This window comes from Terrabacter sp. Root181 (assembly GCF_001428505.1).
In the GTDB taxonomy this organism is placed as follows: Bacteria; Actinomycetota; Actinomycetes; order Actinomycetales; family Dermatophilaceae; genus Terrabacter.
Genome location: NZ_LMHU01000008.1, coordinates 341,990 through 397,255, shown reverse-complemented (window position 1 = coordinate 397,255; position 55,266 = coordinate 341,990). Strand labels below are relative to the sequence as shown.

The following is a 55,266-nucleotide window of genomic DNA, read 5'->3' as shown; positions in this document are numbered from 1 at the left end:
GAGACAGCGGTCGGCAACCTCCACGCCAAACACCGCTGGCACCACAACACCAAGACCGACGGCATCTGGACCTCCCGACCAGTCCCCGACGACGGCCCAGACGACAGTCTCGATGACGGCCTTGAATGGACCACCCTCACCGGCCGCACCTACACCACCCACCCCAAGAACTGGCGCGACGGCCTCGAGCCCCCACCACCACGACACCCACACCCACAATCACCGCCCGAGCAACCTGCCACACCAGCAGCGCTCACCCGATCCGAGGACGACCCACCACCCTTCTGAGCGCGCCAGCGCATGGTCGCCACGGGGTGGCGTGGCGTGAATCACTAGGACGTCCTACTAAACCGAACTCGCGAGTAGGATTACGCTTCGTGAGCACGAATGCCGACTTCGACCTGTTCCGGACCAGCGAGGACCACGAGGCCCTGAGGGAGGCCGTCCGCGCGGTCGCCGAGGACAAGATCGCCCCGTACGCCGCCGCCGTCGACGAAGAGGCGCGCTACCCCCAGGAAGCGCACGACGCCCTCGTCGCCTCCGACTTCTTTGCGCCGCACGTGCCCGAGGAGTACGACGGCGTGGGCGCCGACGCGCTCGCGACGTGCATCGTCATCGAGGAGGTCGCCCGCGTGGACGCCTCCGCCTCGCTCATCCCGGCCGTCAACAAGCTCGGATCGCTCCCGCTCATCCTCGACGGCAGCGATGACGTCAAGGCCCGCTACCTGCCACCGCTCGCCAAGGGCGAGACGACCTTCTCCTACGGCCTGTCCGAGCGTGAGGCCGGCTCCGACACGGCGTCGATGAAGTGCCGGGCCCGTCAGGACGGTGACGACTGGGTGCTCAACGGCCAGAAGTCGTGGATCACCAACGCCGGCGTGTCGGAGTACTACACGGTTCTCGCCGTCACCGACCCGGACGGGCCCCGGGGTGCCAACGTCACGGCCTTCGTGGTCGAGAAGTCCGACGAGGGCTTCACCTTCGGGGAGAAGGAGCGCAAGCTCGGCATCAAGGGCAGCCCCACGCGTGAGCTGATCTTCGACGACGTCCGGATCCCGGGCGACCGCGTCGTCGGTCAGGTGGGCGACGGCCTCAAGATCGCGTTGCGCACCCTCGACCACACGCGCGTCACCATCGGGGCCCAGGCCGTCGGCATCGCCCAGGGCGCGCTCGACCAGGCCGTCGCCTACGTCAAGGACCGCAAGCAGTTCGGCAAGCGCATCGCCGACTTCGAGGGCATCCAGTTCATGCTCGCCGACATGGCGATGGAGCTCGAGGTCGCACGCCAGATGGTCTACGTCGCGGCGGCCAAGTCCGAGCGCGGCGACAAGGACCTCACGTTCTTCGGCGCGGCGGCCAAGTGCTACGCCTCCGACGTGGCGATGAAGATCACCACCGACGCGGTCCAGCTGCTCGGTGGCGCGGGCTACACCCGTGACTTCCCGCTCGAGCGGATGATGCGCGATGCGAAGATCACGCAGATCTACGAGGGCACCAACCAGGTCCAGCGCCTGGTCATGGCCCGCCAGGTCCTCAAGTAGGCTGGGCGCCGCTCGCGCGGGGAGGCCGGGCCATCGAGCCGTGAGACCCGACGACGAGAAGGACGCCCGTGGACCTGACTCCTGACCTCCATCCGGACCCCGAGCCCGCGGTCAGCGTCATCATGCCGATCCTCAACGAGGAGAGGCACCTTCGCGACGCCGTCGCGATGATCCTCGCGCAGGACTACACCGGACCGCTCGAGGTCGTCCTCGCTCTCGGGCCGTCGACGGACCGGACCGACGAGGTCGCCGAAGACCTCGCCGAGGCCGACGCCCGTGTGCGCGTGGTCGCCAACCCGAGCGGCCGCACGCCCGATGCGCTCAACGCCGCGATCGGCGCCAGCACGGGCGAGGTCATCGTCCGCGTCGACGGCCACGCCGAGATCCCCGACGACTACATCAGCGTCGCCGTGGCCGAGCTGCTCAGGGTCGGCGCCGACAACGTCGGCGGGGTCATGGATGCCCGGGGCACCTCGACCTTCGAGCGCGCCGTGGCGTGCGCGATGCGCAGCCCGCTCGGTGTCGGCAGTGCGCGGTTCCACACGGGGGGCGAGGCCGGCGACGCCGACACCGTCTACCTCGGTGTCTTCCGTCGCGCGGCTCTCGAGCGGGTGGGCGGCTACGACCCGCACTTCGCCCGCGCCCAGGACTGGGAGATGAACCACCGCATCCGCGAGACCGGGGGCAAGGTGTGGTTCACGCCGGAGCTCAAGGTTACCTACCGCCCCCGCGCGTCGGTCAAGGCCCTGGCCAAGCAGTACTTCCACTACGGCCGGTGGCGCCGCGTCGTCGCGCGACACCACGAGGGCACCATCAACCCCCGCTACCTCGCACCCCCGACGATGGTCGGCGTCACCACCGTGGCCACGATCGCCGGTTTCGTGTGGGCGCCCGCCTGGTTGGTCCCGGCCGCGTACGCCGCGGGCGTGACGGCGGGTGGCGTTGCCATCAGCAAGGGGGAGGCCCCGGCGACCCGTGCCGTGACTCCGCTCGTCCTGGCGACGATGCACTGGTCGTGGGGCATAGGGTTCCTGACGAGTCCGGGCCGCCTCAAGCGCTGAACGTGGCTCACCGCCCACGCGGCCGCCACATCGCCCGACCTCACACACACCGCATCGGAAAGGGACCTCGACTGTGCTCGACCAAGCAAGGCTGCTGACGCAGCTGGCCCAGCAGACGGTGCGGCGTCAGGTCGCCAAGCGCAAGCTGTCCCAGCGCCTCGAGCGCACCGGCCTCGAGCCCGGGTCGGACGCGCCGTTCCGCTGCGCGGTCTACTTCTCCGACGAACCGGTCAACCTCTACCAGATCCGGCAGTGGTACGCCCCGCTCCAGGAGCTGGCGAAGACCCAGCCCGTCGTCGTCATCTCGCGCATGCCCGAGACGACGAGCCTGCTGCTCGACGAGTGCCCGCTCCCGGTCGTGCACGGCCCGCGCGTGACCGACATCGAGACGTTCATGGCGGGGCACGAGATCGGGCTCGTGCTCTACGTCAACCAGAACGTCCGCAACTTCCAGATGCTCCGCTTCGCCGAGCCGGCCCACGTGTTCGTGAGCCACGGCGAGAGCGACAAGTCCTACATGGCCTCCAACCAGCTCAAGGCCTACGACCGGGTGTTCATCGCCGGGCCGGCCGCGGCCGAGCGCCTGAGCGGCGCGCTCGTGGAGTTCGACGTCGCGGCGCGCGCGGTCGAGATCGGCCGGCCCCAGGCGGACGTCACCTACGAGGCGCCGCAGCTGCCCGACGACGGGCGCACCACGGTGCTCTACGCCCCGACGTGGGAGGGCGACCGCCAGAGCATGGCCTACGGCTCCATCGCCACGCACGGCGCGTCCCTGCTGACGAGCCTGCTGGCCGACCGCAGGTTCCGGGTCGTCTACCGACCGCACCCGAGGTCCGGGAGCTTCGACCCGGCATACGGCACGGCGTCCTCGCACCTGGCCCGCCTCGTCGGGGAGGCCAACCACGCCGACCCGACCGCCGGGCACGTCGTCGACACCGAGACCGCGTTCGGCTGGCACCTGGGCCGGCTCGACACGTGCATCACCGACATCTCCGCCGTCGCCCTGGACTGGCTCSCCACGGGCAAGCCGCTCGTGCTGACGCGCCCGGCGAGCCCGCGTGCCGACGTCGAGCCGACCCGGCTCAACACGAGCGTGCCCATGGTGACGGCCGACCAGGCGCGCGAGATCGTGGGCATCCTCGACGACGCGATGTCGGCGTCCGACGCCAGCCGCGCCGAGGTCGTGCGGCACTACTTCGGCGACACCAGCCCGGGTGCTGCGACGCAGCGTTTCGTGCGTGCGTCGACCGATCTCATCGAGGCTCGGCTCGCCCGGACGGTGAACCGAGCCTGACAGCGGTCCGGGCCGGCCCCGGACCGACCGCGAACGCGGCACACGGCGAGCACCCCTAGACTTCGGCGAGGATCGGGTGGGGGACCGCCCAGCCCGGCCCTGGATGCAGAGGCCTCGAGACAGCACGAAGGAGAAGGTGGTCTGCGCGCATGATCGGCGTGTCCCAGTTCCGTGGCCTGATGGCCAACCGTCAGGTGCTACGCACCCTCGTGGAACGCGACCTGCGCGTCCGGTATGCCGGCAGCGTGCTCGGCTGGGTGTGGACGGTGCTCGACCCGCTGCTCATGGCGCTGGTCTACTTCGTCGTCTTCACCCTCATCTTCACAGCGCGACAAGCGGGTCACCAGCCCTACTTCCTCCACCTCGTGACCGGTCTGTTCCTGTGGCAGTGGTTCGCCCAGAACATGTCGGAGACGTCCCGGGCGCTGCTGTCCGAGGCACGCCTCGTACGGTCCGCGAACCTGCCGCGTGAGCTCTGGGTGGTGCGGGTCGTCCTCGCCAAGGGCGTCGAGTTCGTGCTCACGCTCCCGGTCATCGCCGCCTTCACGATCTTCTACATGATCACCGGGCAGACCAAGCTGCACTGGACCATCGTGCTCATCCCGGTGTCCCTCGTGCTCACCTTCCTGCTGTCCGTGGGCATCGGCATGATCCTCGCCCCCGTGACCGTGCTCGTGAACGACATGGCTCGCGTCGTCCGCATCGTGCTGCGCCTCGGCTTCTACGCCACTCCCGTGCTCTACAGCGCCGACATGGCTCCGCCCGTGCTGCAGACCCTGCTCGCGCTCAACCCGATGAGCGGCATCCTCGAGCTGTTCCGGTCCGGCTTCTTCAAGGGTGAGATGAACCTCCTGTCGGTCGCCTCGGCCGTGGTGCTCACAATCGTGCTGCTGCTCGTGGGGTCCGTCGTGTTCAAGCGGCTCGAGCCCGCCGTGCTGAAGGAGATCTGATGGCCAAGCCGGTGATCGAGGTGCGCAACCTCGGGATCGAGTTCTACCGCTCCCGTCGTCGGCGCATGTCGCTGCGCGAGATGGTGCTCAAGCGGCAGAACAGCGCCCCCAGCGACACCTTTTGGGCGCTGCGGAACATCTCCTTCGACGTCGCCAAGGGCGAGGCCGTCGGTCTCGTCGGCGGCAACGGCAGCGGCAAGAGCACGCTCCTGCGGATGATCGCCGGCGTCATGCTCCCCGACGAGGGCCACGCCAAGGTGCGCGGCAGGGTGGCGCCGCTCATCGAGCTGACCGGTGGCTTCCTCGGCGAGCTCACGGCGCGCGAGAACGTCTACCTCGCGGCGGGTCTGCACGGCCTGACCAAGGAGCAGATCGACGCGCGCTTCGACGAGATCTTCGACTTCGCCGGACCCCAGGTGCAGGCCGGCATGGACATGCCGTTCCGTCACTTCTCCTCCGGCATGCAGGTGCGCATCGCCTTCGCGCTCATCACGACGCTCGACCAGCCCGTCGTCCTCGTCGACGAGGTCCTCGCGGTCGGCGACCGCGCCTTCCGTGAGAAGTGCTACGAGCGCATGGAGAACATGCTCTCGGGCGGCAAGACGCTCTTCCTCGTGTCGCACAGCGAGCACGACCTGCGCCGTTTCGCCGAGCGAGGCCTCTACCTGTCCTCGGGCGAGCTCAAGGGCGACGGCCCCATCGACGAGGTGATCGCCCAGTACAACGCCGACGCCGACGCGGACGCCGCTTCGTGAGGCTCGACGAGCGCCCGCTCGTCGGCGACGCTCGTGCCCGGGCCGTGCACGGCCGGTCGTCCGGTGGCGACGTCGTCGTGCTCGGCGGCGACGCGGCGACGGACCTGCTCGAGTCGCTCGAGCCCTTCGCGCTCGCCCACCGGGCCGGCGTGGGGGACGGACACGACGTCTCGGCGACCCTGCGGGCAGCCGCGGACGCAGCGGACGCCGTGGACACCGTGGACACCGCGGGACGGACCTCCGGCGCCCCGCTCGTCCTCGTCAGCCACGACCTGCGGATCAGTCCCGTCGCACTCCTCGACGTCCTCGACGGCCCTCGTGACGTGACCGCGGCTGCGGTCGTCGACGGCCCGGTCACCGACCTGCGCGGCGACGGGTCCGACGAGACGCCGGGCGGGTTCGCCCCGGCTCGCGTCGACCCGGTGTCGCGACGCATCACCTCGGTCGGCACGGTGCGCCACGTCGCCAGCGACCCGACCACGTATGCCGCCGGCATCCTCCGCGTCGCCGCGGCCGACCGCGTCCGCGTGGCCGAGGTCCTTCGGGCGGCAGCGACGAGCGAGTCGGCCCGGGAGCCGGGCATGCAGGCCTTCGACCTGGCCCTGCTCGCCGTGGTGCGCGACGCCGTCGTCCCGGTCGTGGCCGTGCCGCTCGCCCACGTCACCGTCGAGCGTGGTCACGAGCAGCGCCAGGGCGCGGCAGGCTCCGCCTGGCAACAGCGTCTGCGGGCGGCGTCGCGCGGCAACGACGGAGTCTTCTCGACGCACGCGATCCGTCCGCTCTCACGCCGCCTCACGGCATACGGCCTCGGTCGTGGCTGGACGCCCAACGTCGTGACCTTCGCCAGCCTCCTCCTCGGTCTCGCGGCGTGCGCCCTCGCCGCCGTCGACACGCGCTGGACGTGGGTCCTGGCTGCCGTCCTGCTCCAGGCCTCGCTCGTCGTCGACTGCGTCGACGGCGAGATCGCCCGGTTCACCCGCCGCTACAGCCCGCTCGGTGGGTGGCTCGACGCGGTCAGCGACCGCATCAAGGAGTTCACGCTGGTGGCTGCGGTCGCGTGGGTCGCGGCTCGGCGCGGCGACGACCTGTGGTGGTTCGCCATCGTCGTGCTGGCACTGCTCGCAGCCCGACATGCCGAGGACTTCGCCTACGCCATGCGTCACCGGGCCCTGTCGACCCGGCCGCTCGCGTCCCGTCCCCTCGACGTGCCCGGCGACGGGGGAGCGCAGGGGGCCCGCACCGTCGTGCCGGCCGCACCGACGGGCCGCGCCCGCGTCGTCCGCGACATCAAGCAGGTGCTGCATCTGCCGATCGCCGAGCGCTACCTCGTCATGTCGGTCGGCCTCCTCGTCTACAGCCCCGCCTTCCTCCTGTGGGCGCTCGGGATCGCGTCGGCCGTCGCGTTCGCGTGGACCCAGGTGGGGCGTCTCGGCAAGGCCGCGACGCGACGCGACCGTTTCCGCGCCGACCACCCGGACCCGACGCTGCCGCACCTCGTCGACCTCGCCGTGGTGCCGCGACCGACCGGTCGCGGGCGGTTCGCCTGGCAGGTGCCGGGGTTGCTCGTCGCCGTCGAGGCGGCGGCCCTGCTCCTGGCCGCGGGGCGTGACCCGGCTGCCGGTGCGGCCGCCTACGCCTGGCTCGCCGCGGTCTGCTGGCACGTCTACGACAACGTCTACCGCCTGCGCGAGACGGGCAGCGGCACGCCGCACGCCCTCGTGCGCGCCACCCTCGGCGTCGAGGGGCGCGTCGTCGTCCTCGCGCTGATCGGCGGCTTCACCGACCGTCCGGCCGCGCCGCTGCTCGTCGGCGCGGTCCTGCTCATCGTGGCGTATGCCGCCGAGTCCGCCCGCGGGTGGCGCGCGGTCATCGGGTCGGCCCCCGCCGGTCGGGCCACCGATGCGGCAGTGGACGGTTCGACACGGCAGGATGGCTCCTCGTGACGCACGACCCGACGAACGACCGCCCGAGCATCGCCGAGCTCAAGGCCGTCGCGCAGCCGCCCGAGCACATCGCCCGCTACAACGCGGAGCACTGGGCCGGCGCGCTCTACATCCGTCACCTGTCGATCTATGCCACGCGGGCGCTGCTGCCGACGCACATCTCGCCCAACGGCGTCACGTGGCTGATGATCGTCACCGGTCTGCTCGGGGCCCTCGCCATCCCGTTCGGCGGCATCGTCGGGCCGATCGTCGCGGTCGTCGCCATGCAGCTGCAGATCCTGCTCGACTGCTCCGACGGCGAGGTGGCCCGGTGGCGGCAGCGGTTCTCGCCCGCCGGCATCTACCTCGACCGCATCGGGCACTACGTCACCGAGGGGGCGATCCCCGTCGCGATCGGCCTGCGCGCCGACGGCTGGAGCCTGTCCGCGCCCGGCGACGTCGGCGGCTGGACGGCGCTCGGCATGCTCGTCGCCCTCGGCGTCCTGCTCAACAAGGCCTTCACCGACCTCGTCCACGTGGCCCGGGCCAAGACCGGTCGCCCGCCGCTCGAGGACGTCGAGGGCACGGCTCGCCCCAAGGCGTCGGGGATGGCCCGGCTGCGTGGCGCCTTCGACTACGTCCCCGTCTTCCGGGCGTTCGTCGCCGTCGAGGCCTCGATCCTTGCGCTCGTCGCGGCCGTCGTCGACGCCGTCCACGGCGACCTGCTCGGCACGCAGGTCCTCGTCGTCGCCATGGTGCCGCTCATCGTCATCACGGCCGGGGGTCACCTGCTGGGCGTGCTGTCCAGCTCGAGGCTCGACTGATGACCGGCGACGAGGCGCCCCTCGCGCGGCCGGCGCCGCTGCCGGTGCTGCAGTGGGCCCAGGAGCACGGCGAGGTCGGCGGCGTGCGCACGAGCCACGCGCAGCTGACGGCCGTCCTGCGGGCCGAGGGCATCCCGGTGTCCTACGTCGACACGGGGTCGGCGCGACGCGCGGCGGCGATGCTGCCGCGGCTCGGCCGCCGCTCGCTGCACCTGCTCCACCTGACGCGCCTGTGGCGGGCCATGCTGCTCGCCCCGGCGTTCGCGCTGCTGCCCGGACGCACGGTGCTCGTGCTGCACTCGGGATCGACGAGCGGGCAGGTCGAGCGGATGACCGCGTGGCGCCGGCGTGCGCTGGTGCTCGCGCTCTACGCGTACGACGAGATCTGGGCCGTCAACGACGAGATCGGGGCCATCCTCCCCGCGGCACTGCGCGCGCGCATCACGGTCGTGACGCCCTTCGACTCGTCGGCGGCGCCGGTGCCGAGCCCCTACGAGCGTGAGGCGCACGCGCTGGCCCTCGCGACGAACGCCGGGCTGGCCCACTACAACGCGCTGCTCGGGATCGAGACCACGCGCCTCGTGCGCGAGCGGTGGCCCGACGCGACGCTCACCGTCCTCGCGTACGGCAACGACACCCCGGAGGTCGACGCCCTGCGCCGGCTCGCCGAGACCGAGCCGTGGATCTCCGTGGCCTTCGACTCGCCGCCGGACCAGGTGTCGGCCGTCCTGTCCCGCGTCGGCACCTTCCTGCGCCCGACGAGCTGGGACGGCGACTCGGTCATCGTCCGGGAGGCCCAGGCCGCCGGAGCCACCGTCGTCGCGAGCGACACCGCTCCTCGTCCTGCAGGCGTCGTGCTCGCCGCTCTCGAGGCCGGGGCCCTCGCTGCCGCTGTCACGGACGGGGGACCCGTCAGCGACGGCAGCGGTCTCGCCCAGACGACGCTCGCCCAGGCCGTCCGCGCCACCGAGTCCGCCGCGGCTCGTCGCTGAGCAGGCGGACCGGTACCCTCGCTGACGACGAGGTGGGTCGCCCGCCCCGTCCACCCTGCCCTAGGAGAAGAGTGAGCAACCGGACCGTCATCACCTTCGGGACCTTCGACGTCTTCCACGTCGGCCACGTCCGAGTGCTCCAGCGTGCCGCCGAGCTCGGCGACCGCCTCGTCGTCGGGGTCTCGGCTGACGCCCTCAACATCGCGAAGAAGGGCCGACCGCCGGTCTTCAACCAGGACGAGCGTCTCGAGATCATCTCGGCGCTCAAGGTCGTCGACGAGGTCTTCGTCGAGGAGTCGCTCGAGCTCAAGCGCGACTACATCGTCGAGCACGGCGCGGACGTCCTCGTCATGGGCGACGACTGGGCCGGCAAGTTCGACTGGGTCGGCGACGTCTGCGAGGTCGTCTACCTGCCGCGCACCCCGTCGGTCTCGACCACGGGTCTCATCGAGCACATCGCCAGCCTGGGCTGACTCCCGCCCGGGCCTCCGCCGTCGCCGGCCTACTGCCCCCAGGCCACCGTGGACGCGTACGTCCCCGCCGCGAGCGGCGCCGTCAGGCGAGCTGCTGCCTGGACGCGGTAGACGAGCAGCTTCCCGTCGCTCGCGCGCCGGGCCAGGAGGTCGTCGCGGCCGTCGCCGGTGAGGTCACCGATGCCGCGGACCGCGCTCATCGCGTTCCAGCCCGAGGCGCCGATGTCGACGGCGGGGCGGAAGCCGCCGGTGCCGTTGCCCGGGTAGAGCACGAGCGCGCCGTCCGTGGCCCGCACCGCGACGAGGTCGCGCCGGCCGTCACCGTCGTACTCGCCGGAGGTCACCTGGCGGAGGCCGCCCCACCCGGTGCCGATCGTCGTGCTCGACACGATGCGTCCCGTACCGTCGCCACGGTGCAGGACGAGTCGCCCGTCGGTCGTCCGCGCGGCGATGTCGGTCTTGCCGTCGCCGTCCCAGTCACCCACGGGCACCACGAGGTTCACCGAACCCCACCCGGTCGCGAGCTGGTAGCGGCCCGCGTTGAGACCGCTCCTGCCCAGGCCGGGGTAGTACCAGGCCGTGCCGGCTGCGTCGATGGCGACGACGTCGCCGAGGCTGTCCTGGCTCCACGGGCCGACAGCCGCCGCCGCACGCATCCCGCTGAAGCCGGCAGACAGGATCTGCTTCGTCGTGAAGGCCATCGACCCGGTGTAGCTGACGGTCTTCAGGGTCGATCCGGACGGCAGGATGACGTCGGGGAGCCTCTCGCCGGTGACGTCGCGCGGCGAGATCGGGACGGACCGGACCGGGGCAGAGGTCACGGTCCACCACGTGCTGCGCAGGCCGAGCCGGGTCCGGAACGTGTCGCCGCTCACCGTGCTCGTGCCGGCGGATCCGGCGACCGTGACGGAGGCGACGCGTCCGCCCCACGTCCCCGTGCCGCCACCGCCGGTGCGGGAGCCGACGGCGATGGTGCGCAGGGTGCCGACGGTGGGGAAGGCCTTCTCGACCGACGCCGCCGTGAGCGAGGTCGTCCAGGCGCTCGGGTTGGACGCCGAGACCACGGCGCCGTCATAGGGGTCCGTCTTCGCCGGGAGGTAGGCCGTGCCGCCACTGACCGTGCGGCCGCCGTTGGACGCGGAGTACTGCGTGTAGGCCGGCTTGCCGCCGTAGGTCAGGACGTTGCCGGCCGTCGCGGTCGTGGCGTTCGTCGACCGCGTGTCCTCGTACCGGCGGACCAGGGTGCCCGCCGAGCTGTAGTCCGCGATGCCGTTGTACGCCTGGCACGACACGTCGCAGATGTCGTAGACGCGCGAGCCGGCCGCTGCGCGAGAGTGCGCGGCATACGTGCGGGCGGCGACCGCCTGCGCCGACAGGGCCGCTGCGGGCCAGCTCGCCGACATCTCGACGGGCACCACGGCGCGGGTGTAGCGCTCGGAGCCGACGAGGTTGACGGCATACGCCTTGCCGGAGACGGGCACGACCCGCACCGACCCGGCGTACTCGCGCTGGGTGCCGCTCGGCAGCAGGACCCGGACCGAGGACGTGGAGGGACGGCTGACCGTGAGCGGCAGCGTCGACCCCCGCCAGGTCGTCACGACGAACCAGCCGGCGCCCGAGTTCGCCTGCAGCGTCACGGCCGAGCCCTCCGGAACGATGCGCCATCGATAGGTGCTCGGGAGGGTGGACTGCCGCTTGCCGTCCGAGACGACCATGCCGCTGACGTTCGAGAACTGGGTGCCGGACGTGCCGACGGCGGAGAGCCAGACGCGCAGCGTCGGGTCCCCCTGGGCGGTGCGCGTCGTGCCGGGGTAGTAGAAACCGACGATCTGCTGCCACGTCAGGGCCTTCGTCGCCGCGCCGTAGGCACCCCACTGCGACAGCCCGACGCCGTGGCCGAAGCCGCGACCCGAGAGGGCGAACGTCGAGGAGGCCGGGCGGGCGTACGTCTCGAGGGCGGGGACGGCCGGCTGGGGGTCCCACTGCCCGTCGCGCCAGATCGTGCCGGCGCCGCTGCGGATGGCCGGCAGCTGCTGGGCGTATGCCGTGTCGCCGGGGCAGCCGGTCAGGCTGAGGTCCCGGTGCCCGATGGTGCGCGGCAGGGTCACCCTCTCGCCCGGGTCGAACTTCGAGTTGCCCGCGGAGGTGAGGGTGACCGAGCTCGTCGGGTCGAAGAGGGACCGGTCGGCCTCCCACGCGACGAGCTTCGTCACCGTGCTCTGGGTGGCGGCCGGGAAGGGGACGGACGTGAAGTCCCCGATGACGGAGATGCCGGTCGTCTCGGCGTTGAAACCGCCCGCCTGGGCCCCCTGGACGAAGCCGTCCGGGCTGCCCTTGCGGCCCTCGTAGGCCCGACCGAAGCGGTCGACGAGGATCTGGTAGCCGATGTCGCACCAGCCCTGGCTCTGCGTGTGGTACGAGTAGATCGAGCGGATGATCGCGGGCGCCTGGTCGGCCGTGTAGGTGTTGGAGTTGACCGTGTGGTGCACCACGACGGCCTTGAACCCGGGAAGACGTTCGGCGTCGCAGGTGCGCAGGCTCTCGTCGGCGCCCCACTCCGCGCGAGAGATGATCGTCGGTCGCGTGACGGCGGCGACGGCCGAGCCCGCGGGCGTGGCCAGGGCGTCGTCTGCGCTCGAGCGTCCTCCGTCGACGAGGCTGGCCCGAAGGCCGCGGGGGAGGGTGCCGTCAGGGGTCGTCACGCGGACGTCGAGGCCGTCCGAGCCGGCCGCGGCGACGGCCTCGGTGCCGGGGCGGGCGTGGCGCGCGTCGGCGGAGCCCGGGTCCGGACCGTCCCCGTCGAGCTCGAGGTCGGTCCAGCCCGACCATCCGCTCTCGCCGTGGGTCCGCACCTCGACGTGGGTCCCGGCGGGCGGTGCCGAGTCGAAGGTGACACCGGCGAGGTCGAAGTCGACGCCCTGCACCTGCTTCGTGGCGACGACGGGGTCACCGGCGCCGTGGCGGTCGACCGCGTCGGCACCGGTGCCGGACGCCGTGGTGGAGCGTTTCGCGGTGCCCGCGCCGACGCCGGCCACGGCGGGGATCGCGACGTCGTGGACGACCGGTGAGACCGGTCGGGGCGTGGCACCCGAGGTCACGGTGGGAACGACCATGAACGTGGCGCTGAGCGCGACGACGGTGAACGAGGTGGGGATGAGGCGCACGAGAGTCACTCCTGGGTGGAAGACGGCGATCGTCCCAAATGTCCCATTTATTGACGTAAACACAAGGCCTTGTTGGCCGATTCGTGACCGTACCAGCCGAATTCACAGGAAAGACCGCAATTGCGCAGACCGAATGACAAAGGGAGGTAAATTCCCGCGTTCCCGCAGGCACGGAAAAGGCGCGGTCACGACATTCGTGACCGCGCCTTCTCTCGTTCTCGGAAGCCGGTGGGAGGGGCCGGTGGCTCAGCCGTGGGTGGGCGCCGGCTACAGGTCGACGATGAGCTCGGGCTCGGTCTTCTCGCGCACCTCGGCCTCGGTGACCCCGGGTGCGAGCTCGCGCAGCACCAGGCCCGAGTCGGTGACGTCGAGGACGCAGAGGTCGGTGATGATGCGCTGGACGACGCCACGGCCGGTGTAGGGCAGTGAGCACTCCTTGACGATCTTGTAGGACCCGTCCTTGGCGTTGTGCTCCATGAGCACGATGACCTTCTTGGCGCCGTGGACGAGGTCCATCGCACCACCCATGCCCTTGACCATCTTGCCGGGGATCATCCAGTTGGCGATGTCGCCGCCCTGAGAGACCTGCATGGCGCCGAGGATGGCCGCGTCGACCTTGCCGCCGCGGATCATCCCGAAGCTCGTCGCCGAGTCGAAGAAGGCCGCACCCTTGCGGAGGGTGACGGTCTCCTTGCCCGCGTTGATGAGGTCGGGGTCCTCGTCGCCGTCGAACGGGTAGGCACCGACGCCGAGGATGCCGTTCTCGGACTGGAGCACGATCTCGACGTCGTCGGGGACGTAGTTGGGAACGAGGGTCGGCAGGCCGATGCCGAGGTTGACGTAGGCGCCGTCGGCCAGCTCGGCGGCGGCGCGCGCGGCCATCTGCTCACGGGTCAGAGCCATCTCAGGCCTCCTGCTCGGTGGTCGTGCGCGGGCGGACGGTGCGGCGCTCGATGCGCTTCTCGGCAGCCTGCTCGGGGGTCAGCGGCAGCACGCGCTGGACGAAGATGCCGGGCAGGTGGATCTCGTCGGGGTCGAGCTGCCCAGGCTCGACGAGCCCCTCGACCTCGGCGACCGTGACGCGGCCGGCCATGGCGCACAGCGGGTTGAAGTTGCGGGCGGACTGGTTGAAGACGAGGTTGCCGTGACGGTCGCCCTTGGCGGCACGCACGAGACCGAAGTCGGTCGTGATGGCCTGCTCGAGGACGAAGGTGCGCGTCTCGCCCATCCAGTCGAAGTCCTGGGTCTGCTTGGGCGGCGACGCGACGGCGATGTTGCCGGAGTCGTCGTAGCGCCAGGGCAGCCCGCCCTCGGCGATCTGGGTGCCGACTCCCGTCATCGTGAAGAAGGCGCCGATGCCGGAGCCGCCGGCCCGCAGTCGCTCGGCGAGCGTGCCCTGCGGTGTCAGCTCGACCTCGAGCTCGCCGGAGAGGTACTGCCGCTCGAACTCCTTGTTCTCGCCGACGTACGAGCTGACCATGCGACGGATCCTCTTGTCGCGCAACAGGATGCCAAGGCCCCAGTCGTCGACGCCACAGTTGTTCGAGACGGCCTCGAGGTCGGTGAGGCCGGCGTCGTGGATCGCCGCGATGAGGACGGAGGGGATGCCGCAGAGGCCGAAACCGCCGACCGAGAGCGACATTCCGTCGCTGATCCCGGCGATGGCCTCCTGGGGGGTGGAGACGACTTTGTCCATGGGTCGGACTCTATCCGCGCCGCCGCGCGCCGGTGCCGTGGGGTCGCCCCACACGAGCGGGTCGACCTGTGGTCGCCGGGCACGTATGCCGTCCGGCTCCCGGAGTGGCCGAATGACAGCCGTGTCATTCGACGCCGTCGAGAAGAACACCCCTGTAATTCAGCGGACTGCCTTGTGATGGGTGTGACTGGAGTGCATAAATGGTGCGGGAGTAAACCCACTGCACGCCACCCACCACCCCATGTCTCGACCCGGCTCCAACGCCTGACAAGAGGTTCACCATGGCCCTGCGCCGACGCCCGCTGGGCCTCGTCCTCGCCCTGCCCGCGCTGACGGTGCCGATGACGGCGACCCCGGCCGCGGCGGTCCAGGCACCACCGACCCGGACGCTCCCGAGCGCGCTCGACGTCTACGTGCCCTACCAGGGGCAGACGATCTGCGACCCCGTGGCGCGGCCCGGCGTGCTGGCGTTCGCCCGGCTCATGACCTCGCACTACGGGATGGGCTCGACCGGCCTCATCGGGCGCACGTGCGGCAGCGGCCCCTCCGAGCACTACGACGGCCGTGCGTGGGACTGGATGCTCAACGTCAGCAACCCCTCGCAGGAGGCGGTCGCCCAGTCCGTGCTCGCGTGGCTGACGGCCCCCGACAAGAACGGCGTCAAGGGGGCGATGGCCCGTCGCTTCGGGATCATGTACATCATCCACGACCGGAAGATGTGGCGCTCCTACGCGACGGAGCGCGGCTGGGCGCCGTACTACGGCTCGTCGCCGCACACCGACCACGTCCACTTCAGCTTCAACTACGACGGGGCGGCGGGCCGCACGTCGTGGTGGACCGGCGTCGCCACGCGCAGCTACCTCACCACGCTCCCGCCGGCGGCGTCGAGCATCCCGACCACGCCGACGACGCCGGTGACGACGAAGCCGGTCGTGCTCTCCTACGGCATGCGCTCCGAGGCGGTGCGACAGCTGCAGGTGCGCCTGGGCAACCTCCCGACCACCGGCTACTTCGGCGACCAGACCAAGGCCCGCGTCATCGCCTACCAGGCCTTCGTCGGACTGCCCCGCACCGGCACCGCCGACCTGCGCACCCAGGAGATCCTCGCGACGCGCGGCTGGAGGAGCGTCACCGCCGCCTACCCGACGCTGAGGCTCGGCATGACCTCGGCCGCCGTCAAGGTCCTCCAGACGAAGCTCGGATCGCTGCCCACGACGGGCTACTACGGCTCCATGACGCGGGCCCGGGTGACGGCCTACCAGAAGTTCGTGGGGCTGCCGCAGACCGGCGTCGCCGACCCCGTGACCCAGGCGCGGCTGTGGGTCCGTGGGTGGACCGGCACGGCGGCCTCGGGCGCGACGACGCCCGCCTACCCGACCCTGCGGTTCGGCATGACGTCGGCGGCCGTCAAGACCCTGCAGGCCAGGCTCGGCTCGCTGCCCACGACCGGCTACTACGGCACGATGACCCGCGCGCGGGTGACGGCGTACCAGCGATTCGCCGGCCTGCCGCAGACCGGCGTCGCCGACTCCACGACCCAGCAGCGTCTCTACACGCGCGGCTGGTCCGCCACGGCGACGGCCGCCCTCGTGGGCCGCCCGACCGTGACGACCGCAGAGCTGCACACGACCACGACCGGGAGGGACCTCGCCATGACCACCTACGCCAGCACGTCGTCACGCACCAGCGCCGGGGTCGCCAGCGTCGACGTCGGCACGAGCTACACGGCATACAAGAGCCTGACGCTCGCGACCGGGTCGCGGGGCGCGGCGGTGCGGGTGCTCCAGCGCGCCCTGGGTGGACTCGCCGTCGACGGCGTCTTCGGCTCCGTGACACGGGACAAGGTCGTCTCGCTGCAGCGGTCGCTCGCCCAGCCGCAGACCGGGCTGGTGACGCCCGAGCTCTGGGACGTGCTCGAGGCGCGTGACTTCCCGTTCGTGGCCGACCGGTCGACGGTGCTGCGCGCGGGTGACACCGGACCCCAGGTGGTCGCCGTGCAGCGCCTCCTCGGGGTGCGTCAGACCGGCATCTTCGACCTGGCGACGCGTGAGGCGGTCAAGGCCGCCCAGGCGCACGCCGGTCTCGCGAGCACCGGGGTCGTGGCCTCCCGGACCTGGTCCCTCTTCGACCGCCTGTCGGCGTAACCGGCTGCGGCTCAGGCGTTCTCGCGGGCGTCGACCGTGACGCCCTCGGACGCGAAGCGAGCCGCGAGATCCTCGCGGTCACCGCGCACGAGCACGACCGAGCCGTCGGCCGACCACGCGCCGAGCGCCAGTCGCAGGACCTGCTCGAGCCCACCGGCGAGCGCGACGCGCGGGGACGTGCCCCACCCGTCGTCGGGCACGACGACGGCGCCGTATGCCGTGTCGAGGCCGTCCGCGGCCAGCGCGACGTCTCCGGGCTCGGCGTCGGACATCGGTGAGAAGAGGTCGCCGTGGGTGGCCAGCTCGCGGGCCTCGTCGACGGCGCCGCCTGCGTCGCCGGCCTCCGGGTGGCTGCGGGCCAGCGCCGGCAGGGAGACGAGGACCGCGTCGCCGCCGTGGCCGGCCGCAGCGGCAGGGGAGTCGGTGACGAGCACGTCGGCCCCGGCCGCAGCGCTGCCGACGACGACCGTCGCCCCGACCGACCAGGTGGCGAGCGCCCAGTAGAGCGAGCGCCAGTGCGCCGGCAGGTCGAGGCCGACGGTCGTGCCCGGTCCGGCCGCGGCGTCGTCCTGGAGGAGGTTCGCGGCCTTGGAGACCCAGTTGGCCAGGACGCGCGCGCTCAGCTCGATGCGCTCGCCCGCGGTCGGTCCCGGCTCGTCGTCGTACCACGTCAGGCGCGGCCGGCCCGGGTCGGCCGCGACCATCCGGGCGAGCACCTCGGCGGGCAACAGGTCGGCCATCAGCTGTTCTTCGCTCCCTCGACGGTGGTGCCGGGCGGCGGCTCGGTCAGCGGCTCGTCGTCCTTGAGGGCCCTGAAGAGCGCCTTGGCGCGCTCGGTGTCCCACTTGACGGCGAGGGCGCCGGCGCTCGTGCGGTAGGCGACGTCCGAGGTCGGGACCGAGAGGGAGAGCCCCTCGTCGTTGCTGACGGCGCGCATCGCCTGGAGCACGCGGACGGCGTCCGCGATGCCGGTCTCCTGGCCGACGGCGAGGCCGGCGGCGGAGGCGTCGGCGAAGCTCTTGTAGCGCCAGGGGATGAGGACGGTCGAGGGCGTCGCCGCCTTCTTCATGAGCGCGCCCAGGAACTGCCGCTGGCGGGCGGCGCGGCCGATGTCGCCCAGCGGGTCCTCGTAGCGGGAGCGGACGTAGCCGAGGGCGTTGCCGCCGTCGAGGGTCTGGCAGCCCTTCTTGAGGTCGATGCCGGCCTTCTTGTCGTTCATGTCCCGGGCCACGCAGATGTCGACGCCGCCCACGCTGTCGACGACGGAGGCGAACCCGCCGAGGCCGATCTCGATGTAGCCGTCGATGTGGATGCCGGTGACCTGCTCGACGGTGTCGGTGAGCAGCTTCGGCCCGCCGATGGAGTAGGCGGCGTTGATCTTGTTGGAGCCGTGGCCCGGGATCGGCACGTAGGAGTCGCGGGGCAGCGAGACCATGACCGGCTTCCCGCCGCTCTCGGGCACGTGGACGAGCATGATCGTGTCGGTGCGGTTGCCCGCGGCGTTGCCCGTCGCGTACTTCTTCCGCTGCTCCTTGGTCAGGCCCTCGCGGCTGTCGGAGCCCACGAGCAGGTAGTTGTAGCCCGAGGTGTCGGTGGGTCGCTCGCCGTCGGGGATGTTGTCGACCTTGTTGACGGCCCCCCAGGCCTGCATCGGCACCCAGACCATGAAGCCGATCCAGGCCACGAGGAGCACGAGCAGCACGACGAGCGCGATGCGTCCCTTGCGCCAGCGGTAGCGCGGCTCGTGGGGTGGGGCGGTGGGTCCGAGGTCCCGCTCGTCGGGGCGCGGGGGTGCGACGGCGCCACCTCGGGGTCGCTTGGGCCGACGCCGCGTGTCGACGACGTAGGCCTCGTCGCGGCCGGGGGTGCCGGGGCGGCGCGGAGTGCTCGGATCAGTCGGCATCGGCTGCCTTCACGCTCGGGGACGGGGGAACCTCGGCGGACAGTGTGTCAGTCGATCCTGTCGACCTCACGTGCTCCACTGCCGGCCGTGCCTCGTCGAGGGCGATGCGCCGCGCGAGACGCGTGTAGCGGGTCTCCATCGCGCGGAAGCGCTTGTACGTCGTCACGACGAAGCCGAGGAAGGCCACGACGAGCCCGTAGAGGATGAGGTCGGCGCCACGCCCGATCCCGAGCGCCTTGGCGAGGTTGGTCCACGTCTTGCTCGGGTCGATGATCGAGTAGATGACGATGCCCAGCAGGAAGAGGAGCCCGAGCCGTCGCATGGCCTGCGTGCGCTGGCCCGAGCCGATCAGCAGCCGCCACGCGATGGCGAGGACCGCGGCGATGAGCAGGATCTGGATGACGCTCTGTCGACTCATCGCCAGATCAGCTCCGCCAGGATGTTGACGGCGTTCCAGAGCGACTGGCCCTTGGCCTTGGAGTAGTCGGTGTAGAGGATGTGCACGGGCTCCTCCGCGTAGGCGACCTTGGCGCCGTCGAAGCGCATCGAGCCGATCTGGGCGACGATCTCGGACGCGTGGGCCATCCGGTTCTGGGTGATGTCGAGCTTCTCGACGACGTCGCGGTGCAGCACGCGCAGGCCGTTGTGTGCGTCCGTGAGGCGGGTGCCCGTCGTGAAGTTGGTGTAGGCGACCGCGGCTCGCAGGACGAGCCGCTTGGACGCCGAGGCCTCCGTGCGCTCGTCGAGGAAGCGCGAGCCGAAGACGACGCGCACGTCCTCCCGCCGGATGCGCTCGACCATGACCTCGACGTCGTCGATCTGGTGCTGGCCGTCGGCGTCGTAGGTGACGACGTAGCGCATGCCCGGGTCACCCAGGGCGTAGTCGAAGCCGGTCTGCAGGGCCGCGCCCTGGCCGAGGTTGACGGGGTGGCGCACGACGGCCGCGCCGGCCTGCTCCGCGCGGGCGGCAGACGCGTCGTGCGACCCGTCGTCGACGCACACGATGTTGGGGAAGACGGCGCGGGCCTCGCGCACGACGTCGGCGATGACGGCTGCCTCGTCGTAGAGCGGCACGACCAGCCACACGTCCTCGTTCTGCATGCGCCCAGCGTAGAGCGCCCCCGGCGCCCCGACCGACACGCGAGGTGCAGGCGGCAGCACGCCTCGGGGTGCACGCCGGCAACTAGAGTCGGGGCACCATGACGGACGCGTTGCCCCAGGCCGCCGGGAGCCCCGGAGCCGCACCCCACCTCGAGGCCTCGGCCGGGCCGGACGACTCGACGGGATCGGCCGCGCTCCGCCTCGCGATCGTCGGCCCGACCCATCCGCACAAGGGTGGAGTCGCCGCACACACGACGATGCTTGCCCACCACCTCGCGGACGCGGGCCACGACGTCACGCTCGTGTCGTGGGCGCACCTCTACCCCTCGAAGCTGCACCACGCCGACGCCTCGGTGCCCGACGGGGTGCCGGAGGTGCCGCCGTTCCCGCGGACCATCCGGGCGCTCAGCTGGGCCCGCCCCGACACCTGGGTGCGCGCGGGGCGGCGGCTGCGCGACGTCGACGCCATCCTCGTCGTGCACGTCATGCCTCCCGTCGTGCCGGCCCACCTGGCGCTGCTGCGGGCCGCCGGCGCCGTGCCCGGTGGTGCCGGCCCACGCCCCCAGTCGGTCGTCGTGTGCCACAACGTCCTGCCGCACGAGCCCCATCCGGGCGACGCCCGCCTCATGTCGGCGCTCTTCTCGCGCGTCGACTCCGTGCTCGTCCACAGCGCCGACCAGGCCACCGTGGCCCACGACCTCGGCGCGCGCCGCGTCTCCGTGGCCGACCTCCCGCCCCACCTGCCCGGCGGTGACCCCATCCTGCGCGGCCCGCGCCCCGGTCCCACCCGGCTGCTCGCCCTGGGTCTGATCCGCGAGTACAAGGGCATCGACGTGCTTCTGCGTGCCATGCGGTCCGTGCCCGAGGTGACGCTCACCATCGCCGGTGAGATCTGGGGGGCCAACCGCGGCGTCATCGGCCGCCTCGCCTCCGACCCGGCGCTCGCGGGACGGGTGGAGATCCGCGACGGCTACGTCCCGGCCGACGCCCTCGCCGCGCTCCTCGCCGACCACGACGTCCTCGCGCTGCCGTACCGCTCTGCGACGGCGTCCCAGAACGTCATCCTCGGGCACGCGCACGGGCTGCCCGTCCTCGCCTCCGACATCGCCCCGTTCTCGCAGCAGGTGGACGACGGCGTCAATGGGATCCTCGTCCCGCCGGAGGACGAGCGTGCGCTCGCCGGCGCCCTCCGGCGCCTCGGCGACCCGGACGTCCGCCGCCGCCTCGCCGAGGGCGTGCAGACGCCGGACCTCTCGGGTCCGTGGGCGCACTACCTCGGCACGCTCGAGGCCCTGTCCGTCGACGAGAGCGTGCTGCTCGGTGAGCCGGGCGGGTCGTATGCCGTCGCCCCCGACCCCGACGACCCCGACGACCGCGACGACCCGGACGACCCGGACGACCCGGACGACCCGGACGACCCGGACGAGCTCGAGCCCGCCGACCAGACCTCCGACGAGACCGCCGCGGGGGACCGGGGTCTGCTCCCGCGCACCGGGCGGCTCCTGGGCCACGGGGCGCGCCACGTCGCCGGTCGGGTGCGCCGCAGCGCCACCCGGGCCCTCGCGGCCCGACGCCCGCTCGTCTCCCTGCGTCCCGACGACCTGCCCGAGTGGGTCCTCGCGACCGACGTGCTCGGCGAGCCCGACGAGGCCGACGACGCCCGCCGGCTCTCGCGCATCCTCGGCCTGCCGCGGTCGCTCGACAGCGTCTCGGCGTGGGCGGCCCTCGGCAGCCTCGCAGCGATCCTGCGGGTGCGAGACGACGGCCGCCGCAGCGCGGTGATCGTCGACGAGGGCGGCACCCGCTCCCTGCTCTCCCGGTGGGCGCGCGCGGTCGGTTTCGCGCCGGTCGAGATCGACTTCACGGGCGCGCACCCGAGCGTCGCGGCCCTCGACGTCGACACCGGCTCCCTCGACGTCATCGTCCGCATCCACCCCAACGGGTGCGACGCCGACGACGTCGACCACGTGCTCGAGCAGGCCTCGTGGGCGCTCCGCTCGGGGGGCCTCCTCGTCGTCACCGTCCCGATCGGCCCGCGCGCGGCCGAGGGGGCAGTCGGACCCGCCGACGTGCGCGGCATCCTGGCCCGCGCCCACGACCTCGGGTTCGTGCTCATAGGCGACCTCGACGGCGACGTCAACTCCCGGATGCGGGAGGCGGCGTCACGCGCCCGGGCCGACGACGCGGCATACGGACTCGTGCGTCTCACGCTGAGACGGCGCTGAGCACCCGGATGACACTGCGATGATGGGTGCGACATGACCCGTAAGAAGATCCTCACCCTCCTGCGCGTGGCCATCGCGCTCATCACGCTCGCAGCCGTCACCTACGCAGTCGTCCACAACTGGGCCGACGTGTCCGTGCACCTCGACAAGATCTCGTGGACGACGTTCCTGTGGTCGACCCTGGCGGCGGCCGTCGGCACGTGGCTGACGATGATCGGCTGGAAGACGCTGCTGCGCGACCTCGGCTCCGACCTGCACCTCGCGCCCGCCTCCGGCGTCTACTTCGTCGGCCAGCTCGGCAAGTACCTCCCCGGCTCGCTGTGGTCGGTGCTCGTCCAGGCCGACATCGCGAGCCACCTCAAGGTGCCGCGCCGGCGCACCGCCGTGACAGGCCTGCTCGCGCTCGGCCTGGCCCTGCTCACGGGCCTGCTCGTCGGGCTCCCGGCGGCGTCGTTCCTGCTCACGAGCACCGAGTCGGGCTTCGACTGGTGGCTGCTCCTCGGCATCCCGATCCTCGTCGTGCTCTGCGTGCCCAAGCTGCTCAACGCGGTCATCGCCAAGATGCTGCGCACCATCAAGCGCGAACCCCTCGAGCACGAGCTGTCGGCGGGCGCCGTCCTGCGCGCCGTCGTCATCTTCGTCCTCGTGTGGGTCGCGTTCGGCGTGCACACCCTGCTGCTGGCCCGAGCGGTCGCCGGCGACGCGTCACTCCACCCGGACCTGACGACCGCCGCGATGACCGGATACGCGCTGTCGGTCTCCCTGGGCATGCTGACGATCGTCCTGCCGGCCGGGCTGGGCGCCCGCGAGGGCCTGCTCACCCTCATCCTGTCCACGGCCATGCCGACGCCGGCCGCGGCCGCGGTCGCGATCATGTCGCGCTTCATCGTCACGATCGTCGACGTCGTCGCCGCGCTCGGAGGGTGGCTCTACGCCCGCTCGCACCACCTCATCAGCGAGCGGCACGCCGCCGCGGAGAGCGACGTCAGCGTCTGAGCCGCCGCCGGACTAGCGGCGCTCGAGGACGAAGACGGGGATGAGGCGGTCGGTCTTCGTCTGGTACTCCGCGTAGGGCGGGTAGGCCGCGACGCACCGCTCCCACCAGTGCTCGCGCTCCTCGCCCTCGAGCTCGCGGGCGTGCACCGGGAACGTCTCGGTGCCGGCCTGCAGGTCGATGTCGGGGTGGGCGAGGAGGTTGTGGTACCACTTCGGGTGCGTCGGCGCGCCGCCCTGGCTCGCCACCGCGGCGAACGAGCCGTCGTGCTCGACGCGCATGAGCGGCACCTTGCGGATCGCCGCGGTCTTCGCGCCGCGCATCGTCAGCATGACCACGGGCAGGCCCATGATGTCCACGGAGTCGGTGGTGCCGGTGCGCTCGATCGTCTCGACCTGCTTGCGGACCCAATCGCTCGGGCTGGGGACGTACTCGCCGGTGATCGCCATGACGGCAGGGTAACCCCGCCTCACGCGACCGGCCCCCGGTGGGTCACCGGGGGCCGGAAGGCGTACGCGTGGGCTGCGTCGTGCTGACGGGTGGCCCGCTCAGGCGGCGCCGGGCTCCGGGGCCGAGCTCCACGGGTGCTTCTTGACGAAGTCCTCGACGAGGGTGGTGTTGAGGCCGCCGCACAGCTGGCGGTGGCCCATCTGGTTGGCGACCTTGCCGCTCGCCTGGTCGACGTCGGCCGACCAGTGCGACAGGGCGTACTTCTTGCCGGCCGGAAGGGCGCCGTAGGCGGGGTCCCAGGGGCTGATGAGGAACTTGTTGGCCGACTCCTTCATGGCGTTGACCTGCGTCGACAGCGCCTGGAACGCGGCCGCCTGCTCCTTCTCGACGGAGCGGTCGTACCAGAGAATCGTGTAGCCGTGCTCGAGGTTGTGCACCAGCGTCTCGATCTGCGGGGCATCCGCGACGGTGTAGACGCGGCGGCCGTCGACGGCGGGGACGGCGAAGTGCTTGCCGCTCGACGGCGGGACCGTGGAGTACGCGATCTTCGTCACGTCTGGCTGGTTGGTCCCGGGGCCGACGTGCTCGCTCGAGCCGCTCGCGGGGTCGTTCGTGACCGGGTCGCACGAGGCGGCTGCGACGTCGCCGCTGATGTTGGCGAGCGCCTCGTCCTTCTTGTTCTGCTCACCGATGATCGCCCAGGCGACGGCCGCGCCGATGATGGCGATGACGGCGACGCAGGCACCGATGACGACGAAGAGGCGACGGCGCTCGGCCTTCTTCTGGGCGGCCTGCATCTCGGCGACGCGCTCGCGGCGGTCTCGGCTCGTCTCGCGGGCCATCGTTCCTCGTTCCTGTCGGTCTGTCGGCATGGGGCCGGGGCCGGTGGGGCCGGTGGGCGGAGCGGTGTGGGTCGCACTCGGCGAGGGAGGTGTCATCCCGTGGGGCGACGGTGCTGAGTGTAGGCGAGGATGTTGTGGTGCCCGAACCCCTGACCCGCCTGTGGCGCAGCGACCGCGAGATCGCGCTGCGCGCCCAGCTCGGGGTCTTCCGCAGGGGCTCGGGCGACCCGACGTCGCGCTTCGGACGCGACGGCACGGTGACGCGGGCGGCGCAGACCCCGGAGGGGGTCGGCACCCTCCACCTCGTGTGCCGTCCGGGCGACTCCGAGGTGCACGCACAGGCGTGGGGTCCGGGGGCCGCGTGGCTGCTCGCCGCGGTGCCGGCGCTGCTCGGCGAGGACGACGACCCCTCGGGCTTCGAGCCGCACCACGACCTCGTCGCCGAGGCGTGGCGGCGCTTCCCGCACTGGCGGGTGCCGCGGTCGGGCCTCGTGTTCGACGCGCTCGCACCGGCGGTCATCGAGCAGAAGGTGACGGGCCAGGAGGCGTTCTCCGGCTACCGCTTGCTCGTGCGTCGTTTCGGCGCGCCGGCGCCGGGTCCCTTCCCGGGGCTCATGGCCCCGCCGACGGCGACCGGGTGGGCGGCCGTCCCCTCGTGGGCGTGGTTGCAGGCGTCGGTCGACGGCGCGCGCTCGCGCACGATCGTGCGGGCCGCGGGGTATGCCGGCCGGCTCGAGCAGGGTGCGTCGGTCTCGGTCACCGAGGCACACCGTCGGCTGCGTGCGCTGCCGGGCATCGGGGTGTGGACGGCGGCCGAGGTCGCCCAGCGGGCCCTCGGCGACCCCGACTCCGTGTCGTTCGGCGACCACCACGTCGCCAAGGACATCGGGTGGGCCCTGACCGGGACCCCGGTCGACGACGACGGACTCGCCGAGCTGCTCGAGCCCTACCGCGGTCACCGCTACCGGGTGCAGCACCTGCTCGGTCTCGCGGGTCACCACCGGCCGCGCCGGGGCCCGAGGATGGCGCCGCGGACACACCTGCCGACGCGTGCGCGCTGACCGAGCGGCACGGCATACGCCGTCGGACGCGTGGGACCGGTGGTGGTTCGTGCAGATCTGTGCCGACAAGCCACCACATGTCGCCCGTGTCGTCTAGGCTCCGGTCGGCCGCCCGGAGTGCGGCCCTCCATCCTCACGAAAGGCAGCCACGTGGCTCGTCATCACCTGGGGGCTCGCGCCCTCACCATCGGGGCCGCTGCGGCGCTGCTCGGCCCCATCGCACTCGCCGTCCCGGCGGGTGCGGGGCAGGCGCAGGGGTCGCACGGCCTCGACCTGCGCGGCCGCACCGGTCTCGCCGTCGCCGGCAGCGCCAGGGCGTCGTCCGGCGAGGTCGCGTCGAGCGCCCGGAAGGCCGTCGGCTCCGCCCAGGGCCGGAAGGCGGCGCCTCGCTCGGCGACCTCCGGCCGCGTAGCGGCGAGCACGCTCGGCTCCGTGTCCCTCTCGGCGGCCTCCGTCGAGGGCACGTCCCCGTCCCTGACGACCCAGGCGGCGCCGCAGGCGGTCGCGGGCACGTGCGCCGACGGCACCATCGACGTCAACCCGATGGCCGACCGCACGGTCGTCCACGCCACGTCGCCGATCAACGGCGCCCTGACACTCCAGCGGCTGCGCGAGTACGGCTCCTGGCGGACGATCGCCACGGGCTCGGGCACGACCCTCAAGGTCAACGACACGACGGTCAACGAGAACGTGTCCTACCAGTACCGCCTCATCGCCAAGAACGGGACCGATCCCGACTTCGACTGCTCGACCGAGTTCATGTACGGCATGTGGACCCGTGACGGCGCCGGCGACCCCGACGCCGTCGTCGCGGGCACGACGGGCATCTTCCAGCAGGGGATGTTCAGCGTCGGCAGCCGTGCCGTCGCGAACGAGTACCAGAGCCCCCGCTACTCGACCGACGGTCGCCTCTACGCGGCGACCAAGGTCATCGACGACGCCACCGGCCGGGCCGTCCTGGAGGTGCGTCGCGCGTCCAGCTCCGCGCTCGTCTTCACCGTCGACCTCGGCACGGGTGCCTTCCCGGCGGACCCCGACTTCTCGCCCGACGGGCAGACGATCGCCTACACCCGCTACGCCGCCGACACCGGCCGGTCGCTGGGCCTCGGCTTCGTCGACGTCTTCGGCCCGCACACCAAGACGGTGCTCGACACCACGACGCGCATCGGTGAGCCCTCGTGGCGTCCCGACGGCACGAGCCTCGTCGTGTCGACGTTCGGGGTGACGACGCCGGGTCTCGCCGTCGTCACGAAGGCGACCGGGGTCGTCACGCCGCTCAGCGGCACCGCGGGCGGGTACACGCCCGAGGTCGCACCCGACGGCACGATCCTCTTCGGCTGGACCGCGGACGACCAGTCGTCCAGCGCTCTGCGCCGCAAGGCCACGAGCGGTGCGGTCACTCCTGTGCGCACCTCGACGACCGACTTCTTCATCTCGCCGCGCCTGACCCCGGACGGCACGCTGTACGTCGAGCGCGACACGCCCGACACGGCCGACCCGACGAGCTACTCGATGGCCGTCCACTACGTCGACCCCGCCAACGAGCTCGATGACGAGGTCACCGCCGTCGGCCTCGAGTTCGAGGACACCCTCATCAACGGGTGGGACGTGCGCCAGCCGCAGAGCAAGGGCACCTCGGACTTCACGGCCGAGGCCCACCACGACATCGTGGCCCGCGACTCGAGCGGCAACCTCTACGCCTACCGCAACACCGGCAACCAGCTGAGCGGCCGCGTCCAGATCGGGTCCGGCTGGAAAAGCTACACGGCAGTCCTCGCCGCGGGTGACCTCACCGGAGACGACCAGGCCGACCTCGTCGGCCGCGACGCCAACGGCGCGCTGTGGCTCTACCGCGGCAAGCCGACCGGCGGCTTCTCGGCCCGGACCGCGCTCGGCACGGGCTGGAACAGCTACACGCTCGTGGCGCCCGGCGACTGGAACGGTGACGCCCGGGCCGACATCGTCGCGCGCGACGGCGCCGGCACGCTCTGGCTCTACCCGGGCACCGGTCGCGGCACCCTCGCCGCCCGCGTCCAGCTCGGCACCGGCTGGGGTGGCCTCACCATCGTCGGCACCGGCGACATCGACTTCGACAACCGCGCCGACCTCATGACGCGCGACTCGGCGGGCCGGCTGTGGATCTACCCGGGCAACGGTACGGTCGGCTTCCTCGCGCGTCGCCAGATCGGCTCGGGCTTCGGCCAGTTCAACGCCATGACGATGACCGAGGTCACGTGGCACCGCCCCCTGCTCTGGGTGCGCACCACGGCCGGTGAGCTGGTCAGCTTCGAGCTGCGCGGCGACGGCGTCTTCTCACCCGGCGACGTCTACAGCGTCGGCACCGGCTGGGGCGGCTTCACGCTGACGTCCTGACCGGCATACGCCTTCGGGACGCGCGAAGGCCCGGCACCCCCTGACGGTGCCGGGCCTTCGCGCGTCGCGCCGCTCGGTCAGCGGCGGTAGGAGACCACGACGCTCGGGCGCGGGAAGCCGTCGGTGTGCGGCCAGGTGCTCGAGGGCGTCTCGAACGTCGCGCCGTCGGTCTCGCCCGGGTGCTGCACGGCGACGAAGACCGAGAGCTGGTCGTCGGTGACGAGCGGGCCGCACGTCTCGGCGCCGAACGGCACGGTGAGGAACTGCTCGACCCGACCGCGGTCGGGGCCGGCGACCGGGACGCGGAAGAGGCCGTCGTTGGAGCCGAGGACGTTGCCGTCGGTCGAGATCCAGAGGTTGCCGGCGGCATCGAAGGCCACGTTGTCGGGGCAGCTGATCGGGCTGACCTTCGACGTGTCGTAGCCGGCGAAGTAGGTCTCCGGGGCCGCGGGGTCGCCGCAGACGAGGAAGAGGTCCCACGTGAACGTCGTTGCGGTGTGGTCGTTCCCGAGCTCGGTGAGCTCGAGGACGTAGCCGTTGCGGTTGCCGGACTTGCTCGTCAGCGGCGCGTCGAGGGCGGCCCGGACCATGCTCGAGCCGAGCGGGTTCGTCTCGTCCGTGGGGTACTTCACGCCGCGGTCGGAGTTGTTGGTCAGGGCGGCGTAGACCTTGCCGTTGACGGGGTTGGGCTCGACGTCCTCGGGGCGGTCCATCCTCGTCGGGCCGACGGTGTCGGCGGCGAGGCGCGTGTTGACGAGCACCTCGGCGACGCTCATGCCGGCGACGTAGGACGTCGTGTCCGAGGTCAGGGCGATCCACGTCCCGGCGCCGTCGAACTCACCGTCGCCCGTGCCGTCGCCGACGAACTTCGCGACGTAGAGCGTGCCCTGGGTCAGGAGCGTCTTGTTGTGGGCGCGGGCCGAGCGGGAGCTGCCCGGGCGGAAGCGGTCGGCGGACACGAACTTGTAGAGGTAGTCGCCGCGCTCGTCGTCGCCCATGTAGGCGACGGCGTGGCCGGAGTCGGAGATCGTGACGTTGGCGCCCTCGTGCTTGAGGCGGCCGAGCATGGTCTGCTTGACCGGCGTCGAGTCGGGCTCGTAGGGGTCGACCTCGACGACCCAGCCGAAGCGGTAGGCCTCGTGGGGGTGCTTGCTGAGGTCGAAGCGCTCGTCGACGGTGGACCAGCCGCGGTTCGTGGCAGCGCCGGTCGCGAGGCCGTAGCGCTTGAACGACGTCGCGTTCGCCGGGTCGACGGCGCCGCTCGCGTCGAAGTAGCCGTTGAAGTTCTCCTCGCCGGACAGGACGGTGCCCCACGGCGTCGTGCCACCCGCGCAGTTGCCGAACGTGCCGAGCACGCGGGTGCCGGTCGGGTCGGCGGCCGTGCGGAGCAGCTCGTGGCCGGCGGCCGGGCCGTGGAAGGCGAACTCGGTGTGCACGGTGATGCGGCGGTTGTGGTGGGCGCGACGGTGGTCGGCGCGGATCCAGGATCCCTGCGCGCGGCCGCGCTCGATCGTGACGACGGCCATGCCGTGCGCGGCCATCGCGATCTTCTTGGTCGTCGCGTCGTCGTACTCACCCGTCGGGAACATGAGGTTCTCGTCGGTGTACTCGTGGTTCGTGACGAGCAGCGCGCGACGGCCGTCGAGGGGCAGGACGCCCACGTAGTCGTTGTTGTAGCCGAACTGCTGGGCCTGAGCCTCGGGTGTCTGGGCGTGCGCGTCGAAGCGGGGCGCGCCGGCCTCGACCGGGTCGCCCCAACGGATGACGACGTTGTGGGTGAACTCGGGCGCGTTCGTCACGGCGTCGGCGCGGTTGGGTGCGACGGGCGTGAAGGCGGCGCGGCTGACGTCACCGGTCTGGCGGCCGCGAGCTGCCGAGGCGGCCGTGGAGTCGGCGGCGGCGGCCGGCGTGGCGGTCGCGAGGCCGCCGACGACGAGGGCACCGGCGCCGATGGCACCGCCCTTGAGCAGCGACCGGCGGGCGAGGGCGCGCTCGACGAGGTCGCGCATCGCGGGGTTGGCGCTCTCGTTGGGGACGGGCGCGTCGCACGCGTTGTTGCAGCGGTAGTGGCACGTCATGCGGCTGCGCGAGCCGTGTCGCGGGGTGGCGATCACGGGGAGAAGCTTGGGGGTCACGCGGGTGCTCCTTCGGCGAGGTGAGTCCGCCGCGCCCCTCTGGTCGACGCGGCTGGGAACCGTCTGTGACGCTATGAGCGGTGGGGGAGCGGCTGGGTGCCCCTCCGGTGGCCATCGGGTGAACTCCGCGTGTCCCCTTCGACGGAGGGGTATTCCGTCGGAAAGGCCTCGTGCCCGCACGCCGGCGGTGGGACGCTGGTGGCCATGCGGATGCTGTTCGCGACGACGGCGGGCACGGGACACTTCGGGCCGATGACCTCGGTCGCGAGGGCGTGCGCCGAGGCCGGACACGAGGTGCGGGTGGCTGCCCCGGAGTCGTTCGCGAGCCACGTGACGCGGGCCGGTCTCGAGCACGTGCCGTTCGACGACGTGCCGCCGGAGGTCATGGGCGCCGTCTTCGGTCGGCTGCCGTCGATGTCTCCGGAAGAGGCCAACGCGACGGTGGTGCGCGACGTCTTCGGCCGGCTCGACGCGCAGGCGGCCTGGCCGCGCGTGCAGGAGGTCGTCGACGACTGGGCTCCCGACGTCATCCTGCGCGAGCCGTGCGAGTTCGGGTCGCTCGCCGCCGCTGTGCGATCCGGAGTGCCGCACGTCGAGATGGCGATCGGGCTCGGGAACCTCCAGCGGTGGGCCGGGCAGGTGCTCGTCGACCCGCTGGGCGAGCTCGACGTGGTCGCCGGGCTCGACCGGGGGTCGTGCGCTGCGGCGATGTCGTCGGCCCCCGTCTTCTCGCAGGTGCCACCGAGTCTCGACATCACCGACGAGGACGGGAGCGGGACGAATGACGATGCTGCAGGGGGCGGCGTCCCGACGGTCATGCGCTATCGAGACGGCGAGGCGAGCACCCGCTCGGGGACCCTGCCGACCACCTGGGGGGACTCCGAACGCCCCCTCGTCTACGTGACCTTCGGGTCGGTGACGGCCGGCTTCGAGGAGCTGAGCACCGTCTTCCGCCTCTCGCTCGACGCGCTGGCCGATCTCCCCGTGCGGGTGCTCCTCACGACGGGGCACGCCGGTGACCCCGAGGCGCTGCGCCCCTGGCCCCGGAACGCCCACGTCGAGCAGTGGTGGCCGCAGGACGACGTCATGCCGCTCGCGTCCGCGGTGGTCGGTCACGGCGGGTTCGGCACGATGATGTCGGCCCTCGCGGCCGGGGTGCCGCAGGTGCTGGTGCCCCTCTTCGCCTTCGACCAGGAGGTCAACGCGCAGCGCATCGACGAGGTCGGTGCTGGCGTGCGGCTCGGGGGACGGCAGGTGGCCATGTCCGGGCTGGCGGAAGCCGTCAACCGGGTGCTCGACGACGCGGGTGTCAGGTCGAGAGCCGACGCGCTCGCGGACGAGATCGCGGGGCTCCCCGACGCGTCGGAGGTCGTGCCCCTGGTCGAGGCCATGGCTGCGGTGCGGTGACCGACCCGCCCCGGCGAAGAGGCCGTCGGTCAGCGAAAAGCGCTGTGGGTCAAGGGATGTGGCGCTCCGCGTCGACCTCGTTGCGCATCTCCACGAGGGCCTGGGCGTGGTCGTGCAGGGCGACGTCCTCGTCGCTGACGGGCACCCATGGACGAGCGGCGACGGCGTTGCCGTCGACGTCGAGCGGCACGAAGACGATGAGCGAGTGGGTCGTCAGGTCGAGGTCGCCGGTGGACGGGTCACCCGAGCGGACGTGCACGCTGATGTGCATGCTCGACGTGCCCGTGAGCAGCAGTCGTGCCTCCACCTCGACGAGATGGCCGATCCGCAACGGTCGGTAGAAGCGGACGCCGCCGGCGTACACGGCGACGTTGGACGCCGAGCCGGTCCACTCGGTCGCGAGCACGTGCGCGGCCTCGTCGATCCAGCGCATGACGATGCCGCCGTGCACCTTGCCGCCCCAGTTGACGTCGGTCGGTGCGGCGAGGAAGCGCAGCACGACGCGCGGTGCGGTGCCGGCGTCGCTGTAGGTCTGGGCCGCCATCGCTGCGGCGATCTCGTTGCGCAGCCCGATGCGGGTGACGGCGCTCTCCTGCCACTCGCGGTCGTGCTCGTCCTCGGGGACCATCTGGGCGACCGGTGTCGGCCTGCCGTGCTCGTCGACGGCGACGAAGACCATGATGCAGTCGGTCGTGGGCCGGAGGTCGCCGTCCCGCGGGTTGCCGGCCGAGACGGTGACGAGGATGTGCATGCTCGTCGTGCCGGTGTGGATGACCCTCGCGGTCGCCTCGACGAGGTCGCCGACCTCGACGGGCCGCGTGAAGCGCACGTTGCCGACGTATGCCGTGACGCTGTACGTCCCGCTCCACCCCGCCGCCGCCGCGTAGCCCGCCTTGTCGATCCACTCGAGGACGCGGCCGCCGCCGACGGTGCCGGAGTAGCCGGCGTCGGTCGGCGCGGCGAGGAAGCGCAGGGTGATCTCTCGGGCGCCGCGCGGCATGGGGTCCTCCTCGAGCCAGGGTGTGGGTCACGAGAGTGGCAGAGCGCGAGCCGTCGTGGGCGGTGAGTCCGGCCTCCGGCACCGCTCCGGGTCGAGCAGCGCCACCTGGAGCGGTGTCGCGCGCCCGTCGACGACGAGGTGGCCCCGACCGGGGCGGCGGGTGGCCTCGACCTCGAGACGGACGCCGAGCACGTCGCCGTCACCCGGGGAGGTCGCCCCGAGCAGGATCCCGACTCCGTCACGGGCCACCTCGGGCACGAGCCCGCGGAAGGCCGCGTTCGCGCGGGTCAGGTCGGCGCCGAGCACGACGACCCCGTCCGTGCCGTCGACGAGGCGAGCCGCCTCGAGGAGCGCCGCCTCGGCGGGGCTGCCGTCGACGAGCTCCGCGTCGTCGACGAGCAGGCACAGGTCGGGGTCGTGCTGACGGGTCCTGACCAGGTCTGCGGCGTCCTGCTGGGTCAGCGCAGGGCAGTCGCGGATGGCCGCCCACGTCGACAGGGCCGAGCGGCGGGGGCTGACGACCGTGACGGACCTTCCCTGTTCGAGCAGCTGGTGACCGATGGTCGCCAGGGTGGAGGATCGGCCGGAGCGGCTCGGCCCGGCGACCAGGACGCGGCCACCGGGGCCGAGCGGCAGTGCCGAGGGCGTGGCGGTGTCGCCGCCGATCCCGATCCACAGGGTGTCCCGGGCTGTGGGTAGCTCGTCGAGCTCGACCCGCTCCGGCAGCGCGGCGATACGCCACGGGCCAGCAGGCCCCGTGGTCCTGGTCAGGCCGTCGCGCTGGGCGTCCGCGACGCGGGCCACTTCGTCCAGGAGGGAACCGGTGGTGGGCGTGACGAGCTGCACCTCGTGTCCGGTGCGGGGGTCGATCGCTCGTCCGGGTGGGCGGCCCGAGGCGGCGTGCTCGGGAGAGATGCCGGCGAGGGTGAGGTCCAGAGGGTCGGGCAGGTGCAGGGCCAGTCGTCGGTCGAGCAGGCCCGGCAGCCTGCCGGAGAGGATGGCGCGGCCACCCGTGACGGCGAACCTCACCCCGGCGCCCGGGCCGTCGCGGAGGAGCCGGTGGAGCTCGTCGACGGGCGCGCCGTGGTCGATGCCCGCCAAGGACTCCTCGAGCGACTCCCAGCCGTCGACGAGCACGACGGTGCGGGCGGCCCCGGGCTCCTCCCCGTCGACGAGGCGGAGCAGGCGGGCGATCAGTCGTCGGCTGCGGGTCGGGTCGCCCCCGTCCGTCACCGTCCCCACGTGGGGGAGCGACCCGAGCGTGGCGCACGGTCCCGCGACGCCCTGGAGCACGTGGACGTGCAGCTCCGTGGGTGCGGCCGTCCCGACGAGGCCGAGTGCGAGGGTGACGAGCGCGGTGGAGCGTCCCGAGCGTGGACCCCCGGCGATCCCGAGGTGCCCACGGTCCTGCGCTCGCCACCAGAACGTGTCCCGGCGCTGCTCCTCGGGGACGTCGACGAGCCCCAGCGGCACGTCGCCCCCGGGTGAGGTGGCTGGGGTGCTCGGCTCGGTCGCGATGACGTCGTCCGGGCGCAGCACGGTGGGGAGCGGCGGCAGCCAGGGTGGAGGCGGCGACGGTATGCCGGCTCGGCGAGCGGCGGTGTTTGCGGCCTCGACGACGGCGTGCAGCTCGGTAGGTCGACTGTCGTCACCGTCCGGTTCGTGGTCCCGCGGGGCGACGGGGGAGAGCAGGTCGCGCTCGACGACGCGAACGTCCCTGCTCTCTGCGGCGTCCTCCTCGGGCCGCCCGAGGTAGGCCGTCTGGATCGTTGCCAGGCTCCGGTCGCCCGAGCGGATACAGGCCCGTCCTGGTGTGCGGGCGTCCAACGACGCAGCGTCGACGGCGTCGACGACGTCCTCGCTGTCGGACCGGTCACGGACGCGCAGGGCGATGCGGACGGCGACGTTGGCCCGCATGTCGGCGGAGACGATGCCGGCCGGGCGCTGCGTCGCCAGCACGAGATGGAGCCCGAGCGCGCGGCCGAGGGCTGCGACGCGCACCAGGCCCGCGATGAAGTCCGGGAACTCGTCGGCGAGTGCCTTGAACTCGTCCACGACGATGACGAGCCTGGACAGCGGAGGGAGCTCACCGCATACGGCCGCGGCTCTCCGATAGTGGTCGAGGTCGCGCGCCGACGCCCGCGCGAGCAGCCGCTCGCGGCGCTTCATCTCGGCGTCGAGCGAGGCGAGTGCCCGTGCGGTCAGGTGCGCGTCGAGGTCGGTGACGAGGCCGACCGTGTGCGGCAGGCGGGCGCAGTCGCTGAAGGCCGAGCCCCCCTTGTAGTCAACGAGGAGGAGGGCCAGCTCGTCCGGGCGGTTGCTGACGGCGAGGCCGGTCACCAGGGCCTGGAGCAGCTCCGACTTGCCCGAGCCCGTGGTCCCTCCGACGAGCACGTGTGGCCCGTCGGCCGCGAGGTCGATCGTGAGGTCGCCGTCGGTCGTGCGGCCCAGGAGGGCGACGGGCCGACCCGTGCTGCGCGACCACGACCGCTGCAGACCCTCGACGGTCGTGGGGTCGAGACCTGTCGACCGGTGCAGGTCGACGAACGACACGTGACGCGGGAGGGCTGCCTCACCACCCTCCGGTGTCGCGTCGACGAAGGGTGACAGGGCGCGGCTGACCCTCTCGAGCCATCCGAGGGACGGCAGGTCGGGTGCCACACCGGTGAGGGTGTGGCCCTCCTCCCGCACCGTGGCCGACTGTCCGGTGTCGGCCACCTCCACCGTGGCGCGCGTCTCGGCCGGGAGCGAGGTGACGTCGCGGTCGAGGCAGACGAAGACGACCCCGGCCCGTGGCCCGTCCCTCAAGAGCTCCGCGACCCCGGGTCGTGCTCGCAGACCGCTGGCACCGTCGAGGACGACGACCACGTCGGGGGGCGGGGGCCGAGAGCCGGTCCAGCGACCGTCGGCCACCACGAGTCGCCTCTCGACGAGGACACGGAGGCCGGACACCTGTCGGGCCACTCCCGTCGGGTCGCCGGCCACGGCTGCAGCCGAACCGTCGTCGGCGCGGACGTGCGGGAGGTGCGCGGCCCACTCCCAGTCGAGCGCGGCAGGCCGGCTGTCGGCGAGGACGAGCAGCCGGACCTCGCGCGGCGTGTGCCAGGCGGCCACCTGAAGGAGCAGGCCGCCGACGAGGCTGAGCGCGTGGTCCCGAGGGCCGGCCACGCCCACGACGCCGCACGTCCCGAGGTGCAGCAGGGCTGGCAGGCCGCCCACCGCGGGAGGCCCTTCGGGCGCCGGACCTGAGACGTCGACGCCCGTCGGCTGGGTCGCCGTCCCGAGCCGGAGGACCAGGTGGTCGTCGTCCGACGGGCGGCGTTCCCACAGACGGGTCCCGCGGCGACGGACCACAGCCTCGAGGTGCGTGAGGTCGGGATGGTGCTCGCGCCGTCGTGCTGCATCGGTCGCGGTGGCCTCGACGAGGTCGTCACGGGCACGAGCGACTCGGGTAGCATGCTCGCGGACCTGTCTGCGGTACGACACCCGACCGGCGCGCCGGTCGCTCCACCACTGACCCAGGAGCAGGACCGGCGACATCAGGGCGAAGAGGAGCAGGACGGGTGAGGAGAGGGCGACGGCGAGCACTGCCGACAGGACCACGGGTGCCAGGGACGTGAGCAGCGGCATCCGTTGGTGCTCCGGGCGTATCGGCGCATCGGGGAAGACCACCGACGGCGGCGCGCCCACCTCGCGGAAACGCGGTTGGCGATGGATGCGGACCTCACCGTCGACGGTCTCGTGGTGCCCACTGCGGACGTCGACGGTGCCGAGCACGAGGGTCGTCGACCCCACGGTCAGCCGCTGGCCGTGCTCCAGTCGGGCGCCCTCGAGCGGCACGGGCGACGAGTCGACGCGCGACCCGTTGGTCGGGCGGTGGTCCGTGACCGTGACGCGGTCGGCGGCTACCGTGACGACGGCGTGCGCGCGCGAGACCCCGGGGTCGTCGAGGCGTACCTCCGCGGACGCGGCCCGGCCGATGACGTGCTCGCCCCGCCCCAGTGAGACGACACGCCCAGCCCCCGGGCCGCCGACCACCCGCAGCTCGACGGCCCCGTGGCCCGTCGCGGGCGCCACGGGGTCACCTGGCCGCGCGACGGTGAGGAGGGCGCCCCTCAGGAGGGGTGGCGACCCGACCACGTCCCCGTCGGACACGAGGCGGCCGTCGATCCGGAAGCCGCAGCCCTGCACCCCGGCGATGTCGTTGAGACGGGGACGGACGGCGCCGAAGACCGTGCCGGACGGGGCCTCGATCGTGACGTGACGCGGGGCCAGACCGACCTCGTGGGTGTCGATGAGAGTCATGGTCAGGCGCACCGGAGCCTCCTTCTCGGGGGTCCCATGAGACCGCGCAGGAGCCCCGAGGTGCGGGGTGCGTGCACAGGTGTGGATGACGACGGCCGCGCCCGCCCGGGACTCGATACAGTGCCCGGTGCACCGACGAACCCCACGGCGCCCTGTGGACGAAGTTCCCGCGTTTGACTGCATTTGACCTAGCTTGGACGCGCCAGATCGCGACAGTCCGGGCAGGATGTCGGGCGAAGCAACTCACAGGGTTCAGGGGAAGGCATGTCGACACAGGAAGCGGTGCGTCACGTCGAGGGCGAGGTCCGCGAGCTGATCCGTCGCTCGGGTCTCGATCCGGCCAGCGACTCGAAGGCGGTCCGCCGGCTCGTCCAGGAGGCCGTGCAGGACTACGACGAGAGGTCCCTCCACGGCGGCCTGCCCTCGCTCGGGGACCAGCGGCTGGCCGTGCACTCGATCCTCGCGGTCGTCGCCGGCTACGGGCCGCTCCAGCAGTACTTCGACGACGCTGCCGTCGAGGAGATCTGGATCAACGAGCCCTCGAGGGTCTTCGTGGCCCGTGGCGGCATCGCCGAGCTGACCCCGACGATCCTGACGGCCGACGAGGTGCGAGACCTCGTCGAGCGCATGCTCAAGAGCAGCGGTCGGCGCGTCGACCTCAGCAGCCCCTTCGTGGACGCGACCCTCGCTGACGGTTCGAGGCTCCACGTCGTCATCCCGGACATCAGCCGGACCCACTGGCAGGTCAACATCCGCAAGTTCGTCGTCAAGGCCGACCACCTCGACGACCTCGTCCGCCTCGGCACGATGCCACGGCAGGCGGCGACATTCCTCGAGGCCGCTGTCGCGAGCGGGCTCAACGTGCTCGTGGCCGGAGGCACCCAGGCGGGCAAGACGACGCTCCTGAACTGCCTCGCGGCCGCCATCCCGCCACGCGAGCGCATCGTCACGTGCGAGGAGGTCTTCGAGCTGAAGATCCCCCAGCGTGACGTCGCGGCGATGCAGTGCCGACAGCCCAGCCTCGAGGGCACGGGGGAGGTCCCGCTGCGCCGACTCGTCAAGGAGGCGCTGCGGATGCGCCCGTCGCGCATCATCGTCGGCGAGGTGCGGCAGGAGGAGAGCCTCGACCTGCTCATCGCCCTGAACAGCGGTGTGCCAGCATACGCTAGCGGCGCTTTCGCCCGGGCCGCTCGCGCGACCGCGTCGACGCGGCGAGGGCGCTCGCGCCTGCGTCAGGGCGTGGACGTGGCCCGGTGCTCGCGGAACGACACGACGGACAACCATGCGGCGGAGACGAGGACGCCGAGCGTCACGGCGGCCCAGAGCCATACGGGACCGCCCGCGAGCCACCCCGCGAGGGCGCCGAGGAGGATGCCGAAACCGACGAGGGGCAAGGCGCGGGCGTCGGTCTCTGTCGCTCTCCGCTCCACGTCGACGACCGCGGCCCGGAGGGAGCGGGACTCGGCGGCGAGAGCGCGCTCCAACGCCTTGACCTCGGCGGCGACCTCCGCGATGTCCGCGTCCAAGCGGCCCTCCGCGCGGGAGATGCGTGTGTGCAGGTCTTGAACATTCCTCATGAGGATGTCGAGCTTCTTGGGAGTCTCGTCGTTGGGGCCGAAGGCGAGCATCGTCGCCCCGACTTCGAGGCCCAGGCCCATGCCCATGGAGATCGGGCCGAGGTTGACGGCGGTCGGCTGTGGGCGGAGAGAAGGAATCCAGCGCGCTAGGAGGGAGCGGAGCGCGTGGCCGGCGCGGACGAAAGGCTGCCAGAGGGTCCGGGCGAGGAGGACGGTGCCGCTGGGAGACACGACGAAGGCGCCGAGGAGCGACACCACAACGCCGGTCCATCGCGTCGCGTCGGTACGCCACGCCTCGTTATCGACGAGGGTCCAGAGAGACATCACCACGCGACGAGGCTAGACGGCTCGGGACGAGACGCCGGGATGCCGACTCGCGCGTCGGCGGTGCGCTTCCGGGGCGGCGTCGGCGGCCCGTGTCACGCTCTGGGCATGAGCGAACACACACCCATCTCCGCGGCGACCTTGCAGGCCGTCGGCGAGTTACTGGCCGCGGCGGAGCAATATGGCCTTGGTCTCGCGTTTGAACCAGACCCGGACGGCTGGCGGGTCAACTACATAATCAGCGACTGGCCCGCGTACCAGGACTTCCAGATGGCGGGCGGCGAGCTGGCGAACGCCTACTCTCTGGACGTCGCCGCGGCGGCCTCGCTGAAACCCTTGGTGGAGATGGGCGAGCGCTCGTCGGCCTACTTCGCGAAGAGGGACGCGGAGAAGGGCTAGACGGCACGCGGAAGGCCCCGCCACCTCGGAGGAGGGGCGGGGCCTTGGCGTTGGGTGGGGTCGGTCAGTCGGCCGTCCGGGCGTCGCCGCGCGGCCCGGAGGGAGCGGGAGTCGACGACGCGGCCGTGAGCAAATGGATTGACCTCGTCCTCAAGATCGGGACCGGAGTGGGCGGACTGGTAACGGCGGTCCACCAGATCTGGGAGATGTTCGGAAAGCGGTAGGTAGGGCTACTCGGCGTCGCGCTCAAGCTTGGCGATTCGGACCTCAAGGTTCGCCATGGAGGTTAGGAGCTTGCCGATGCCGAGGGTCGTGACGCCGAACATCTCTTGGACGCCGCCCTTCTCCTCCTGGCACTCCGCAAGGGCATCGCGGAACACGACGGCGGCGTCGCGAGTGACGGGGATGTCCTCGCGCTCAGTGATCGGTGCGAAGACGGCGTTGAAGTCGTGGTTCTGGGGCATGGGACCAGCGTGCCCCATGGGGGAGACGTGAGGCCGGAAGCACGCAGGCCGTGACGCAAAAGGCCTGAGTCCCGCGGCACGAGTGCGACACGCCGGGCGCTGTCGGCGGCGAGGCGTATCGTAGTCACGTCGAGTGGTTACACCGTTGTGATTCGCTCACGACTTGGTCACAAGTCTGAGTCTTCGCTTCGGGATAGCCACTCGACGTGCGTCGACTAGCAAGACCCCGACGGTCGGGGTGAACCAACAGCCGGGGCCTGGATACAAGTTTGCCCACTTGTCCGCGTCACGGTAGCGCACCCCGCTGTGAAGTCCTCATCCGGAGGCTTCCAGCGGTAGAGGGCGCGTTGGGTCGTCTTGCTTGTCGTCGAAGCTCTCCAAGGAGGGGAGCGCGAGATGACCACGAGCACGGACAACGCCTTGGACCTGGCTGCGCTACTGACGCAGGTGGACGACGCCACAGCCGCCGAGCTGGCGAGCAAGCCCGAAGTTGACACGAACTGGACGGGTGACCTTGACGTCGCCAAGTTGCCGATCGTGGTTCGAAAGTGGGTCGAAGTTCCTGACGTCGTGGCCGTCGTGGCAGACATGAAGAACTCGACGAAGATGGGGACGGGCAAGCACGCAGCCTCGACGGCGAGCATCTACCAGGCGTCGACGGGGGGCGTGGTGACGATCCTCAACAAGTTCGAGGCTGACTTCATCCAGATCCAGGGGGACGGCGCCTTTGCGCTCTACTGGGGCGAGCGTCGTTACCAGCGGGCCTTGTGTGCGGCAGTGACCGTCCAGTCGTTCGGCGGCAAGATGGCGAAGCGACTGGAGGAGAAGTGGCCCGACGCCCCGGAGACCGGGCTCAAGGTGGGCGTCGCAAGCAGCCGCATCCTCGTCAAGCGCATCGGGACGCCGCGGAACCCAGCCGAGCAGGAACCGGTGTGGGCAGGCAAGGCCGTGAACTACGCCGCGAAGGCGGCGCAGGGAGCTGAGCGCCACCAGCTCATCGTGACGGGCTCCGTCTGGGATGCGATCGAGGGCATCGACTACCTGACGACGACGTGCGGCTGCCCGGGCGGCAAGTACGTCCAACTTTGGACCGACGTCTTGATCGATCGTCTTCCTGAGGGGGATCCCGACGCGCAGGGGCGGATGCTCGGGGCCTCTTGGTGTGACCAGCACGGCGACGAGTTCTGCAACGCCATCCTCGCCGGGAAGAAGACGCGGCCGGAGGTTGCCGACCAGCGCGCCAAGGCGCTGGCATCACAGCGCCAGACAGTGCTTCGCACCGCGGCGCAGAAGCAGCGCCTGGAGCGCCTTGCACACCGCCGAGGCCTGGCCCGATGAGGCTGCGGCCGCGGGGGCGGCGTGATCCTGACCTGGGACCGCCCGTCCCCTTGCCGACGCCGCTTCCGGCGGAGTCCTCCATCGTGGCTCAGCCGGACCAAGCGTGGAAAGCGCTTGGCTTGGTGGTCGACTGGATCAAGCACGCTGAAACGAAGGCTGGAGCGCTTCTCGCCGCGACCGGAGTTGGAGGGGGCGTGCTCTACAACCTCGTCAAGGAGCAGTCCTCACCGAGCCTTCCACTCACTTGGGCTGCCGGGCTCGCCGGCACGCTCCTCTTTGCCGCGGGCGTCTGCTCGGGGTTGGCCCTCAGGCCGCGACTCCGGGCTCGTGAAAGCCCGACAAGCAGCTTGTACTACAACCACATCGCTCGGAAGCACGGGAAGGCGGCGGGAAGCGGCGAGTACGCCGAGCTCGTCCTGCAGTTGACCGCCAACGGCGAGAAACTCGTAAACGAGGTTGCGGCTCAGATCTGGGCAAATGCCCATGTGGCACGCGACAAGTATCGGTGGATCAACTGGGCGATGGTCGCCTTTCTGGCCGCCCTTCCCTGTCTCGCGGCGGTCGCTGTGATCATCACCTTTGGGTGGAACCTCTAGGCGAGCATCCGCGCCGCTGCGGGCCAGTGGCCTGAGTGCCTCAGAAGTGCCTCAAGTGCCAGACTCGTACGCGTCCCGGATTGCTATGCCGGACCGGCACCGGAGGGGTGGGGGTGGGGGGAGTCCTCCCCCACCCCTCGGCGCGCGCGCTCGGCCTCGTCGGCGTGGACGACGAGGCCGAGGCACGCTCACGCGGTGATGCTTCCGGGGTGACGCTCGGACTCGCGGGCCTGTGTGGGCCGCGCGCGCTGGGCGGCCCGGCCCTCCTCGCTGCTCTTGCGGCCGTGGTGCCACGAGCACAGAGCTTGGAGGTTGCCGAGGGAGTGGTCGTCCCCGCGGGTGATGTGGTCGACCTGGTTGGCGCGGTCCTTGCAGCGTCGTCCCTCGGAGTCGAGGGCGCGGCATCGGTAGCCATCGCGCCGGAGGACGGCGAGGCGGCGGGGGGACCAGTCACGCGGGAGGCGGGCCTTACGGCCGGAGGGGTGGGATGTCCACGACACCGGGGGTCACGCCTCGGCGACGGGGCGACGGGCCTCGGAGGCGCGGCGCTGAGCGTCGCGGCCACGCTGATACGTGGCGACGATGGCGAGCGCGGCCTCGGTCGACGTGCCCAAGGGCAGGCGACGGCGGAGACGGCGGCGCCGGTCGGTCGGAGGCAGGCGGAGCCACTGTCCGCGCGAGGCGTTGGACGAGAAGGCGCGAGGCGGGAACTCGGGAGTCGGGCCGACGATGAAGCGCTCCCGCTGGGCGGGGTCGAGGAGCGCGGCGATGAGGGCGGTGGTGTCGACGAGGGGGGCCTCGTCGGTGAGGGCGGGGGTGCTCACGCTGCGGCCTTGCTCGTGGCGGCGAGGCGGCGGGCACGCTTGGCGGCGAGGCGCTTGGCGGTGTCGGCCTTGGCGACCCTCTCGCACCTCGGGCACCGTGCGGGGGCGAGGCGGCCGACACGGGCCGGACGCCAGTTGCCACAGGTGATGCACGAGACGACGGCCTTGGAGGCGCGCTCGGGTGCGGGCGCCGGCTCCGGGTGGACGGGGGCGACGGCGGCCTGGCCTCGGGCGTCACGTCGTGCCGTGCGCTCGGCGAGCTTGCGGTCCTCCTCGGCGTCCCACGCGGCGGCCCGGTCGAGGAGCGCGCTCACGTCGGGGTCGAGGGGGACGTCGCGGTTGAGGATGCGGAGGCGGGCGCTGACGGGGTAGGCGTGCCACTTGGCGGCCGTGACGGTGTTGCCGACGAAGGCGCGAGGCGGCGCCGAGATGACGCCCTTGGCGTCGCCGTGGGTGAAGTCGCGGCGGGTGCGCGGGTCGACGAGGGACGCGATGAGGAGGAGATAGTCGGATGGGGAGCGCATGGGGCCTGGTGTCCTTCTGGGGTTGGTTGGGGGCGACGTGCCGAGGGCCCGATCACGTTGTGCGGCAACGTGATCGGGCCCTCGGTGGGGAAGGTCTAGCGGGGCGTCATCGGGTCCGGACCCACGCGGCAATCTCGGACGCGGACTCCTTGGAGTCGAGGGCGTCGAGCTCGGCCCACTGGCCGGCGAGGGCGGCCTCGGGGGTGATGCTCTCGCGGGCCGCGGTGACGGTGAGGGCCTCGCGCTCCCACTCGGCGAGGTCGGCGAGGTTCTTGGACGTCGGGGCGGTCTCGCGGAGGACCTTGGCGACGATGTCGGCGACGCGGTCGGTGCTCATGCCTTGGCCGCCTTCCGGGCGCGGATTTGGGCGGCCGGGGTGACGGTGGCTTGGGCTTCGACGTCGACGGCGGCGAAGCGCTTGAGCCGGAGGGCGGCCTCGGCCTTGCGGGCGGCCTCACGCGCGGAGACGTAGGCGGGCATGTCCTCGGGGAAGTGGGCGACCATGGCGCGGACGCCATCGAGGACGAGGCTCTTGGTGTTCCACCCGTGGCGGCCATGCATCCAGTGACTCGGGTGCGCCTGCTCGTAACCGCGCCACGCGGCCCCCATGGCGGCGTCGCGGGCGTCGAGGGCCTCGGTGAAGGCGGACGCGGCGGCGACGACGTTGGCCTGGGCCTCGTCGATGACGGGAAGCGCAGCGGCCTGTACGGCGGCCTGGACCTCGGGGTCGGCGGCGAGGGCCGTGACGGCCTCCTCGGCCGCGTCGGCGGCGCGCTCGGCCTGTCGGGCCGCGCGGTCGGCGGCGTCGAGGGCAGAGAGGTCGACGCCGTAGGCGCGGGCCTCGGGCATCGAGATCTTCCGCTGGGTCAGCACGGGGGCGATGTCCTCCGAGAAGACGCGAGCACGCTCCTCGGCGGCGGCGCGGTTCGCGAGGCGGGCCTCGGTGAGAGCGGTCTCTGCGGCGTCGAGGGCGGGTGAGGCGACGCGGGCCCATGCAGGGGAGGTGGTGTAGCTCATGAGGTGGTGCTCCTTCTGGGGCTGAGTCGACGGGAGGGGGAGGCCGTCGGCTGCTTGGGGGCGAGGACCGTGGCGAGGCGGTCTAGGCGCGCTGCGAGGGCGCGGAGATCCGCGGGGCAGAGCGGGCCGGCGAACGGGGCGAGCGGGATGGGGGCGACGTGCACGTTGGGCACTCCTGGGGTTGGGGGCTGGGTCAGAGGATCGGGGCCGCGAGGGGAAGGGCGTACGGCTCCGGGTCGGGGAGGATGGCGCCCACGTCGAGGAGGTCGGCGTAGTCGGCCGCGGAGACCCAGACCTGGGGGCCGTTGCGGTCGAGGCGCACGTATCGGCCGCGCGGGGTGACCGGGACCGGGCGCCACTCGGACGGCGGAGTATGGGGCGCGGCGATGGGGACGTAGGTGCCGGTGGTGCGGACGGCCTTGGCGCGCGCGGCCTCTGCGGCGCGGGTGGCGTCGCGGCGTGCCTTGAGGGCGTCGCGCTCGGCCTTCCGGGCGGCGCGCTCCTCGGCCTCGCGGAGAAGCTCGGCGCCGGTCTTGACGACGCGGGAGCGGACGCCGGGGCGGTAGGCGTGACGTCGGGCGGCGAGGCGCGTGGCGGCCACCTCGGAGTTCTTGGCAGCGCGGCACGGGCGGCAGTATGAGTCGCGGGCCTCGTCCTCGCGGTCGTCGTTGTGGCGGTCGGCGCGGACCGCGAAGGCGGAGACGTCGAGCGTCAGTTCGCAACGCGCGCAACGCTTCTCGTCGGCGATCTCGCAATCGGCATACGCGGAGACGGGGATCACGAGGAGGTCCTCGGGGATCTCCTCGCCGGTCGAGAGGCCGAGGAGCGCGAGCGCGGCGGCGGGGTCGTCGAGGCCCTCGTCGAGGAGGAGGTCGCGGTAGCTCGCGGCGCGCTTGGGGCTCGTGGCCGAGGACAGGGAGACGGTCACGCGGCGCGCGGAGCGCGTCTTGACGGTGACGACGGAGGAGGTCTCGGCGATCTCGCGGACGGCTCTGTTGAAAAGGCCCCGGCCGATGCCGTGGGCGGTGACGGCGTCGCGGAAGTGGAGCCAGAGTTTCGTCCGGCAGACGTTGGTCGTCGGGGAGAAGGGAACGTCCTCCGGCTGATCACCGTGCGCGAGGGAGTAGAGGACGATGGCCGCGGCGGCGCGCGGTGTGAGTGTGGCGGTCATGGGGGTCGGCCTAGAGGTGTGGTGTCGCTCGGATGGGGTGGAGGGCGGCGAGGAGGTCAAGCCTCGCGGCGGTCGTGCTCGTGCTCGTGCTGTTGCGGTTGCGGTTGCTCGTGCGTGCCGTCGGTCGCGGCGTGCCTGGGGGTGGGCGGTGGTCCTCCGGTCGCGAGCGGAGACGAGGAACCACCCTCGGCTCGTGGCGTGCTCGCGGCCGGAGGCCGCACATGTGGGCCCTCCAAGGCCATCCCGACACCCACGGCGGCCAAGCCGGGGAGTTGAGTGTGTGGGGGAGGCGGAGCCTCCCGTGGGTCATGCGTTCTGCGTGCGGAGGTAGCTCCGGGCCTGCCTGCGGAGGCTCGCGACGTCCTCGGGTGCGGTGGCACCGTCGAGGGCGCGGTCGAGGGCCACGAGGAGGACGATGAGGCGGTCCTCGCGGACGAGGCGGAGGCGCTTGGAGCGGCGCTGTCGGCACGGTCCGGAGCAAGTGATCCGGGTGCGGGGCGTGGCGATGTCGGGGAGAGCGGCGGAGCACTCACTACATACGGGGGCCATCGTGGCCTCCTCTCGGGTGTGGCTGACGTTTACAGGTCCAAGGGGAGGGCACCCCGCGTGCTCGTCGATGGCGCCCCCATGGGGCCATGCGACGGCACTGCGGAGGTGCCGGTCTGGGGAGGCGGGGACGGAGTCCTGGCCTATACCTAGGAGGTCTGCGAGGACCCCCGGATCTGCTCACTTTGACGGGTGTGACCTGAGTCACATACGAGAGGAGCGGCGGCGAGGGCGGGCAGTCCTTCCCTCTACCTAGAAGGTCTGCGAGGGGGTGTTTCCGGACCGGGGCATAAGGGACATCTCTGCGAAAGGTCTCACGAGCTGAGATGGCGGCCGGCGGCGGCTCCGGGGGCCGTGGGCGGGGCCTGGGCGGTGGGGCTGAGAAACATCATCCTCAGTGGGTTTGGCATGCCTCTTCTCATTACTTGTTAGAGGGAGAGAGAAACCTCTACTACTAATAGGGAGACGGATGACAAACCCACTCAGGATGATGTTTCTGTCCGGGGGCTCCCTCGGGGGCGGTTGGGCGGTGTAAACGGGTGACGTTTTTGAGCGGCCCCGCCCGCCCTCCGCGTGCGGTTGCTCCGCCTCGCGGCCCCGCCCGCCTCCGCGGTCGACGGCGGCCTCCAACGCGGTGGGGTGCGGGCGTCGCTGTGCGGGCGCTGGGGGGCATAGAAAGGCCCCGCCTCCTCGTCCGTGAGGGGGCGGGGCCAGAGGGCGGGAGAGCGGTGCTCACGGATCGGTGGCGGCCTCCTGGGTGATGCGCTCGGCCTCGGCGACGATCATGGCCGGGGAGGGGACGAGTAGCTCGGACGGCTGGGCGGTCCAGCGGGTGGGGGCCTCGTCGTCGTCATCCAGCGGCGGCCCGGAGGAGGACATCACGCCACCAGACGGCCGGCGGGCATGGCCTCGTCGACCTCGGCGCCGATGGGGAAGGCGGGCTGCGCCACGAGGGTCACTCGTGCCGGGTCGAGCCCGTGGGCGCCTCGGCGCCCCTTGCCGATGGTGAGGATGGCGACGTTTGGTGAGAGGAGCGCCCGGAGGCCCGCGACGTCGTCGGCAACGGTGAGGCGCTCCCACGCCTCCGCGAAGGTCTCGCCCGTCGGCACGAGGCGCACCGTGGGCCGGTGCGGCCGAGCCTTGATCGCTGCGCGCCGAGCCTTGAGGGCGCCGAGCTGCTCGGCGATGGTGTGGAGGTCGGCGTCATCGTCATCCTGCGCGGTCTTGAGTTGGGCGATGGAGCGCTCCACCTCGGCGAGGTCGACGTCGTCGGTCGAGATCTCCACGCGGTCGAAGATCTCCGACGGTCCGACGGCGGCGAGGAAGGCGCCCGCGACGTGCGTGTCGAGGAGGTCGGCCGAGACACTCACACCGGGGCAGGGGCGCCCGTTGGACTTCTGACCGCACGCATAGGCGATGCGGCCGGTGCCGTTCTTCTTGACGTAGAGGGGAGCGGCGCAGAGGCCGCACGACGCGACGCCGGAGAGGAGGCGGTTGGACCGGGCGCGCCGCCGCGGTCGGCCGTCCGCGGTCTGGAGCGGCCTACGGACCTGTAGCCGCTCCGCGAGGCGGTGCCAGGTGTCTGCGTCGACGAGCGGCGGCCACACCTCCACGGGCGCGCCCTCCTCGTCGCGGACGAGTTGGCCGCGGTGCGTGACGCGGCCGAGCGCGGTGTCGGCGGTGAGGATCTGGGTGACGGCTTGGATGCTCCAGGTGGTCCCGCGGCGCGTCGGGATCTCGTGCGCGTTGAGATCTCGGGTTATCGAGTAGACCGACTCCCCGGAGAGGATGCGCTCCGCGGCGTCCCGGACGACGGCGGCCTCGTCCTCCTCGTGAACGAGGATGCGGCCGGGGCCCTCGGGGTTGGGCGCCGAGCGGTAGCCGTAGGGCGTCGTCCCGCCCGTGTAGCGACCCACGCTCACGCGCTCGGCGATGGAGGCCGTGACGCGCGTGCGCACGTTCTCGCGCTCCTGCTCGGCGATGGTCGCGAGGATGGACGCGATGACGCCCCAGAACGGCGCCGCCGAGTCGACGGAGTCCTTGATGGTGACGAAGCGGGCGCCGGGGGCGGAGGCGAGGACGTCCATGAGGCGGCCGAGGGCGGGGATGCCTGCGCGGCTCCAACGGTCAAACTTCCATGCGAGCAGGACGTCGACCTCGCCGCGGCGGAGGAGGTCGAGAGCGTGCGCGGTGCCGGTGGCGTTCTTGGCGCCGGAGATGCCGTCGTCGCGGATGACGTGCTCGGGAGCGATGGTCCACCCCTCCGCGGCGGCACGAGCTCGGAGGTCCTTCTCCTGGACCGTGAGGGAGGTGGAGTCGTCCTTGGAGACGGAGAGACGGAGGTAAAGGGCTGCGCGGGCGGTCATGATGCTCCTCGGGGTAGGGCCGGACCTTCCGTAGATCTGCGAGCCCGTGGGCTCGTGCTCACTAGAAGCGCACCTAACGAGGTCCGGGGTGCCCGGCATGTGCACCGTCCACGCCAACAGCGCCCGCGAGGCCGTCACGAAGATGTGCACACGGCCCCTCCTCGCAGGCGAGAACGTCTCGAGCCGCTTCGTCGTGCCCACCGTGGCAGCGGCGGTCGACGTCGTGGTCCATGTCGCGCTCGAGCGTGACGGCGTGCGGAGCGTGCGGGAGATCGTGGCCGTGCCGGGACGGGCCGAGGGCGACGTCATCGAGATCGCCGACCTCTTCGTCACCCGCGGCGGTGCTCTTCGACGCGCCGACGGGTTCCCGCCGCACCGGGAGGCCTTCGAGCGGGCGGGATACGACGTGACGGCCCTTCTGGGGCAGGCGGACTCGTGATCTCGCCGCTGTTCGTCGGTCTCCTTCTGGGTGTGGGCGGCTTCTTCGTCTACTGGTCCTTCTGGCCGCAGCAGCCCGCGCGCGAGAAGGCCGGCAGGGGCGGCTTCATGGTCGAGCTGCGAGACCACCTCACCCAGGCCGGCTACTCCTCGGTGTCTCCCGGCCACGTCGTCGCCGGGTCCGTGGTGCTCTTCGTCATCACCTTCCTCATGGTCCTCGCGCTGACGCGCGTCGTCCCCATCTCGCTGTGCTTCAGCCTGATGGCCGGCGCGCTCCCGCTCTCGCTGGTGCGGATGCGGGCGCGCAAGCGCCGCAACAAGCTTCGCGACCTGTGGCCAGACGTCGTCGACAACATCACGTCTGGCGTGCGTGCGGGCCTGGCGCTGCCCGAGGCGTTGTCGCAGCTCGCCGTCCGGGGCCCGGCCGAGCTGCGTCCCGCGTTCGCCGCCTTCGCGGAGGACTACCGGACCACCGGCCGTTTCCACGACTGTCTCGACCGTCTCAAGGACCGGTTGAGCGACCCGGTCGGCGACCGCATCGTCGAGTCCCTCCGGATCGCACGCGAGGTGGGCGGCAGCGACCTCGGCAAGCTGCTGCGCACGTTGTCGTCGTTCCTGCGCGAGGACGCTCGCACCCGGTCCGAGCTCGAGACGCGGCAGAGCTGGACGGTCAACGCGGCCCGGCTCGCGGCCGGCGCCCCCTGGGTCATCCTCGGGCTGCTCGCCCTCAACGGCGGCTCGCTCGCGGCCTACTCGTCGCCCACCGGCTGGGCCGTCCTCGCGATCGGTGCCGGCCTCTGTCTCGTGGCCTACCGCGCCATGGTCTGGATCGGTCGACTGCCTGAGGAAGAGCGGGTCCTGCGGTGAACGGGCTGACGGGCCGGCTCGGCGAGGTGCTTCGTGACGGGTGGTCGTGGGCCGGGGCCAGCGCGGGTGTGCTCGTGGTCGCGGGCATCGCGCTCGTCGTCGCCGGGCTGCCCACCAACCGCCGCCCCACGCTCGACGACCGCCTCGAGCCCTACCTGCGTGACACACCGCGCCCGTCGACCCTGCTCTCCCGGCCGGCACCACCGCGTGGGCCCTTCGGCTTCGGTGAGCTGCTCGCGCCCTTCGTGGCCAGGCTCGGGTCGGGGGTGGGTTCCGTGATCGGCGGCGCCCCGTCCGTGGCCAGCCGCCAGCTGCGAGCCGGCCGCCAGGCGGACGTCGACCGGTTCCGCGCGGAACAGGTGATGTTCGGCGCGATCGGCGGACTGGGCGGACTCGCCTTCACCGCCGTCGTCGCCGTCGCGCAGCGGCGCTTCCCGGTGCCGGTGCTCGTGTCGATGGTGCTCGTCGGCGTGCTCGGCGGGATCGCGGGTCGCGACTACCTCCTCAGCCGTGCAGCGAGCCGGCGGGAGGCCCGCATGCTCACCGAGTTCCCCACGGTGGCAGAGCTGCTCGCGCTCGCCGTCAGCGCAGGGGAGGGCGCGGTCGGGGCGCTCGAACGCGTCTGCCGACTCTCCCGCGGAGAGCTGTCCGACGAGCTGCGACGGTGCCTGGCCGACGCGCGTGCCGGAGCCAACCTGCCCACCGCCCTGCAAGGCCTTGCCGACCGCACCGGACTGATGAGCCTGACCCGCTTCGTCGACGGGATCGTGGTGGCTGTCGAGCGCGGCACGCCGCTCGCCGACGTCCTCCGGGCCCAGGCGCAGGACGTCCGCGAGGACGGTCGACGAACCCTCATGGAGGAGGGAGGGAGGAAGGAGATCTACATGATGGTCCCGATCGTCTTCCTCACGCTGCCCGTGACGGTGCTCTTCGCGCTCTACCCCGGACTCAGCTTCCTCCACCTCAAGCTCTGACACCCGGCCCTCCGGGTGCCTCGTCACCGCAATCCGACACAGGGAGAAAGAGAATGAACCGCATCATCACGGCTCAGGCCCGGGTCCGAGCCGTCCTCACGACCGCCGTATCGCGTCGCATCGCCGGCCCTCGTGACCGTGGCGACGTCCCCGGCTGGGTCCTCGTCACGATCATGACCGCGGGGCTCGTCACCGCTCTGTGGGCCCTCGCCGGCCCCCAGCTCGGGCAGCTCTTCAGCGACGCCATCTCGGACGTCAAGGGCCCGTGAGGCCCGCGAGGGCCGTCGGCACGTCGGTGGTGAGCCCCGGGGTGCTCCTGGCCCGCCTGCGGCACCGCTCGACCACGGCTGCAGACCGCGAGCGCGGTTCTGCGATAGCGGAGTTCGTGATGGTGGCTGCCCTGCTGCTGTTCGTGGCCATGGGTGTCTTCCAGCTCGGACTGGCGCTCTACGTCCGCAACACGCTGATCTCGGCGGCGTCCGAGGGAGCCCGCTACGGCGCACGAGCCGATGCGCAGCCCGGCGACGGCGTCGCGCGCACGAAGGCGCTCATCACGACGTCCTTGAGCGCATCCTTCGCGCAGGACGTGAGTGCCGCTCGCTCGCTCACGGCTTCGGGCGTACGCGTGGTGGAGGTCCGCGTGACGGCGCCGCTGCCCGTGATCGGCCCGATCGGGCCCGCCGGAGGACTCACGGTGTCGGGCCGTGCCTTCAGCGAGGAGCAGGTCGTGGCCGGAGCCGACCCGTGATGCGACCGCAGGACCTCGTCGCCTGCGCGGCCCGGCGTCGACACCCCGGAGGAGGCAACGGTCGCGTCGACCTGGAGGCGGGCCGCGCCATCCTCGAGTTCATCTTCCTCGGCATCCTGCTGCTGCTCCCGCTGACCTACCTCGTGCTCACCGCGGCCCGTCTCCAGGCGGCGTCCTTCTCGGCTTCACTGGCCGGACGGGAGGCCGGGCGCGCGTTCGTCACGGCTCCGTCGGACGACGAGGGGTACGCCCGTGCACGCGCAGCCGCCCTCCTGGCCTTCTCCGACTTCTCGTTCGACGACGGCGCGGGGGTGGCCGTGGCCTGTGACGGTTCTCCGTGCCTGCGCCCCGACGCTTCCGTCACCTCCACGGCGACCATCGAGGTCCAGCTCCCGCTGGTGCCGGACTTCCTCGCGGCTCACCTGCCGGCGTCGGTGACCATCTCGTCGACCCACGTCGCCTCCGTCGACCGGTTCGTGGCGCGATGACGAGCGCGTATGCCGCCCGCCCGGGAGCCGTCGCCCGCCGGCTGTGCGTCCGGCCGCGACGTGGACGCGCGCGTGACGAGGGCCAGATCGGGGTGCTCGCCCTCGGCCTCTTCGTGCTCGCGACACTCCTCGTGCTGGGCGCCATCGACGTCACGGCGGCCCAGCTGGCCCGCATGCACCTGCTCGACGCGGCCGACTCGGCGGCGCTCGACGCTGCCGACGCGCTCGACGAGCGCGCCGCCTACGAGGGCGGCGTCCTCGAGCAGCTCGCCATCACCGACGAGTCGGTGGCACGCGCGGCCTCAGCGCACCTGGCCCGCACACCGCTGCCGTCAGGCATCACCGCCTGGTCCGTGGTCCCCGACACCGGCACGAGCGACGGGGCGACCGCCGTGGTCACGATCCAGGGCAGCGCGACCCTGCCGATGAGCGGCTGGGTGCTCGAGTCGCTCGGAGGCAGCGTCACCATCACCGTGACCTCCAGGGCCCGGGCGCCGCTCGGCTGAGGCCGCGGGCGTCAGACGACGCGAAGGCTCCGCAATATTCGCAAAACGGCCACCCGCCAGTCGAATCCGCACTAGCGTCCGTCGACGACGCCCACACCGCCCAGCACGTCCAAGGCCTGGCGGCGTGGCGCGTCGCGCCAGGCAGTGATGGCGCCGTCCAAAGGGCGGCGCCATCCGCACGTGCCGCGGCCATGGTGCCGCGACGACAGACAGGGAAGCATGCGCACGCTCATCACCAAGGCCGTCGTGGCCACCGCCGGACTCGGCCTCGCCGTGGCCGCGCCCATCGCCGCCGCGAGCTCGGCCCAGGCGCTCCCGGCGATCATGATCTACAAGGTCCAGTACAACTCGCCGGGCTCCGACACGGGCAGCAACACGAGCCTCAACGCCGAGTACGTCGTCATCAAGAACACGACCCGCAGCAACCGCGTCCTCACCGGCTGGACGCTGCGCGACAAGACCGGCTACACCTACCGGTTCCCGACGTTCACCCTGAAGGCCGGCGCGTCCGTGACGGTCCACACCGGCCACGGGTCCGCGACGTCGACGCACCGCTACTACAACAAGACCTGGTACGTCTGGAACAACACGGGCGACACGGCATACCTCAAGAACGCCTCGGGCACGACGGTCGACACGTGTGCCTGGAGCGGCGGCGGCACCGCGAAGTACTGCTGAGCCCGCACCACCGACGCCCTCACGACAAGGCCCGCCCCGCACCCGGGGCGGGCCTTCGTCGTGCCCGGCAGGGGGAAGCGCCCAGTGCGCTCGCCCGGCGCCCGCGGAACTGGGAGCTGTCCCACCAACGCGCTGGGAAAGGTCAAGAGATCGTCAAAAACGCCTTATTACGTCACGAAGTCGATAATTTAGACAAACGGCGCCAATACCCCTCGAGACCACGTGCCCCACGGGTGGTCTCGGCGTCTGTCCGAACACGCACCAACACGCACCAACACGCACCGCATGGAGCCACATCGGTCCTGAGCCCCCAGCACATCCCCCACAGCAGGAGAAGGCACATGAAGCGGATCATCTTCGTCGTCCTGGCAGCCGTCGGACTCGCCGTCGGGGCGGCCGCCCCCACGCAGGCCGCCAAGCCCAGCCCCACGGTCAACCCGGCCTACTGGGGCCACTGGAGCAGCCCGGCCCTCGTCTACGACGCGACCGGCAGCAACACGAGGTTCAAGGTCGCCGAGGCCGTCTCGGAATGGCGCAAGTCCGGCTGGAACGTCAGCATGACGACCGACGCCACCAGGGCCAACATCAGGGTCATCCCGGAGCAGCCGGCGAGCGGCGCCATCGGCGAGGCTTCGCTCGTCAGCAGCGGCGGCGTCATCACCGGGTGCACGGTCAAGCTCGGGCCGGCCTTCGCCCAGCAGGTGTACTCCGAGCACATGGCCATCCACGAGCTCGGCCACTGTGGCGGCCTGCCGCACTCGTCGTCGCCCAGGAGCGTCATGTACCCGCAGACCAGCGCCACTCTGGCCATGACCCGGCCCTCGGGCCAGGACATCCAGTGGATGGCCGGCGACTACTGATCGACCAGCACCACGTGCTCGGGGGAGCCTGCACCGCAACCACATCGGGCCCACGGCGTCTGCCGTGGGCCCGATGCGAGTGCTGCCGCGCCGCTCGTGGCGGGGATGGCGACGAGCGGTACGCGTGCGGGAATCGGGCCCGGTGCCCGCCCGGCGTGCGCGGCGCGGCTCCCTGCTGCCGTAGGCTGTTCCATCGTGGCTGTTGACTTCACGCAAGAAATCAAGGAACTGCGCGCGACGATGGATTCCGTGCGCGGGGTCACGAACCTCGACGAGCTCGCCCGGACCATCAGCGAGCTCGAGCAGCAGGCCTCCGCCCCCGACCTGTGGGACGACCCGGACGCTGCCCAGCAGGTCACGAGCGCGCTGTCCCGCGCCAACTCCGAGCGCGACCGCGTCCTCGGCATGGATGCGCGCATCGAGGACCTCGAGACCCTCGTCGAGATGGGCCAGGAGGAGGCCGACGCCGCCACCCTCGAGGAGGCCGAGCGCGACCTCGCCACCCTGAAGAAGGACGTCGGCGAGCTCGAGGTCCGCACGCTGCTGTCGGGGGAGTACGACGAGCGCGAGGCCGTCGTCACGATCCGGGCCGGCGCCGGCGGCGTCGACGCCGCCGACTTCGCCGAGATGCTCATGCGCATGTACCTCCGCTGGGCCGAGCGCCACGGCTACCCGACCAAGGTCATGGACACCTCCTACGCCGAGGAGGCGGGCCTCAAGTCGGCCACCTTCGAGGTCAACGTCCCGTATGCCTTCGGCCACCTGTCCGTCGAGGCCGGCACGCACCGCCTCGTCCGGATCAGCCCGTTCGACAACCAGGGCCGTCGCCAGACGAGCTTCGCCGCCGTCGAGGTCATCCCGCTCATCGAGAGCGACGACTCGGTCGAGATCCCCGAGAACGAGCTCAAGGTCGACGTCTTCCGTTCGAGCGGGCCCGGCGGCCAGAGCGTCAACACGACCGACTCGGCCGTGCGCATGACGCACATCCCGACCGGCATCGTCGTCTCGATGCAGAACGAGAAGAGCCAGATCCAGAACCGCGCCGCCGCCCTGCGCGTCCTCCAGTCCCGCCTGCTCCTGCAGCGCAAGGCCGAGGAGGCCGCGGTCAAGAAGGAGATGGCGGGCGACGTGAAGGCGAGCTGGGGCGACCAGATGCGCTCCTACGTGCTCAACCCGTACCAGATGGTCAAGGACCTCCGGACCGAGTTCGAGACGGGCAACCCGAGCGCGGTCTTCGACGGCGACATCGACGGTTTCGTCGAGGCCGGGATCCGCTGGCAGATCGGGCAGAACCGGCAGCAGGACTGACATTTCGGGGCGACCTCGTCTTTCGACGGGCGCGACGGCCGCTGCGCTCGTAGGGTCGCGTCGTCGGCTCCCCCCGACGGCGTCACCGTGCCGGACCGCTCGGTGACCGTCCGCTCACGGTGGGTCGGCGCAGCTCGCGCACCCGCCTGAGAGGTTCCGCCCATGTCACCCCTCCACCGCCTCGCCACGACCTTCGCCGCGCTCGTCGCAGCCGCCACCGTCGCCGTCGGGCTGGCGCCCGCGGCGTCTGCTGCTCCCACCGCCCCCACCGCTCTCGTCGCCAGCGCTTCCCAACCGTGCAGCAGCGTCCGGCAGATCGGCGACCGGAAGGTCGTCTCCGACCTCGGCATGTCCGCCTTCACGGTCCGCCAGTACATCGGCTGGTGCAGCGACTCGCGCGGGTCGGCGTGGATGAACTTCGCGTCCGTCTACGTGTGGGACCAGTACCACGTGCGCGGCTTCGCCTACCGCTCGTACGCCGGTGTCGCCGTCCGCGGCGAGCCCGAGACGCGCGGCTTCACGGCGAGCGCCAACCGCCAGCAGCTGAGCTACTCGACCCCCGTGCGCACGACGGCCCTGTGCACGCAGGGCTGGGGCAAGCTCTACCGCGCCGGGTCGGAGTCGGCACAGGGCCTCTCGTC

The 55,266-nt window shown here is 71.9% G+C and carries 51 protein-coding genes and 2 pseudogenes (1 of these 53 running past the window's edge); 31 read left to right on the top strand and 22 right to left on the bottom strand.

Annotation, left to right across the window (positions count from 1 at the left end):
- The 10 genes and pseudogenes from ASD90_RS24415 to ASD90_RS18165 form a co-directional block, all read left to right on the top strand.
- Window positions 1-288, top strand: a pseudogene (locus tag ASD90_RS24415) (HNH endonuclease); the annotation flags it as partial.
- Window positions 289-377: 89 nt separating this feature from the next.
- Window positions 378-1,541, top strand: coding sequence for an acyl-CoA dehydrogenase family protein (locus ASD90_RS18205; protein ID WP_056759594.1), 1,164 nt, complete (start codon window positions 378-380; stop codon window positions 1,539-1,541).
- A gap of 68 nt (window positions 1,542-1,609) precedes the next feature.
- On the top strand, window positions 1,610-2,602 hold the full coding sequence (locus tag ASD90_RS18200; RefSeq protein ID WP_082588833.1) for a glycosyltransferase family 2 protein: 993 nt from the start codon (window positions 1,610-1,612) through the stop codon (window positions 2,600-2,602).
- Window positions 2,603-2,675: 73 nt separating this feature from the next.
- The gene (locus ASD90_RS18195) at window positions 2,676-3,896 is read left to right on the top strand and encodes a CDP-glycerol glycerophosphotransferase family protein (protein ID WP_056759593.1); all 1,221 of its coding nucleotides are present in this window, start codon (window positions 2,676-2,678) and stop codon (window positions 3,894-3,896) included.
- Window positions 3,897-4,045: 149 nt separating this feature from the next.
- Complete coding sequence (locus ASD90_RS18190; RefSeq protein WP_056759592.1) at window positions 4,046-4,846, top strand: ABC transporter permease; 801 nt, start codon at window positions 4,046-4,048, stop codon at window positions 4,844-4,846.
- Window positions 4,846-5,601, top strand: a complete 756-nt coding sequence (locus ASD90_RS18185) for an ABC transporter ATP-binding protein (RefSeq protein ID WP_056759591.1) — start codon at window positions 4,846-4,848, stop codon at window positions 5,599-5,601. The genes ASD90_RS18190 and ASD90_RS18185 overlap by 1 nt, the downstream gene beginning before the upstream one ends.
- On the top strand, window positions 5,598-7,544 hold the full coding sequence (locus ASD90_RS18180; RefSeq protein ID WP_056759589.1) for a DUF5941 domain-containing protein: 1,947 nt from the start codon (window positions 5,598-5,600) through the stop codon (window positions 7,542-7,544). The genes ASD90_RS18185 and ASD90_RS18180 overlap by 4 nt, the downstream gene beginning before the upstream one ends.
- The gene (locus ASD90_RS18175) at window positions 7,541-8,347 is read left to right on the top strand and encodes a CDP-alcohol phosphatidyltransferase family protein (protein ID WP_056759588.1); all 807 of its coding nucleotides are present in this window, start codon (window positions 7,541-7,543) and stop codon (window positions 8,345-8,347) included. Before ASD90_RS18180 ends, ASD90_RS18175 begins: the two co-directional genes overlap by 4 nt.
- On the top strand, window positions 8,347-9,339 hold the full coding sequence (locus ASD90_RS18170) for a glycosyltransferase family 1 protein (RefSeq protein ID WP_056759585.1): 993 nt from the start codon (window positions 8,347-8,349) through the stop codon (window positions 9,337-9,339). The genes ASD90_RS18175 and ASD90_RS18170 overlap by 1 nt, the downstream gene beginning before the upstream one ends.
- 71 nt (window positions 9,340-9,410) lie before the next feature.
- Complete coding sequence (locus tag ASD90_RS18165) at window positions 9,411-9,812, top strand: adenylyltransferase/cytidyltransferase family protein (protein ID WP_056759584.1); 402 nt, start codon at window positions 9,411-9,413, stop codon at window positions 9,810-9,812.
- Window positions 9,813-9,841: 29 nt separating this feature from the next.
- On the opposite strand, the gene ASD90_RS18160 is transcribed toward ASD90_RS18165, so the two are convergent.
- From ASD90_RS18160 to ASD90_RS18150, 3 genes are all read right to left on the bottom strand, one after another.
- The gene (locus ASD90_RS18160) at window positions 9,842-12,976 is read right to left on the bottom strand and encodes a SpoIID/LytB domain-containing protein (RefSeq protein WP_056759582.1); all 3,135 of its coding nucleotides are present in this window, start codon (window positions 12,974-12,976) and stop codon (window positions 9,842-9,844) included.
- 267 nt (window positions 12,977-13,243) lie between these two features.
- A complete protein-coding gene (locus ASD90_RS18155; RefSeq protein ID WP_056759580.1) occupies window positions 13,244-13,879 on the bottom strand; it encodes a 3-oxoacid CoA-transferase subunit B in 636 nt (211 codons plus the stop codon).
- Between the two features lies 1 nt (window position 13,880).
- Window positions 13,881-14,672, bottom strand: coding sequence for a CoA transferase subunit A (locus tag ASD90_RS18150; protein ID WP_056759578.1), 792 nt, complete (start codon window positions 14,670-14,672; stop codon window positions 13,881-13,883).
- Between the two features lie 281 nt (window positions 14,673-14,953).
- Here ASD90_RS18150 and ASD90_RS18145 point away from each other — a divergent pair, with 281 nt between their 5' ends.
- Entirely contained in the window at window positions 14,954-16,816 is a 1,863-nt protein-coding gene (locus ASD90_RS18145) for a peptidoglycan-binding protein (protein WP_056759576.1), read from the top strand.
- An 11-nt stretch (window positions 16,817-16,827) separates the two neighbouring features.
- Here ASD90_RS18145 and ASD90_RS18140 read toward each other — a convergent pair whose 3' ends face one another.
- Genes ASD90_RS18140 through ASD90_RS18125 form a run of 4 tightly spaced genes read right to left on the bottom strand, consistent with a single transcriptional unit; the run spans window position 16,828 to window position 19,820 of the window.
- Window positions 16,828-17,556, bottom strand: coding sequence for a TIGR03089 family protein (locus ASD90_RS18140; RefSeq protein ID WP_056759574.1), 729 nt, complete (start codon window positions 17,554-17,556; stop codon window positions 16,828-16,830).
- Entirely contained in the window at window positions 17,556-18,719 is a 1,164-nt protein-coding gene (locus ASD90_RS18135) for an LCP family protein (protein WP_056759572.1), read from the bottom strand. Before ASD90_RS18135 ends, ASD90_RS18140 begins: the two co-directional genes overlap by 1 nt.
- A complete protein-coding gene (locus tag ASD90_RS18130; RefSeq protein ID WP_056759571.1) occupies window positions 18,709-19,137 on the bottom strand; it encodes a DUF2304 domain-containing protein in 429 nt (142 codons plus the stop codon). The genes ASD90_RS18135 and ASD90_RS18130 overlap by 11 nt, the downstream gene beginning before the upstream one ends.
- Window positions 19,134-19,820 carry a glycosyltransferase family 2 protein gene (locus tag ASD90_RS18125; protein ID WP_056759666.1) on the bottom strand — a complete coding sequence of 229 codons (687 nt, stop codon included), beginning with the start codon at window positions 19,818-19,820 and terminating at the stop codon, window positions 19,134-19,136. Before ASD90_RS18125 ends, ASD90_RS18130 begins: the two co-directional genes overlap by 4 nt.
- A 98-nt stretch (window positions 19,821-19,918) precedes the next feature.
- Here ASD90_RS18125 and ASD90_RS18120 point away from each other — a divergent pair, with 98 nt between their 5' ends.
- Complete coding sequence (locus ASD90_RS18120) at window positions 19,919-22,045, top strand: glycosyltransferase family 4 protein (protein WP_235506765.1); 2,127 nt, start codon at window positions 19,919-19,921, stop codon at window positions 22,043-22,045.
- A gap of 33 nt (window positions 22,046-22,078) precedes the next feature.
- A complete protein-coding gene (locus ASD90_RS18115; RefSeq protein ID WP_056759569.1) occupies window positions 22,079-23,041 on the top strand; it encodes a lysylphosphatidylglycerol synthase domain-containing protein in 963 nt (320 codons plus the stop codon).
- Window positions 23,042-23,053: 12 nt separating this feature from the next.
- On the opposite strand, the gene ASD90_RS18110 is transcribed toward ASD90_RS18115, so the two are convergent.
- Together ASD90_RS18110 and ASD90_RS18105 are read right to left on the bottom strand one after the other, a co-directional pair.
- A complete protein-coding gene (locus ASD90_RS18110; RefSeq protein WP_056759567.1) occupies window positions 23,054-23,488 on the bottom strand; it encodes a nitroreductase family deazaflavin-dependent oxidoreductase in 435 nt (144 codons plus the stop codon).
- 99 nt (window positions 23,489-23,587) lie between these two features.
- On the bottom strand, window positions 23,588-24,331 hold the full coding sequence (locus tag ASD90_RS18105) for a DUF3105 domain-containing protein (RefSeq protein ID WP_056759566.1): 744 nt from the start codon (window positions 24,329-24,331) through the stop codon (window positions 23,588-23,590).
- Between the two features lie 134 nt (window positions 24,332-24,465).
- Here ASD90_RS18105 and ASD90_RS18100 point away from each other — a divergent pair, with 134 nt between their 5' ends.
- Together ASD90_RS18100 and ASD90_RS18095 are read left to right on the top strand one after the other, a co-directional pair.
- Window positions 24,466-25,392 (top strand): DNA-3-methyladenine glycosylase, encoded by a 927-nt coding sequence (locus ASD90_RS18100; RefSeq protein ID WP_056759565.1) that lies wholly within the window; start codon window positions 24,466-24,468, stop codon window positions 25,390-25,392.
- A gap of 150 nt (window positions 25,393-25,542) precedes the next feature.
- Entirely contained in the window at window positions 25,543-27,765 is a 2,223-nt protein-coding gene (locus ASD90_RS18095) for an FG-GAP-like repeat-containing protein (protein ID WP_056759564.1), read from the top strand.
- A 77-nt stretch (window positions 27,766-27,842) separates the two neighbouring features.
- On the opposite strand, the gene ASD90_RS18090 is transcribed toward ASD90_RS18095, so the two are convergent.
- The gene (locus tag ASD90_RS18090; RefSeq protein ID WP_056759563.1) at window positions 27,843-29,900 is read right to left on the bottom strand and encodes a PhoX family phosphatase; all 2,058 of its coding nucleotides are present in this window, start codon (window positions 29,898-29,900) and stop codon (window positions 27,843-27,845) included.
- A gap of 204 nt (window positions 29,901-30,104) precedes the next feature.
- On the opposite strand from ASD90_RS18090, the gene ASD90_RS18085 reads away from it, so the two are divergent.
- On the top strand, window positions 30,105-31,307 hold the full coding sequence (locus ASD90_RS18085; protein WP_157623226.1) for a glycosyltransferase: 1,203 nt from the start codon (window positions 30,105-30,107) through the stop codon (window positions 31,305-31,307).
- 49 nt (window positions 31,308-31,356) lie between these two features.
- Here the strand turns inward: ASD90_RS18085 and ASD90_RS18080 are convergent, their stop codons facing one another.
- Window positions 31,357-32,307: an acyl-CoA thioesterase gene (locus ASD90_RS18080; protein WP_056759559.1), complete on the bottom strand. Its 951-nt coding sequence runs from the start codon at window positions 32,305-32,307 to the stop codon at window positions 31,357-31,359.
- A gap of 27 nt (window positions 32,308-32,334) precedes the next feature.
- Window positions 32,335-36,624: an FtsK/SpoIIIE domain-containing protein gene (locus ASD90_RS18075; RefSeq protein WP_056759557.1), complete on the bottom strand. Its 4,290-nt coding sequence runs from the start codon at window positions 36,622-36,624 to the stop codon at window positions 32,335-32,337.
- 252 nt (window positions 36,625-36,876) lie between these two features.
- Between ASD90_RS18075 and ASD90_RS18070 the strand changes: the two genes are divergently transcribed.
- Window positions 36,877-38,178 carry a CpaF family protein gene (locus ASD90_RS18070; protein WP_235506764.1) on the top strand — a complete coding sequence of 434 codons (1,302 nt, stop codon included), beginning with the start codon at window positions 36,877-36,879 and terminating at the stop codon, window positions 38,176-38,178.
- A gap of 443 nt (window positions 38,179-38,621) precedes the next feature.
- Entirely contained in the window at window positions 38,622-38,912 is a 291-nt protein-coding gene (locus tag ASD90_RS23635) for a hypothetical protein (protein ID WP_157623225.1), read from the top strand.
- Window positions 38,913-39,142: 230 nt separating this feature from the next.
- Here the strand turns inward: ASD90_RS23635 and ASD90_RS18055 are convergent, their stop codons facing one another.
- Window positions 39,143-39,376 carry a hypothetical protein gene (locus tag ASD90_RS18055; RefSeq protein ID WP_157623224.1) on the bottom strand — a complete coding sequence of 78 codons (234 nt, stop codon included), beginning with the start codon at window positions 39,374-39,376 and terminating at the stop codon, window positions 39,143-39,145.
- Window positions 39,377-39,772: 396 nt separating this feature from the next.
- Here ASD90_RS18055 and ASD90_RS18050 point away from each other — a divergent pair, with 396 nt between their 5' ends.
- Both ASD90_RS18050 and ASD90_RS18045 read left to right on the top strand, forming a co-directional pair.
- On the top strand, window positions 39,773-40,714 hold the full coding sequence (locus ASD90_RS18050; RefSeq protein WP_056759549.1) for an adenylate/guanylate cyclase domain-containing protein: 942 nt from the start codon (window positions 39,773-39,775) through the stop codon (window positions 40,712-40,714).
- An 83-nt stretch (window positions 40,715-40,797) separates the two neighbouring features.
- Complete coding sequence (locus ASD90_RS18045; RefSeq protein WP_157623223.1) at window positions 40,798-41,310, top strand: Pycsar system effector family protein; 513 nt, start codon at window positions 40,798-40,800, stop codon at window positions 41,308-41,310.
- Between the two features lie 188 nt (window positions 41,311-41,498).
- On the opposite strand, the gene ASD90_RS18040 is transcribed toward ASD90_RS18045, so the two are convergent.
- From ASD90_RS18040 to ASD90_RS18005, 9 genes are all read right to left on the bottom strand, one after another.
- Window positions 41,499-41,810: an HNH endonuclease gene (locus tag ASD90_RS18040; RefSeq protein ID WP_056759545.1), complete on the bottom strand. Its 312-nt coding sequence runs from the start codon at window positions 41,808-41,810 to the stop codon at window positions 41,499-41,501.
- A 6-nt stretch (window positions 41,811-41,816) separates the two neighbouring features.
- Window positions 41,817-42,134, bottom strand: a complete 318-nt coding sequence (locus ASD90_RS18035; protein WP_056759543.1) for a hypothetical protein — start codon at window positions 42,132-42,134, stop codon at window positions 41,817-41,819.
- A complete protein-coding gene (locus tag ASD90_RS18030; RefSeq protein ID WP_056759541.1) occupies window positions 42,131-42,658 on the bottom strand; it encodes a hypothetical protein in 528 nt (175 codons plus the stop codon). Before ASD90_RS18030 ends, ASD90_RS18035 begins: the two co-directional genes overlap by 4 nt.
- A gap of 106 nt (window positions 42,659-42,764) precedes the next feature.
- The gene (locus ASD90_RS18025; RefSeq protein ID WP_056759539.1) at window positions 42,765-42,995 is read right to left on the bottom strand and encodes a hypothetical protein; all 231 of its coding nucleotides are present in this window, start codon (window positions 42,993-42,995) and stop codon (window positions 42,765-42,767) included.
- A complete protein-coding gene (locus tag ASD90_RS18020) occupies window positions 42,992-43,675 on the bottom strand; it encodes a hypothetical protein (protein WP_056759538.1) in 684 nt (227 codons plus the stop codon). The genes ASD90_RS18025 and ASD90_RS18020 overlap by 4 nt, the downstream gene beginning before the upstream one ends.
- A 193-nt stretch (window positions 43,676-43,868) precedes the next feature.
- Window positions 43,869-44,846 carry a hypothetical protein gene (locus tag ASD90_RS18015; protein WP_056759536.1) on the bottom strand — a complete coding sequence of 326 codons (978 nt, stop codon included), beginning with the start codon at window positions 44,844-44,846 and terminating at the stop codon, window positions 43,869-43,871.
- Window positions 44,847-45,152: 306 nt separating this feature from the next.
- Window positions 45,153-45,395 (bottom strand): hypothetical protein, encoded by a 243-nt coding sequence (locus tag ASD90_RS18010; protein WP_056759534.1) that lies wholly within the window; start codon window positions 45,393-45,395, stop codon window positions 45,153-45,155.
- Between the two features lie 729 nt (window positions 45,396-46,124).
- Window positions 46,125-46,271 (bottom strand): hypothetical protein, encoded by a 147-nt coding sequence (locus ASD90_RS23630; protein WP_157623222.1) that lies wholly within the window; start codon window positions 46,269-46,271, stop codon window positions 46,125-46,127.
- On the bottom strand, window positions 46,271-47,758 hold the full coding sequence (locus tag ASD90_RS18005) for a recombinase family protein (protein ID WP_056759532.1): 1,488 nt from the start codon (window positions 47,756-47,758) through the stop codon (window positions 46,271-46,273). Before ASD90_RS18005 ends, ASD90_RS23630 begins: the two co-directional genes overlap by 1 nt.
- A gap of 82 nt (window positions 47,759-47,840) precedes the next feature.
- Between ASD90_RS18005 and ASD90_RS18000 the strand changes: the two are divergent.
- The 11 genes and pseudogenes from ASD90_RS18000 to ASD90_RS17950 form a co-directional block, all read left to right on the top strand.
- Window positions 47,841-48,197, top strand: a pseudogene (locus tag ASD90_RS18000) (CpaF family protein); the annotation flags it as partial.
- Entirely contained in the window at window positions 48,197-49,063 is an 867-nt protein-coding gene (locus tag ASD90_RS17995) for a type II secretion system F family protein (protein WP_056759660.1), read from the top strand. The pseudogene ASD90_RS18000 and the gene ASD90_RS17995, both read left to right, overlap by 1 nt.
- A complete protein-coding gene (locus tag ASD90_RS17990) occupies window positions 49,060-50,037 on the top strand; it encodes a type II secretion system F family protein (protein WP_082588828.1) in 978 nt (325 codons plus the stop codon). Before ASD90_RS17995 ends, ASD90_RS17990 begins: the two co-directional genes overlap by 4 nt.
- Before the next feature lie 53 nt (window positions 50,038-50,090).
- On the top strand, window positions 50,091-50,306 hold the full coding sequence (locus tag ASD90_RS17985; RefSeq protein ID WP_056759531.1) for a hypothetical protein: 216 nt from the start codon (window positions 50,091-50,093) through the stop codon (window positions 50,304-50,306).
- Complete coding sequence (locus tag ASD90_RS17980; protein WP_369793626.1) at window positions 50,303-50,785, top strand: TadE family protein; 483 nt, start codon at window positions 50,303-50,305, stop codon at window positions 50,783-50,785. Before ASD90_RS17985 ends, ASD90_RS17980 begins: the two co-directional genes overlap by 4 nt.
- Window positions 50,785-51,273, top strand: a complete 489-nt coding sequence (locus ASD90_RS17975) for a hypothetical protein (protein ID WP_056759529.1) — start codon at window positions 50,785-50,787, stop codon at window positions 51,271-51,273. Before ASD90_RS17980 ends, ASD90_RS17975 begins: the two co-directional genes overlap by 1 nt.
- Complete coding sequence (locus tag ASD90_RS17970; protein ID WP_056759527.1) at window positions 51,270-51,779, top strand: pilus assembly protein TadG-related protein; 510 nt, start codon at window positions 51,270-51,272, stop codon at window positions 51,777-51,779. The genes ASD90_RS17975 and ASD90_RS17970 overlap by 4 nt, the downstream gene beginning before the upstream one ends.
- A 219-nt stretch (window positions 51,780-51,998) precedes the next feature.
- Entirely contained in the window at window positions 51,999-52,457 is a 459-nt protein-coding gene (locus tag ASD90_RS17965) for a lamin tail domain-containing protein (RefSeq protein ID WP_056759525.1), read from the top strand.
- A gap of 341 nt (window positions 52,458-52,798) precedes the next feature.
- Window positions 52,799-53,317, top strand: a complete 519-nt coding sequence (locus tag ASD90_RS17960) for a matrixin family metalloprotease (protein ID WP_056759523.1) — start codon at window positions 52,799-52,801, stop codon at window positions 53,315-53,317.
- 195 nt (window positions 53,318-53,512) lie between these two features.
- A complete protein-coding gene (gene prfB / locus ASD90_RS17955) occupies window positions 53,513-54,625 on the top strand; it encodes a peptide chain release factor 2 (RefSeq protein WP_056759521.1) in 1,113 nt (370 codons plus the stop codon).
- A gap of 162 nt (window positions 54,626-54,787) precedes the next feature.
- On the top strand, window positions 54,788-55,266 hold the 5' portion of the coding sequence (locus ASD90_RS17950; protein ID WP_056759519.1) for a hypothetical protein. Its footprint extends 13 nt past the window's final position; 479 of the gene's 492 nt are visible here — the first part of the coding sequence; the start codon lies at window positions 54,788-54,790; the stop codon falls past the right edge of the window.

Excerpts from the sequence above, each read along its gene's own strand:
- ASD90_RS18155 (WP_056759580.1), bottom strand. The coding sequence starts at position 13,879 with ATGGCTCTGACCCGTGAGCAGATGGCCGCGCGCGCCGCCGCCGAGCTG.
- ASD90_RS18020 (WP_056759538.1), bottom strand. The coding sequence starts at position 43,675 with ATGAGCTACACCACCTCCCCTGCATGGGCCCGCGTCGCCTCACCCGCC.
- ASD90_RS17965 (WP_056759525.1), top strand. The coding sequence starts at position 51,999 with ATGCGCACGCTCATCACCAAGGCCGTCGTGGCCACCGCCGGACTCGGC.
- ASD90_RS18185 (WP_056759591.1), top strand. The coding sequence starts at position 4,846 with ATGGCCAAGCCGGTGATCGAGGTGCGCAACCTCGGGATCGAGTTCTAC.
- ASD90_RS18145 (WP_056759576.1), top strand. The coding sequence starts at position 14,954 with ATGGCCCTGCGCCGACGCCCGCTGGGCCTCGTCCTCGCCCTGCCCGCG.
- ASD90_RS18055 (WP_157623224.1), bottom strand. The coding sequence starts at position 39,376 with ATGCCCCAGAACCACGACTTCAACGCCGTCTTCGCACCGATCACTGAG.
- ASD90_RS18150 (WP_056759578.1), bottom strand. The coding sequence starts at position 14,672 with ATGGACAAAGTCGTCTCCACCCCCCAGGAGGCCATCGCCGGGATCAGC.
- ASD90_RS18170 (WP_056759585.1), top strand. The coding sequence starts at position 8,347 with ATGACCGGCGACGAGGCGCCCCTCGCGCGGCCGGCGCCGCTGCCGGTG.
- ASD90_RS18105 (WP_056759566.1), bottom strand. The coding sequence starts at position 24,331 with ATGGCCCGCGAGACGAGCCGAGACCGCCGCGAGCGCGTCGCCGAGATG.
- ASD90_RS23630 (WP_157623222.1), bottom strand. The coding sequence starts at position 46,271 with ATGTCCTCCTCCGGGCCGCCGCTGGATGACGACGACGAGGCCCCCACC.
- ASD90_RS23635 (WP_157623225.1), top strand. The coding sequence starts at position 38,622 with ATGAGCGAACACACACCCATCTCCGCGGCGACCTTGCAGGCCGTCGGC.
- ASD90_RS18080 (WP_056759559.1), bottom strand. The coding sequence starts at position 32,307 with ATGCCGCGCGGCGCCCGAGAGATCACCCTGCGCTTCCTCGCCGCGCCG.
- ASD90_RS18070 (WP_235506764.1), top strand. The coding sequence starts at position 36,877 with ATGTCGACACAGGAAGCGGTGCGTCACGTCGAGGGCGAGGTCCGCGAG.
- ASD90_RS18110 (WP_056759567.1), bottom strand. The coding sequence starts at position 23,488 with ATGGCGATCACCGGCGAGTACGTCCCCAGCCCGAGCGATTGGGTCCGC.
- ASD90_RS17970 (WP_056759527.1), top strand. The coding sequence starts at position 51,270 with ATGACGAGCGCGTATGCCGCCCGCCCGGGAGCCGTCGCCCGCCGGCTG.
- ASD90_RS18030 (WP_056759541.1), bottom strand. The coding sequence starts at position 42,658 with ATGCGCTCCCCATCCGACTATCTCCTCCTCATCGCGTCCCTCGTCGAC.
- ASD90_RS18135 (WP_056759572.1), bottom strand. The coding sequence starts at position 18,719 with ATGCCGACTGATCCGAGCACTCCGCGCCGCCCCGGCACCCCCGGCCGC.
- ASD90_RS18125 (WP_056759666.1), bottom strand. The coding sequence starts at position 19,820 with ATGCAGAACGAGGACGTGTGGCTGGTCGTGCCGCTCTACGACGAGGCA.
- ASD90_RS18015 (WP_056759536.1), bottom strand. The coding sequence starts at position 44,846 with ATGACCGCCACACTCACACCGCGCGCCGCCGCGGCCATCGTCCTCTAC.
- ASD90_RS18190 (WP_056759592.1), top strand. The coding sequence starts at position 4,046 with ATGATCGGCGTGTCCCAGTTCCGTGGCCTGATGGCCAACCGTCAGGTG.
- ASD90_RS18025 (WP_056759539.1), bottom strand. The coding sequence starts at position 42,995 with ATGAGCACCGACCGCGTCGCCGACATCGTCGCCAAGGTCCTCCGCGAG.
- ASD90_RS18085 (WP_157623226.1), top strand. The coding sequence starts at position 30,105 with ATGCGGATGCTGTTCGCGACGACGGCGGGCACGGGACACTTCGGGCCG.
- ASD90_RS18115 (WP_056759569.1), top strand. The coding sequence starts at position 22,079 with ATGACCCGTAAGAAGATCCTCACCCTCCTGCGCGTGGCCATCGCGCTC.
- ASD90_RS18120 (WP_235506765.1), top strand. The coding sequence starts at position 19,919 with ATGACGGACGCGTTGCCCCAGGCCGCCGGGAGCCCCGGAGCCGCACCC.
- ASD90_RS17975 (WP_056759529.1), top strand. The coding sequence starts at position 50,785 with ATGCGACCGCAGGACCTCGTCGCCTGCGCGGCCCGGCGTCGACACCCC.
- ASD90_RS18010 (WP_056759534.1), bottom strand. The coding sequence starts at position 45,395 with ATGGCCCCCGTATGTAGTGAGTGCTCCGCCGCTCTCCCCGACATCGCC.
- ASD90_RS18005 (WP_056759532.1), bottom strand. The coding sequence starts at position 47,758 with ATGACCGCCCGCGCAGCCCTTTACCTCCGTCTCTCCGTCTCCAAGGAC.
- ASD90_RS17960 (WP_056759523.1), top strand. The coding sequence starts at position 52,799 with ATGAAGCGGATCATCTTCGTCGTCCTGGCAGCCGTCGGACTCGCCGTC.
- ASD90_RS17985 (WP_056759531.1), top strand. The coding sequence starts at position 50,091 with ATGAACCGCATCATCACGGCTCAGGCCCGGGTCCGAGCCGTCCTCACG.
- ASD90_RS18050 (WP_056759549.1), top strand. The coding sequence starts at position 39,773 with ATGACCACGAGCACGGACAACGCCTTGGACCTGGCTGCGCTACTGACG.
- ASD90_RS18130 (WP_056759571.1), bottom strand. The coding sequence starts at position 19,137 with ATGAGTCGACAGAGCGTCATCCAGATCCTGCTCATCGCCGCGGTCCTC.
- ASD90_RS18140 (WP_056759574.1), bottom strand. The coding sequence starts at position 17,556 with ATGGCCGACCTGTTGCCCGCCGAGGTGCTCGCCCGGATGGTCGCGGCC.